Below are 57053 nucleotides of genomic sequence, written 5' to 3'. Positions count from 1 at the left end.
GCCCTGTTCTGCGAAGACATTGAGCAGAGACGTGAGCGCGTCCGTGAGCCCTGCGTTGCGCAGCCCATAGACCACTAGGTACATCCCTAGCGAAAACACAACGACCTGCCACGGTGCATTTTTGATAACCGTACGGGTAGAAATAACGCGGCCTTTGCCGGCGATCACCAGAAGGATGAGTGCGCAGCTGGCTGCTACTGCACTGATAGGTATCCCCAATGGCTCCAGCGCGAACAAACCGACAAGGAGCAGCGCCAGGACCCACCAGCCGGCGACAAAGGTAGCCTTGTCACGGATGACAGTCCCAGGCGCATCAAGCTGTTGTGGATCATAGGTAGCGGGTATGTCGCGTCGATAGCACAGCCAGAGCATGAACAAGGTCGCCGCTACGCTGACCACGTTCACGGGCCACATCACCGAAGCATATTCAGCAAAGCCGATTTGGAAGAAATCGGCTGACACGATATTGACCAGGTTGGACACCACCATGGGCAGGCTCGCGGTATCGGCGATGAAGCCTGCAGCCATGACAAAGGCCAGAGTAGACGCCGGGCTAAAGCGCAAGGCTGTGAGCATGGCAATGACGATGGGGGTCAGGATCAACGCGGCGCCATCGTTTGCAAACAAAGCTGAAACAGCGGCGCCCAGCAGGATCATCAGGATGAACAACCGGATGCCCTTGCCTTGGCCCAACCGTGCCATGTGCAAGGCAGCCCACTCGAAGAATCCGGCCTCATCCAGTAACAGGCTAATGATGATGACTGCGATAAAAGTGGCCGTTGCATTCCACACGATGGCCCATACCGTAGGTACGTCGCCTAGACCAACCACACCGGTAAGCAAAGCCAGTACTGCGCCGGCAGCGGCGCTCCAGCCTACGCCCAATCCCCTCGGCTGCCAGATGACCAACGCAAGTGTCAGAACGAATATTGTGATTGGAGCAACCATATGGACACTCTCCAGCAAAATCAGCAGCACGCGGCCTGGCGGACCGGACGATCTTCCATTAATGCAAGACGGCTCGCGTCTTGATCTATCCAGGACTGATTAGCACTGCGTGTTATCTGGAGCACATGCAAAACCCATTCGGGCAACTGTGGATGCAAGCGGTAATAAATCCACTGCCCCTGACGGCGGTCCACTAATAACCCGCAATTACGAAGTTGGGCTAAATGCCGAGAGATTTTCGGCTGACTATCATCCAGCGCCCAAATCAGCTCGCAGACACAAAGCTCGTCTTGGCCAGCGAGCATGAGCATGATGCGTGTGCGTGTTTCGTCGCCAAGACATTTGAAGACGGTCGCCGGTGACAGATCCATGAGCGTTCCTAGATATGCATGTATTCGAATATTCGAATATACACATTTTTTTCGTACTCCGCACGGTCCAGAAACGATTCTTTTTTTCCTGCCTGTCAATACTGAAATTGCAAATTAGGTTGATTTATGACTTTCGAGGCATGCGCAGGCTTTTGGCGTATTACTGGTGATAAAATAGGTTATCAACAATTATTGCCGTTTATCGGTTTCGAAGGCGGCTTCCATACTTGACGTTGCTTTCGTGATCAAAGACGTGGCCAACGATCGCCAGTGAGCCAATGATGAGAAATATATGCAGGAACTGACCAGTGCCCATCAGAATGATCAGCGTCGGCTCACGTCGGTCGAATTTCAGACGCTGGCCCAAGTTCCGGCCGCGGTCGAGTGGTTTGCCAACCTGGACAATCCTCGGACACGACGTGCCTACCAAAATGACCTGGAAGACTTCTGCGGTTTTGTCGGATTGGCTTCGGCCGATGAATTTCGCGTCGTCACCCGATCACATGTTTTGGCTTGGCGCGCTCAGCTCGAGCATCGCGGTCTGGCGGGCGCCACAATCCGGCGCAAATTGGCGGCGCTGGCCAGCCTCTTTGATCACCTCCTGGAGAGCAATGCGATCGCCGGGGGCAATCCCGTGCACGGCGTGAAACGCCCGAAGATCGAAAGCAACGAAGGCAAGACTCCGGCATTGGGCGATCACCAGGCCAAAGCGCTGCTCGAAGCCCCGGATGAAACGACCCTCAAAGGGCAACGCGACCGGGCGCTATTGGCTGTTCTTCTTTATCACGGGCTGCGCCGCGAAGAAGCGGCGCTGCTGCAGGTGAGCGACATTCAGGATCGCCGCGGAATTCAGCATTTGAAGGTGCATGGCAAGGGCGGCAAGGTGCGCTACCTGCCGTTGCACCCGGTGGCGGCTGGACGCATTCACCAGTACCTGGAGAGCTCAGGGCATCATTTGGCGGACAGGAAGGTGCCGGTCTTCATCCCACTGCGCGGCAAGTTGACCGGTGCCGGCATTACGGCCAACGGCATCTACACCGTGGTGGCGGCCTACGCGAAGATGGCTGGGATTGAGGTCGAAGGCCTTGGGGTTCATGGACTCCGAGCAACGGCAGCCACCAACGCCTTGGAGCATGAAGCCGATATCGCCAAGGTCCAGGCCTGGCTGGGTCATGCCAACATCAGCACGACCAAGATCTACGATCGGCGGGAGAACCGGCCGGAGGATTCACCCACCTATAAAGTGAAGTATTAATTGAAGTGATCGAGGCCTAAGCGGCAGCTCACCCACGCGCACTGCCGAGGATGTGGTGCAACGCTGCCCCTTGGATGATGACCTTCCACATCGCTGGCTGGACAGGTGTCGGCATGTAGAAAGGGGCTTTCGCAGTCTTCCAGCACTTGGCTTTCCATGCAGCCAGTGCATACAGCACGTCCGGCAACGATCGACCATCGACCGTTCCATTCCTCAACACCTCGTTCAGTCTCCACTGTTTCGACTCCTCAGCGTACGTTTGTTAGATGCTGAAAGTAGCGCTGTGCGGGCCGGTTTGATACGCCCAAAACCATACCCTTGTTTGAGTTGTAAGCTATGCGCACCAACCAATAAAGCGACGCCTGTTGGTCGGCTTATTAACGGCAGCTTTCGGCCATAAGCAGACCTTCGCCCGCATATCTACGATGCCCTACCGTTCTAATTGGCGTTGCCTCAGAATATCGGTCCACTAGCGGCTGGATGGAACCACCATGCGCATCGTCACAGACTCCCGGCCAAACGAAATCCTCAGGCTGGCGTTACGGGAATACGTCCAAGGTGTACCGCACCTCGGCCCCATTTTTCGTTGAAATGATCCATCAAAGATTTATGAGGCGCGGCGGCTGCATGTTGGCGAAAATATCAGGTGTGTATTCTTCTGGTTTGCGCCACTGACAAAGCCAGTGGCGTAAGCCAGCCTATTAATTATTTGACGTTACGGCTTGGCAACGTGCCAGACCTGGTTGACGCCGTCACCGGTTGTATCCCCTGGCTTGGTATCTTTGACCCAGCTGTAAAGTGGCATGCCTTTGTATGCCCATTGTTTTGTGCCATCGTCTCGAGTGACGACAGAGTAATCATGACCCGCTTTCGCGTCTGCGGATACCGGTAAAGGTGGCCAGTTTGAAGCGCATGGCCCATTGCAGACCGACTTGCCCGAGGTGTCCTTACCGAAGGTATAAAGAGTCATTCCTTTCACGTCTACGAGTACTTTTCCCTTGTCCGTTTCAGCAAGCTTGACTGGCGCATCGGCGAGCGCCAAACCCGACATGCAGCTGGCGGCAACAGCGACGGTGAGAATCATCTTTTTGAACATATGTATTTCCTTTGGTCATTTTTAATTTTTAAAAGACCCACCTGCTTTTGAAACGGCAAGCGATCAGACAGTAGACGAGCCACAAACAGGTTAATTCGATTCCGTAGAAAAAACGTCCCGATATCACCCCCCCCCCCCCGGACCCTATGCCTTCCTCAATTGAGCAAAGCGACGCTCACGGTCACGCATCACTGGCTCATCTCAATGAGCGACGGCGATCCATCATCCAGGACTCATCATTTTCACTCATTATTATTCACTTGGTCGTGGAGTATCAGCAGGCCCCCATGAAGGCCTGCGCTGTTCAATCAGTCGGCCTTGAGCGTCGACACCACCTTGTTGCTGGCGAGATCGACTGTGGAGATACTCAAGTCCTCATTGAGGACATACGCCTTCGACTTGTCTTTGGTGAAGACAATGGCCTGGCGGGGTGCCTTCAAACCGGTCACAGTGGTGGTCACTTTCAGCGTTTTGGTGTCGATCACTGAAAGGCTGTTGTCACCGAGGTTACCCGAGTAGACGTGCAGCCCGTCTGGAGTGAGGGCTGCGCCGTAGGGGTCTTTGCCAACCATGACGGTGGTTGTGATGGCGCGTTTTTGAGTGTCGACAACTGCGATGCTGTTACTGCCGCTGTTAGCCGCGTACAGCGTATTGCCGTCCGCCGATATGGAGATGGCGCGCAACTTGTTGAAGCCAGTGATCTCACCTTCAATCGTATTGGTCTTGCTGTCGACCAAGGTAATTTTGTCCCCAAGAAAGTTGGTGACATAGACGGTTTTGCCGTCAGGACTTACTCGGATGCCCTGGCGCGGTTGGGAGAAGCCAGGTACCACAGCTACTGGCCGCTGGTGATCAAGGTCAATGACCGACAGCGTGCTGGCCGCTTCATTGTTGACGTAGAGCAGGCTTCCGTCCTTGCTGAGTGTGGTACCAAAAGCACCTGCGCCCAACGGAATATTTGCGATCACTTTTAAAGTCTTGGTGTCAATCTTGCGCACGACCCCCAAACTGCTGTCGGAGAGGTAGAACACATCGCCAGTTGGCGAAAACACAATATTTCGCGGCGTGACGTAGCCGGTGAGAACCTGGCGAACCTTACCGGTTTTCAAATCATAAACCACTACATCTGGACGCTGACTGTAAGAGACCACCGCCGTCGTTTCATCAGGGCTGACGGCCAGCGAGTTGTTGTGAATATCGCCGTCAAACGTCCAGCGATCTTGCGCGGCCCACGCGCTCATCGATGCGGCCAACGCAACACCCAACGTCAGGGCTGTGACGGTTTTCTTTATCACATTCATCAGAATTTCCTCATAGGGTAAGCAAGGCACCCAGTCGCGCCTTGGCATATACAACTCGTTCATCGCTGCAGGGCAATGAGTTGACTTTATGCGTCGTTGATAAATTCCGGAAACAACTTGTTTTGGTAGCTCTTACCTGTTTTATAAATAGGTCCAGCTATTCCTGGCTCACGAATTGACTGCATTTTTCCCAGAATCGCTCAAGCCCAGGCGAGATGTATTTGTCCCGGTGGCGGATCAGAAAAAAACGTCGGGTCAGTGCAGGCAACGCGTGCGGCAGTTCAACCAAGACTTCAGAGGCCAGTAGATCCCGAACGACCCAGCGGGACAGGCAACTGATGCCGATGCCTTGTGCGAGGGTATGCTTGATGGCCTCTGAACTGCCGATCTGGCGCGTTTCGGCGAGATCGTGCAAATGACGCAGCAGCAATTGTTCGACTTCTTCACGGGTACCAGAACCTGGCTCGCGCAGTAGCCATTCAGCGGTACGAAGATCATCAAGTGTGACCTGCTGCTTTAGTGCCAAGGGGTGCCGTTGGCCTGCGACAATAAGCAACTCATCAATTAGCCAAGGCTCGGCACTGAGTTCGGGCAGGTGGCAAGGCCCCTCGATCAGGCCCATATCAATCTCGAAATCAGCGACTCTTCTTGCGATAGCCATGCTGTTGGCCATGTCGACATCGACCCTCAAATGTGGTGTTGATTGACGTAGCTCACCGAGAATCAATGGCAGAACATAATTGCCTATCGTGGTACTGCATCCTACCCGCAAGCGTGTCTTCAGCCCGGCATGGCCGGGTAAGAAACTGGCCTCTATCTGTTGTGCATTCTCAAGCATCCTTCTGGCTTGAGGCAGTAAGGCATGGCCGTTATCGTTCAGCACTAAACGCTTGCCTACACGGTCGAACAGCCTGGTATCCAAGGCGCTTTCCAACTCGTTCAGTGCGGCGCTGGTTGCAGATTGGGACAGTGACACCGAAATGGCGGCGCTGGTGGTGCTACCGTGCTGCGCGACGGCGCAGAAAATTTGTAGCTGGCGTAGGCTTAGCTTCAAGTAATCTACCTTCTTAATAGGTCATATAAACCTATACTATCCGTTTTTACCGCTATTCCCATCAAGCTATACTTCAACCATGTCATATCGAAGGCACACTGAAGCGGGAGCGCGAAAATGAGTGAGACACGACTCGCAGCTATAATGGGCGGCAGCCATCCACTGGCGGCTTTGTCCAATCCACGAGAAGCGATCCGGCAGTTCACACCCAACTGGTTCGCCGCCACGATGGGCACCGGGATTCTGGCGCTGGCTCTGGGCCAACTGCCCTTTGTTGCGCAGTGGCCCAAAGCGTTAGGGGAAGCCTTGTGGTTTTTTAATATCGTGCTGTTTTGCCTGTTTACGCTGATGTACGCGAGCCGTTGGGTATTGTTCTTCGATGAGGCCAAACAGATCTTCGGCCACTCCACTGTATCGATGTTTTTTGGAACTATCCCCATGGGATTGGCGACCATCATCAACGGTTTTCTCCTTTATGGTTTGCCACGCTGGGGGGGTGGGGTAGTCGCTTTAGCCGAAGTGTTGTGGTGGATCGATGTCACCATGGCATTGGCCTGCGGGGTGCTGATCCCGTATATGATGTTTACTCGCCAGCAGCACAGCATTGATCAGATGACAGCGGTATGGCTGCTGCCAGTAGTTGCGGCTGAGGTGGCTGCCGCCAGTGGCGGTCTATTGGCTCCGCACCTCGCTGATGCGAGCGCACAGTTCACCATGCTCATCACCAGCTACGTGCTGTGGGCCTACTCGGTGCCCGTCGCCTTGAGCATACTGGTGATCCTGTTACTGCGCATGGCGCTGCACAAACTACCTCATGAAAGCATGGCAGCATCGAGCTGGCTGTCTTTAGGGCCGATCGGTACCGGGGCTTTGGGGATGTTGCTGCTGGGCAACGATGCTCCAGCAATCTTTGCTGCTCATGGAATGGCAAGCATCGGCGGCGTAGCCGAGGGCATTGGCTTGATCGGTGGTGTGCTGTTCTGGGGGCTGGGATTGTGGTGGATGGTATTGGCGCTGCTAATTACCGGGCGCTACTTCAGGGAGGGCATTCCCTTCAACCTCGGCTGGTGGGGCTTCACCTTTCCGCTGGGAGTGTACGCCGTAACAACCCTCAAATTGGGCTCTATGCTGCACCTCACGTTCTTTAGCTTCTTTGGCGTGGTGCTGGTGTTGATGCTGACTGTCATGTGGATGATCGTCGCGGCTAAAACCCTGGCTGGTGCCTATCGCGGCAACTTGTTCGTCTCGCCGTGTATCCACTCGCTGAGCAAGGCGAGCAAAACCTGAGCCTTTGGCTACTTGATCGACTGTTTGGCGTGACGCAGTGTGGACAAAATGCGCTGCCTAACATTCGGGTGAGTGCAAACAGAAAGGGGACTTGGGTGTGGCATTTCCAGCAATGAAAAATTAGGGAAGGCGAGCCGAACACGCGGTATGGCTTTCTGGGCAACACGTCCGGCAAACACGATAGTGACGAGATCAGGGAAAAGCGTCAGTAGCGTGATCAGCATCTCGATACCTTCCTCAATTTGCGCTCTGCGGAGCGGACCCTTGGGCTTATCGAGATCTGGTAACCAAGGGTACAAATTCCAAAGGACGGTTTTGTGACGTGCCAGTCCAACCTGCTCAATGAAACCTTTCAGGTTGCGTTGTGCAGGCCCCGGATTGTCTCTTGAGACATACCGTGGAAGACTGACCGTTCGAGCGGGCGATTCCAACAAGATCAATACCCTTGCGAAGACGCCGCCATCCAGTGGATCGAAATACGGTAATGTTCTTTCGCCCGTGGACTGGGCCATTACCCAGCGCGTCAATTCAGCAGTTTTCGGCAGCAGCAAAAAGTCTTCTCTTGCCTTCAGAGAAATTTCCTGCTCTGCGCTCTTCTGATTGAGTAACACTACTTGGAAGCCTCCTTCTTCAGGTTATAGGCCGCTACCGATTTACGAATATCTTCCCGCGCTTCGTCTGCGCTCCCCCAGCGGCCCATTTTCACCCACTTACCCGGCTCTAACGCTTTGTAGTTTTCGAAGAAGTGCTGAATCTGTGCGAGGAGTAACGCAGGGAGGTCAGAGCATTCCTTTACATTGCTGTACATAGAGCTGAGTTTTTCATGAGGCACTGCGATTACCTTGGCATCCGCACCAGCTTCGTCCGTCATGTACATCACACCTACTGGGCGACTGCGGATGACAACGCCAGGTGATACCGGGTAAGGGCAAATCACGAGGACGTCCAAAGGATCGCCGTCATCGCTCAAGGTATTTGGAATGAACCCGTAGTTAGCCGGGTAGAACATCGGCGTGCTGAGGAAGCGATCAACGAAGATCTGTCCACTTGGCTTGTCCACCTCGTACTTGATCGGCGAGTGGTTTGCAGGAATCTCGATAACGGTGAAGAAGTCATCGGGGATCGCGTTACCAGCTGGAATATCCGTGTAGCTCATGCTCATATCTCCAAGCGTCTAGGAAAGGCCAATGCCACTGACGTTTTTGCCAACAGCTATACGTGGTTCGTTTTTTTACGGTCACCAGTCCAACAGGTTTACCGGCGATAGGCCGTCAGCGCACGAATGCATCATGTCCTGCATAAAACGCACGGCTGCCAAGATACTCTTCTATTCGCAGAAACTGATTGTATTTCTCGACCCGCTCCCCCCGGCATGGAGCTCCTGTCTTGAGATGGCCAGTCCCCATCGCGACAGTCAGATCAGCGATGGAGCTGTCCACCGTCTCCCCGCTACGATGAGAAACCATCGCCCCCCAATTTGCCCCATAGGCCATTTCGATGGCGGCTTTGGTCTCAGTCAGCGTTCCGATTTGATTAGGTTTGATCAATACGGCATTGGCGACGTTTTCTGTGATGCCTCGCTGAATCCGTTCGACATTGGTGACAAATAGGTCATCTCCAACCAACTCGATCCGGTCACCCAGAGCAGCATTCAATAGCTTCCAACCTGACCAATCGTCTTCCGCGAGGCCATCTTCCAGTACCGCAATCGGATACTTGTCGACCCAGGAGGAATAGAGACTAATCAGCTCTTGAGCATCGACCTTACGACCCTCAGAGCGCAGATGGTAAAGCCTGTTTTCATAGAAGCCGCTGGATGCTGGATCGATAGCGATCTCGATCTGAGATCCAGGCGCGTAACCAGCCCTTTCGATTGCCTTGATGATCAGCTCAATGGCGTCTGAGTTTTTCTTGAGTGCCGGCGCAAAGCCGCCCTCATCTCCGACCGCAGTTGAATAGCCGACGTCCTTAAGCACCGCTTTCAGCTCGTGGTACACCTCGGCGCCCCATCGCAAGGCTTCCTTGAAACTGCCAGCCCCTGTAGGTGCAATCATGAATTCCTGAAAGTCAGGGCCTTGCCAGTTGGCGTGGACACCTCCATTGAGAATATTGAACATCGGGACGGGCATTCTTGCTGCTTGCTCGCCGCCCAGATATTGGAACAAGGGCAAGTTCAGCGCAGAAGCCGCCGCTCTGGCAACGGCGAGGCTCACGCCCAAGATCGCGTTTCCTCCAAGCCTGGATTTATCAGAGGTTCCATCCAGCTTAATCATAAAATGATCAATTTGTTCCTGGTCAATCGCATTCATGCCCCTCAGAGACTCAAGTATTTCGGTATTCACATTGCTAACGGCCTTTAACACTCCCTTGCCGGAGTACCGCTGTGTATCTTTGTCACGCAACTCAACTGCTTCGTGAGCGCCTGTAGAGGCACCGGACGGTACTGAAGCCCGGCCCATGGCGCCGCACTCCAAGGTGACGTCGACTTCAACGGTAGGGTTACCGCGTGAATCGAGAATTTCACGTGCATGAATGGCCTGGATTTGCGTTTTCATTGATCTTCTCCAAGTAACGATTCGGGAGCGTCATTAACCATTTGAATCCGTTGAGAGGCCTCTATGTCGGACGTCAGCTCTCCATGAGTATCCTGAACAGCTGCACTGCCGACACCGCAATTGCGGGAACCAAGAAGCCTCCAATAATTAGTTCAGGAATCTCTCCCACCAAGGGCATGAACTGCCCTCTTTTTGCCATCTGGAAAAGCTCCATCATTTGGTTTGAAGCAACCATTACAGAGCAGCAATACGCCGTCTGGGCTTGTAGCCTGACGCGCCTTTGATTTAGCAGATGAAAGGTCAGCAAGGACACTCCAACGCTTACGATGAAAAGCGCGGCGAACTCATAGACGGATCCTGTGAAAAACCTGCCCATCACAAGCCCGAATACGATGCTCAGCGTCACTGCGCTCATGTGGTCTCCCAATTCTCTAAAATGATTTTGATGAGCCGACGTCGGTGAGCTCCATTTCGCGATCTCATCTTTGGATTGCCAACCGCCATCGCGCTCAATGTTGCTGTGCTCTCAGCTCGTAGCCCGGTACGCAGGTCTGGGCTACGTCGGCCTTGCAGGACTTTTCACTGGGCATACGCATCGTGACTAATGCGCCTTCGAGCGGGGTGACGACGTACCAGTCTTCGCTCGATACCCTTTGGCTGCCTGCGATGCCGGCCAGAAAAAGTGACCAGAAAACCAGTCCTACGAGAAGCGGCTTGTTGTCACGAGCCCAGTTAGCAGGGGCTGGCTGTGGACGTAGGTTATAAACTCGGTACATGGCGTTTATCCTTTTTACTGGTTGTCCAACAAGGTGCGCTTTTTAGTCTTTCGCCTGGCCCACTCGACCGTATTCGATGGGCAATTTGATATAGCTCAGTGAAAACGACTCCTTGGCCAATGCCTCCAGCAACCTGTCGCACCCAATTTCATCAGTGGACATAGTCACCGTGACGGGATGATCGGCACCGCTGAGGAAATGCGCCGTATGCAAATGCCCCAAATGATCTAGCCCCTCCGTACCGCTCACCAACGTCGCACCCAGCGCGCCCTCTCGCTTGGCGAACTCGACCAACCACTCTCCCAGTGGAAGGTGCTGGTAGTTGGTACCCTGTTCAGTGAAAAACGTCAGTTGAAAGCCGTTCATAGCTACATCCTCTAATGTCGCGAGTGACCGACGCTTCGGTCGGCCTTACCTCTTCATTTCCGAGCTGTTTTCAAACTGAATTACGACGCGTCAGTGAGCGGTAACTCACATAAGAGAAGAACTGCTCGCACTTTGCGTAACTCGTCAGCGTGGTCGCGCAGGAATGCGCGCAGCTTGTCCTCTGTATCTAGCAATTCCAGACACTGGGGATGACGCATATCGCCAAGCTCCGGGTGATGATGGGAGATGCGATAGCCTGGCAAATAACCTGCAGAAATCGTCTTGAGCATGACCTGCTCAATTTTTGCTTTTTGAGCAACTTTAAGGAGGTGCTGGGCTAGTGCAAGTGCGCTTAGGTGGTGCCAGAAGCTGGTCACGCGAGCCCGGCTAGCGCCAGGAAAATAGAGTTGCAAAGCTGTCAGGCGATCTTGGTGATGTTCAATCATTTCTCTTCCCCCGCAAGAGTCACTTTCCGCTCGCTGGCGGATTCACTTTGAGCATGAAATTGCTTGATATCAGAGAGCCGGATTTCCTCCGGAAGAGGACGGTGATGCTTGCTGTGGCCGACGCGCTGGGCGTGATAGATCCCGGTGTGTCCGGATACGAGGTAACTTGCGATACAGGCAATGGCTGCAAGCGGAGCAATTTCGGGCCCGAAGAGCTCCATGGCCATAACGATGGTTGCCAGTGGCGTATTAGCTGCACCGGCAAAGACGGCGACAAAGCCGATACCAGCCAGCATGCCGAAGGGAAGGTGCAAGACGGGAGCCAGCGCATTCCCCAAGGTGGCACCGATGTAAAACAGCGGTGTCACTTCACCGCCTTTGAATCCAGTGCCCAAGGAGACAATGGTGAACACCATCTTTCCAAGCCAATCCCAAGGGGCCATTGGCATTTGAAAGGATTGGACGATGCTCGGAATGCCCAGCCCGATGTACTTATCAACGTCGATGTAATGGTTACTACCGAGCGCCCACACTGAGACTGCGATCAGCAGGCCGCCGGCGAAGGGTCTTAATGGTGAATAGGTGATAAGCCGCTTAACGAAGGCTCCGAGCTTGTGGGTTGCAGTCGCGAATAGCAGGCCGGTAAGGCCAAAGATAATCCCAGCTGCCACCACAGCCATGACGCTCCACAGCTGCACCGGAACCACTTCGCCAATGACGTAATGCGTGTGAACCACGCCCCAGGCTTGCCCCACCTGGTCAGCAACGATTGCCGCAACCACGCAAGGGAAAAGCGCGTCGTAACGCATACGTCCAATGGCCAATACTTCAAGTCCGAATAAAGCCCCGGCAAGAGGGGTGCCGAAGACGGACGCAAAGCCAGCACTGATACCGGCCATGAGAATCACCCGACGGTCTTCGCGGCGCAGACGGAAGACATGCGTCAGTTGATCGGCAAGGGCACCGCCCATTTGCACCGCCGTCCCCTCACGTCCCACAGATGCACCAAAAAGGTGGGAAACCACGGTTCCAATCAGCACCATCGGCACCATGCGCAAAGGCACGATCTTCTTAGGATCATGGATCTCATCGATGATCAGGTTGTTTCCGGCATCAACGGGTTTGCCTATCAAGTGATATGCAAGTCCCACAGCAAAGCCAGCCACTGGCAGGAGCCAGATCACCAAAGGATGGGTTTCTCGCCACTGGGTGGCATGATCCAAGGAAAGGAGGAATAACGCAGAAGCAGAGCCTGCCAAAAGAGCTACAAGACCTGCAAGCGCAAGCCATTTCGCTATATAGGGCAGTAAGTCGAGTTGTTCAGGTCGTCGAAATTTAGACATTTGGCCAGCCACAAAAAAGTAAGTGGGCCTGACCAAAAAGGGAATCTGAGCGCGAACGCCTACAGACCTGATTGATCAGGTTTCTGTAGGCATCATCAGCTGCTACGGGCGCAGCGGTTGGTTAATGGAGGAATGCCATCTCCAATGCGCCGAGCTTAGCTAGGTCTGTCCAAAATGTAAAATCGTGTTTCGGATTACGAGGCAAGCGAAGGCGTCTTCGAGTCACCGCTTATGAAAGAGGGCCAAACTAGGTGACCTCTGTTCCGACGAAGCCCAGCTCGACTGGGGTTTTTATGTAAAACAACGAGATATCTTCAAGCTCCAATCGCTTGAATAACTGTTCAGATTCGTCCTCGGTAATGGCCATACGAATTTCGGTAGGCTGATCCGCTAGTTCAAAAAAATGCGAGGAATGCAGCCGGCCGGTATGCCCAAAGCCTTCGATACCTGTGGACAGGGTCGCACCCCGCAGTCCCATTTCTTTCGCCAAATCAACGACCCAGTCGCCGAGCATCTTTCCCTGATAGCGACGATTCTGTTGAGTAAAGAAAGTCACCAGAAAACCTTTCATATTCCTCTCCTCAGCGCGTGCTGATTATTTGATAGGACAGAAGCCCGGCAGCCGTCATTACCAGCGAGCCCACGACGTGTATTGCTGACCGGGTGGAGCGACTGGCTCATACCTATGGCAAGACGTGGCACACCTGGCACACCTGGCACACCGATCAAGACAAAACACTTCCCCTAGGTGTTCCACAACTGATGATGGGGATCACAGCTGACGGCCAGGCTGATCCCGCAATGCAGCAACAACGCAACCAACGCTTGGGAATCGTCAAGTCGGCAATCAAAGCTCAACGAGCCGATATTCAGATCCCCAAAGCAGATCCAGGTGCGGATGGATGGCAGCATGGGAAGACAATTCAGATCAATGATCCTACGGGACATCTTCACGGGCCCGCAACGTCACCCACCCCACAAAACACAAACAGCCGATCAACCCAATAGCCAATAGACTGTGCAATCCCTGCAGGCTCAGGCTCAGGGAGGACGGTACATCGCCAGACAGTCTAGGTCCGATATCCAAGGACATCGGACGAGTCCGCTGACGTACGTGAATACCTTAAACCTTGAAACGATTGACCAGCTGATTCAGATTAACCGCAAGCTTCGACATCTCGTTGCAAGCGCTTGCAGTCTGGCTTGCACCTGCAGAACTTTGGGAGGCCAGCTCGCGAATGCTAACCAGATTGCGATCGACTTCCCGGGCGACGTGCGCCTGTTCTTCCGAAGCGGTGGCGATGAGAATGTTACGCTCGTTGATGCCCGTAATAGCTGTCGCGATCTGGTCAAGCGAACTGCTGGCATCGCCTGCGACGCTTAGGGATTCTGCAGCCAGTTCTCTGCTGGTGGCCATCGCCTTCACGGCCTGGTCAGAATCGTTCTGAATGGCCTGAATCATCTGCTCAATTTCTTGCGTAGACACTTGCGTGCGGTGAGCGAGGGCTCGAACTTCGTCGGCAACGACTGCGAAGCCTCGGCCTTGTTCACCCGCCCTAGCGGCCTCGATCGCGGCATTGAGCGCAAGCAGATTGGTCTGCTCAGCAATGGCTCTGATCACCTCAACCACTTTGGAAATGTTCTGTGCACGATTGGACAAGCCAGTGATCTGCTCGCTGGTGTCGCGCACGTTGCTCGACAGCTTTTCGATGGACTTAAGCGTCTGCGATACACGCTCCAAACCAACCTCCGTATAGCCCTGACCTTTCCTGGACTCTTCGGAAGCTGATTCGGCATTGCGTGCTACCTCGTCCACTGCAGCGCTCATCTCGGTGACAGCAGTTGCAGCCTGATTTACTTCATCATTCTGCGACACCAGGCCAAGGCTGGATTGCTCAGTCACCGCGGTCATTTCTTCCGAGGCGGCAGCCAGTTGGGATGAGGAGTCAGCGATCTGCATGATCGTGCTTCGAAGGTTCTGCTGCATCGTGGCCAACGCGCTCAAAAGCCTGCCTGCCTCGTCGGTACCGCTTACCTCAACCTCCTTCGTCAGGTCGCTTGAGGCAATGCGTTCGGCGACGCTAAGGGCGCTCCCGATGGGCGACGTAATCGTTTTGGTTAGAAGAGTTGCCAAACAAAGAGTCAGGAGCGCGACGAAGATAATCAGGCCGATGACGATGTAAAGACCTGAATCATAAACTTGCGTCGCTTGAACACCGGCAAGCGCAGCGCCTTTGTTATTGAATTGTGTTAATTCCTCGACCTGAGTTTCCATTTGGTTCGTGAGGGGACGTATACCGGTAGCGACGAGTTTGACAATCGAAGCGGTGTCGCCTGCCTTCAACAAAGGTTCCAGCAGATCCAGTTGGCTTGCGTAATCGTCGTAGGACTTTTTCACGGCCAAGAACAACTGTCGCTCCTGGTCACTCGCAATGAGGGTCTCATAGTTATAGACCGCATCCTTCATGGCTTTCCGGTAGGCAGGAAATTTGACGATGGTCTGCTGAACGGTTTGAGGATCGGCAACGGCCCGCTGGGTCTCCAACCGGACGCGAAGGACGGTGGAGTTCATCATCGCGGTTTGCCGAATACTGGGTAGCCAATTCAGTTCGACATCCTTTTCCGTATCGCGAAGCTTGCCCATCTGCAGTATGGCGATGACGCCCAAGACCACGACCAGCAAAATGATGGCCGAAAAAAACAAGGTGGCGCGTGGAGCGAGGTTTATATTTCTGAGCCGCATAGGACTTCCCACTGCAAGATGGCCAGAGGCCTGGTCTTGAAGCTATCGGCTAGAAATCGTGAAGGATTATGGCTGTTCGTCAGCTCGTTGACACCACGTCCCCCGGCGGCGCATGCGTACCATTGTCGGTTATGGCCGTTACTTACCAATGTAAGAAATACGTTATCACCAATTATCACCGTTTATCGGTTTCGGAAACATCGTCATCATTAAGCGTTGCTTTAGTGACTGAGGACATGAGCATTGATCGCAAGACAGCCAAGCATGAGAAATTTATGCAAGAACTGACGAAGTCCCATCAGAATGATCAGCGCCGGCTCACGTCAGTCGAATTCCAGACGCTGGCCCGGGTTCCGGCCGCAGTCGAGTGGTTTGCCAACTTCGATAACCCTCGCACACGACGCGCCTACCAAAATGACCTCAAGGACTTCTGTGGTTTTGTCGGATTGGCTTCAGCGGATGAGTTTCGCGTGGTGACCCGATCACACGTGCTGGCCTGGCGCGCCCAGCTCGAGCATCGCGGTTTGGCCGGAGCCACGATCCGACGCAAATTGGCCGCACTGGCCAGCCTGTTTGATCATCTCCTGGAGAGCAATGCAATCGCCGGCGGCAATCCGGTGCACGGGGTTAAACGTCCCAAGATAGAAAGCAACGAAGGCAAGACGCCGGCACTGGGCGATCACCAGGCCAAGGCGCTGCTCGAGGCGCCGGACGAAACCAGCCTGAAAGGGCTGCGGGACCGGGCGCTACTGGCTGTTCTTCTCTACCACGGGCTGCGCCGCGAAGAAGCGGCGCTGCTGCAGGTGAGCGACATTCAGGATCGCCGCGGGATTCAACACCTCAAGGTGCATGGCAAAGGCGGCAAGGTGCGATACCTGCCGTTGCACCCGGTGGCGGCCGGGCGCATTCATCAGTACCTGGAAAGCTCGGGCCATCATCTGGCGGACAGGAAGGTGCCGCTCTTCATCCCGTTACGCGGCAAGCTGACCGGTGCGGGCATCACGGCCAACGGCATCTACACCGTGGTGGCGGCTTACGCGAAAAAGGCCAGGATTAAAGTCGACGGCCTGGGGGTGCATGGACTCAGAGCAACCGCCGCCACCAATGCCCTGGAGCATGAAGCCGATATTGCCAAGGTCCAGGCCTGGCTGGGACACGCGAACATCAGTACAACCAAAATCTACGATCGGCGAGAGAACAGGCCTGAGGATTCACCGACTTATAAGGTGAAGTATTAACCACCATTTGGTGGCTTGGTTAACGCTCAACCTGACTTTTTTGTAACCCTCAACTCAGCCAACTGAAAGCCTCTACTCGTTACCTTGGGCCCAGCGGCATGTGCCGCCTTCCCAATACAAGGTAACTCGTCATGAACCTGTCCAAAGCTGTACTCCTTACCCTCGCATTCAGTATTTCCTCAGTCGCCTATGCTGAAGGTGGTGCCGACCGCGTGTTCGCTCGAATGATGGATGCGCAACAAACAACCCTAAACAAAAAAGCTGAGGCGCAACTGGCTTCTGCAAATACTAAAAAAGCTGAAAGCTCTAAGGCATGTTGCTAACCAACCCGGGGTTTCAAGCTTACAGAAATGTAATCGCGCCGCTTACGATGCTGTGACATCGTCCACTCCAGTTCGTTAAACCCAACACACGGCTTAGTTGCCGTCCTTGCCTACCTGGACCCGCGCGTATGGAATCAAGAACTTCTCGACGTACTTTCGTCAAGGGCCTCGCGGCTGCCGGCGCGCTAGGTGGGCTAGGCTTATGGCGTTCGCCCAGTTGGGCGGCGTCCGGCTCGCCGGCGCTCAGCGTATTGAGCGGTACGGAGTACGACCTGTCTATTGGCGAGATGCCGGTAAACATCACCGGCAAACGTCGCACAGCGATGGCGATCAACGGCGGGCTGCCGGGTCCCTTGCTGCGCTGGAAAGAGGGTGACACGGTTACGCTCCGGGTACGCAACCGACTCGACGCTGCAACCTCCATACACTGGCACGGCATTATCCTGCCGCCAAACATGGACGGCGTTCCAGGACTGAGCTTCGCAGGCATCGAGCCGGGTGGCGTGTACGTCTACCAGTTCAAGGTCCAACAGAACGGGACGTACTGGTACCACAGCCACTCCGGGTTTCAGGAGCAGGTGGGGGTGTATGGCCCGCTCGTCATCGAGGCGAAGGAGCCCGAGCCTTTCAAGTACGACCGTGAACATGTGGTGATGCTGACCGACTGGACGGATGAAGATCCCGTCTCGCTGATGCGTACCCTCAAAAAGCAGTCCGATTACTACAACTTCCACAAGCGCACAGTCGGTGACTTCGTCAACGATGTGGCTGATAAGGGTTGGGCCGCAACCGTCGCGGATCGCAAGATGTGGGCCGAGATGAAGATGAACCCCACGGACCTTGCGGACGTGAGCGGGGCCACCTACACGTACCTGCTCAATGGTCAGGCCCCCAATATGAACTGGACCGGCTTGTTCCGTCCTGGCGAAAAGCTGCGCCTTCGGTTCATTAATGGCTCGGCTATGACGTACTTCGACATCCGTACTCCAGGCCTGAAAATGACCGTGGTAGCGTCGGATGGCCAGTATGTGAACCCGGTTGAGGTCGATGAATTACGCATCGCGGTGGCCGAAACCTTCGATGTGATCGTTGAGCCCACTGCCGAGGCGTACACGGTCTTTGCTCAATCCATGGATCGCACGGGCTACGCCCGCGGCACCCTGGCCGTGCGGGAAGGCTTGGTAGCCCACGTTCCCCCCCTTGATCCTCGTCCGCTGGTCACGATGGACGATATGGGTATGGGTGGTATGGACCATGGCAGCATGGGCAGCATGGATTCGGGTGCCGACGTCGGCATGCAGACCATGAGCAGCATGGGGGGCAATTCTATGGCCGCCATGGACCACAGCAAAATGTCGACCATGCAGGGTATGGACCACGGCGCTATGTCGGGCATGGACCATGGTTCGATGGGCGGCATGGACGGCATGGTGATGCAGAGCCACCCTGCCAGCGAGAAAAACAACCCGCTGGTGGACATGCAGGCCATGAGCCCCACCGCCAAGCTGAACGATCCTGGCCTGGGCCTGCGTAATAACGGGCGCAAGGTGCTCACCTATGCCGACCTTAAAAGCACTTTCGAAGACCCTGACGGGCGTGAGCCGAGCCGGACCATTGAGCTGCACCTGACGGGGCACATGGAAAAATTTGCCTGGTCGTTTGATGGCATCAAATTCGCGGACGCTCAACCTCTGGTACTCAAATACGGCGAGCGGGTGAGAATCGTGCTGGTGAACGACACGATGATGACTCACCCGATCCATCTGCATGGGATGTGGAGTGACCTGGAAGACGAGGACGGAAACTTCAGGGTGCGCAAGCACACCATCGATATGCCGCCAGGCTCCAAGCGCAGCTACCGTGTCACCGCCGATGCGCTGGGGCGCTGGGCCTATCACTGTCACCTGCTCTACCACATGGAGATGGGTATGTTCCGCGAAGTACGGGTAGAGGAGTGAAGCCAATGACTGTTTTGAATCGACTCCACGTTTGTTCACTGCTCGCGGTCACCGGCCTGGGAATGCTCCCAGTGGGCGTGTTTGCGGCAGAGGCCGCTATGCCGGGCATGGACCATTCTCAGATGCAAGGCATGGATCACTCCAAAATGCAGGGCATGGACCACAGCCAGATGCAGGGCATGGATCATTCCAAAATGCAGGGTATGGACCATAGCCAGATGCAGGACATGGACTCGGACATGACGACCATGGCCCCCAGCAAGCCTGCGGCACCTACCCAAAGCCGCACGCCTATTGCGCCTGTCACCGATGCCAATCGGGCAGCGGTCTACCAAAGTGCCAAAGGCCACACTGTCCATGACGAAGCGGCTAATTACTTCCTGCTGTTCGATCAACTCGAATGGCAGGACGCCGACAACGGCAGCGTCCTTAATTGGGACGTTAACGGCTGGGTGGGTGGTGACATCGACCGGCTCTGGATTCGCTCCGAGGGCGAACGTACCAACGGCAAGACCGAATCGGCCGAGCTGCAAGCGCTGTGGGGCCATGCGATCAGTCCTTGGTGGGATCTGGTCGGCGGCGTCCGTCAAGACTTCAAACCAGGCTCGCCGCAAACCTGGGCTGCATTTGGCCTTCAGGGCCTGGCCTTATACAACTTCGAAGCCGAAGCGACTGCGTTTCTGGGTGAAGGCGGCCAAACTGGCTTAAGGCTGGAAGGCGACTACGACATTTTGCTGACCAACCGGCTGATTTTGCAGCCCACGGCGGAGGTTAATTTCTACGGTCAGAGCGATCCTCAGCGCGGTATCGGCTCTGGCCTGTCTGAAACCGAAGTGGGGGTGCGTTTGCGTTACGAAATCTATCGGGAGTTTGCCCCGTACATTGGTGTCACCTGGAACCGCTCCTACGGCAATACAGCCGACTTTGCCCGCGAGGAAGGCGAGGACCGCAGCGAGGCCCGCTTAGTCCTGGGTGTGCGCATGTGGTTCTGAGCCGTTCTAGTCTGAAAATCTGATCCCCACGAACGGCCTTTTTGGGCTGTAAGGAGTTCGCATGTTGTTGAACCGCACACGTTTCGTCACGCTCTTTGCCGCTGGGATGCTGGTCAGCGCACTGGCCCAAGCCCACCCCAAGCTGGTGTCTTCGACTCCGGCTGAAGGCAGTGAAGGCGCGGCCCCTGGTAAGATCGAGCTGCATTTCTCCGAAAACCTGGTTACCCAATTTTCCGGCGCGAAGCTGGTAATGACGGCGATGCCAGGCATGGAACACTCACCGATGGCAGTCAAAACAGCGGTGTCAGGCGGCGGTGACCCCAAGACCATGGTTATCACCCCGGCCGCACCTCTGACGGCGGGCACCTACAAGGTCGATTGGCGGGCAGTGTCTTCCGATACGCACCCGATTACCGGTAGCGTGACGTTTAAGGTCAAGTAAACATGGAAGATCCGCTCAGCATCGCAGTTCGTTTCGCGCTGTATACCGATTTGATGATGCTGTTCGGGCTGGCCCTCTTTGGCCTTTACAGCCTACGCGGCGCAGAACGCCGCTCGGGCGCCGTATTGCCTTTCAGGCCCCTGCTGAGCGCGACCGCTTTGATCGGCCTGCTGTTGTCGGTTGTCTCCATTGCGCTCATGGCCAAAGCCATGAGCGGTGCGTCTGAATGGCTAGAGGCTGTGCCTCACGTCGAGATGATGGTGACGCAGACGGAGCTTGGCACTGCCTGGCTCATCCGCATGGCCGCACTGGTGGGGGCTGCGGTGGCCATCGCCTTCAACCCTCGGGCGCCCATGGCAAGCCTGCTGATGGTTTCGCTGTCGGGAGGTGTGGCCCTGGCGACCTTGGCGTGGACAGGCCATGGGGCTATGGATGAAGGCTCCCCGCGCTTCTGGCACTTCTGCGCGGACATCCTTCATCTGTGGTCCTCGGGCGGCTGGTTCGGCGCGTTGGTGGCTTTTGCACTGATGCTGCGGCCTAACAAGGTCGAATCCCTACAGTCAGTCCAAGTGCTGTCGCGCACGCTCAGCGGTTTCGAAAGGGCCGGCGCGGTGATCGTGGCGATGATAGTCCTCACAGGCGTGGTGAACTATCTGTTCATCGTCGGTCCCCAGGTCAGTGGCGTGGTGAAAAGCACCTACGGGGTGTTGCTGCTGGGCAAGCTGGCACTGTTTGGCCTGATGCTCGGATTGGCCTCGGCTAACCGCTTTGTCCTGAGCCCGACGCTTGAACAGGCGGTCCACCGGGGCGAGTACACGCGAGCGGCCCGCTCGATCCGCTACAGCATGGCCCTGGAGCTGGGCGCCGCCGTCCTGGTGCTGGGCCTGATTGCCTGGCTTGGCACGCTGTCCCCTGAGATGGAAGCGGGGATGTGAGTGTGCCTGGTCCTGTTTTGCCGTCACACTGGCCCGGTGCCGTGGAGAGTCGAACATGAAACTGCTGGTCGCCGAAGACGAACCGAAAACCGGGATTTATTTGCAGCAAGGCTTGCGGGAGGCCGGCTTCAATGTGGACCGCGTGGTCACCGGCACGGATGCCGTTGACCAAGCGCTCAATGAAGCCTATGACCTGTTGATTCTTGACGTGATGATGCCGGGCCTAGATGGCTGGGAAGTCATCAGACGCCTTCGCACCGCTGGCCAGTCCGTACCGGTGCTGTTTCTGACCGCACGCGACGGGGTAGACGACCGGGTCAAGGGCCTGGAGCTGGGTGCCGATGATTATCTGGTCAAGCCGTTTGCCTTTTCAGAACTGCTGGCACGGGTGCGAACGCTGTTACGGCGCGGCAGCAGCAGCCTGCCGGTTCAAACGAGCCTGCAAATCGGAGACCTTCAGGTGGATTTGCTCAAGCGTCGGGCGACTCGGGGCGGCAAGCGAATCGACCTTACGGCCAAAGAGTTCACACTGCTGGAGTTACTGATGCGCCGGCAAGGTGAGGTGCTGTCCAAATCGCTGATAGCCTCCCAGGTCTGGGACATGAATTTTGACAGCGACACAAATGTCATCGAGGTGGCCATACGGCGGTTGAGGGCCAAGATTGACGATGACTTCGAGGCGAAACTGCTGCATACCTGCCGGGGAATGGGTTACATGCTAGACGCGCAGGACGAAGGATGAAGCCTGGCTCACTCACCTTGCGCTTGAGCCTTCTGTTTGTGGTCGCGGTCGCCGTCGTCCTTATTATCGTGGGGGTCGCCTTCAACGAACTGAGCCGTCACCACTTCCGCGCCCTGGATGCGCAGACGCTGGGAGAAAAGCTGGAAGCGATTAACCAGATCGCCAAGGAATCAGACGCGAACCCGGAACTGGTTAAGGCGCGCTGGCACACCCTCTTGGGAGCCCATCCTGACCTCAGCGCTGTATTTCTGAAGATCGATGGGAAACCTTTTTTTGCAGAACCTCCTCAATCAGCAGCGCCATCGCTCACGCAGGCCACCCAGCGCGATGGTGTCTGGGAGTGGGAAAACGAAGGCCGCATGTTCAGGGCTCTGACCGCCTCAGTATTGCTGCCCACTGCCAGCCCACCGTTGACCGCCTGGCTTGTCCTGGACGTGACCACGCATATGCACTTCTTTGCCATGCTTGAACGCTGGTTTTGGAGCGTTCTGGTGGCCAGTACCGTGTTGAGCGCGGCCCTAGGGTGGCTGGTTGCCAAGAGTGGACTAAGGCCGGTGGCCAAGGTGACCCAGACCGCCGCCTCAATGTCCGCTGGCTCGCTGAAGAAACGCATCCCCTTGGAGCCAGTACCGGATGAGTTGCGTGAGTTGATCACCGCGTTCAATTCCATGCTTGGTCGCCTGGACGATTCCTTCGTGCGCCTATCGAATTTTTCCGCTGACATTGCGCATGAGCTTCGTACCCCGATCAGCAACCTGCGGACCCACACCGAGGTGATCCTGGCTAAAAAGCGTTCCCCCGAGGTGTATGAAGAGAATCTGAGCTCCAACCTGGAAGAGCTCAACCGTCTTTCGGGAACCATCGACGGCATGCTGTTCCTAGCCAAGTCCGATAACGGACTAGTTGTGCCCGAGCCTGTTGAACTGGACCTGAGAACGGTCATCAGCAAGCTGTTCGGCTATTACGAGTTTCTGGCCGAGGACAAGGGGATTCAGCTGCAAGCATCAGGCAACGCCTCTATCTTCGCGGACAGCGTGATGGTCGACCGTATCGTGTCAAACCTGCTGTCCAATGCCCTGCGCTACACGCCGTCAGGGGAGACTATCAAGGTCAGCATCCACGACCACGGAGGGCGGGTAGAGCTTTGGGTGGAAAACCCTGGTCCCGAAATAGCCTCGCAGCACCTGGACCGCATCTTTGACCGATTCTACCAGGTGGACCCTGCGCGGCGAGAAGGCGCCGGGAATTCGGGGTTGGGGCTGGCGATTGCCCGGTCCTTGATGCAAGCACATGGCGGCACTATCTCGTGTACGTCAACTAGCCGCCGAACAGCCTTTATCCTAACGTTTGTGCGCTAGGGCAATATTAAGATCGTACAGCCTCGCACGGCGGCTATGCTCGGGCCTCCTAGCCAAACGCTGGCTTAGGCCGCCATCGCCTCACAGGCCTGAGCGCATGCATGGCAAGCCTGAGCGCAATGCTGGCAGTGATTGGCCTCGTGATTGCCGCACTCGTCTGCGCAGGCTTTACAGGCCTTTGCGCACAGGGCGCAGAATTCTTTGGCCAAAGGACTTTGGCGTGCCATCAAAGTCGCCGCGAGCCTGCACATATCTGCGCAATCCCTGTCCAGCTTTATGCAGTTCGCCATCATTTGAACATCCTGCTCTTGCAAGCAGGCTGAAGCACAGCTTTCACAAGCCATTGCACAGCGTAGGCACTCTAAAATGCAATCATCATAGCTGTTCATGAAGTAATCTCCGGGGTTGACGGTCGATTTAGACGTTGAACTCAATGCCTTCTTCTCAAGGCACAGTAAGTCCGACTGATCCAGGCATTACGAGTTTCTCAAGTTTTATTACATTTCTGTAAGGTAAGGCAAAGGCTACCTATCATTAGCTTGTTAGCTCAATGGAGATCACTTGCTGCAAAGCAGTTACCAGACCAACCAAATAAGTTTTCGCCTATCGACTGCTCACCCTCCCATTAGCCAGGCGTCGCTGTCGTCCCGCTAAGTCGGCACAAGCCCAGTGGGCGTGGAGAAGAGTCATTGCGATGGGTAGTCAGCCACCACCTCCTGCTCGCCGGTTTTCTTCAGGCCAATGATTTGATAAGCGCTTTTGTGGCCAGTTTCCATGCCGGGTGAGCCCATTGGCATGCCGGGTGCGGCCACGCCGATCAGGTCGGTCCGGCGTTGAAGCTCAGCGATTTGTTGCACCGGTACATGGCCCTCGATGAACTTGCCGTTTACTACGCCGGTATGACACGACATTAATTTATCAGGCACACCCAGTTTGGCCTTCACCGGGCTCATGTTTTCTACGAGATGGTCATTGACCGTGAAGCCATTGTCCCGCAGGTAAGCAATCCACTTGGAGCAGCATCCGCAATTGGGGTCCCGGTACACCTCGATTAAGTGCGCAGGAGCGGCTTGCGTCACTGACGCGACCGCCAGTGCCATGGCTGCGACAGTGCGCCGTCCAGCGGTAGTAAGGCTTATGAATTTCATGTGCGGCCATCCTATAAACTGAGTGATTTGCAGCTTAGCTTGCCTCAATGAGCTAGAAAAATGGAGTAATCGGCGCTTGAGCTTTTTGACTGCTCAAGCGTTTGCATCAGTACCCGACGTCATGCCATATGTTTTTTGGACAGGGTTGATTCAACGCACCATGCTTCGGTCGCTGCTTAATCAGTGTAAGAAATACGTTATCACCAGTAATAGACCGTTTTCGGGTAAGGTGGACGAATAGGCGTCAGGGCGTACCGGCGATGACCAAAATACGTGGAGGATTCCCCAGATGACCGAAAACATGGCGACCGTTCAGAGTAGCGTTGTTGCAGTACGAGAAGGGGAGAGGCGTCTGACTGCGATGGAGTTTCAGCAGCTGGCCGCAGTACCAGCCGCAGTTGAATGGTTTGCCAACATCGACAACCCACGCACGCGCCGTGCCTACCAAAATGACCTGACGGATTTCTCTTCCTTTATAGGGCTGACCAGCGCCGATGACTTTCGCCAGGTCACTCGGTCGCATGTCTTGGTCTGGCGGGCAGATCTGGAAGGGCGGGGTCTGGCAGGAGCCACGATTCGCCGCAAGCTCGCAGCGCTGGCCAGCCTGTTCGATCATCTTCTGGACAGCAACGCGGTGGCCGGTGGCAATCCGGTGCATGGCGTCAAACGGCCCCGGATCGAAACCAATGAAGGCAAGACACCGGCCCTGGGCGATCACTAGGCTAAGGCACTGCTCGATGCGCCGGATGATACGACTCTGAAAGGCCTGCGCGACCGGGCGATCCTGGCCGTGTTGCTGTACCACGGCCTACGCCGGGAAGAAGCCGCGCAGCTGCAGGTCAATCACCTGGTTGAGCGTCGAGGCATTCGACACCTCATGGTGCACGGTAAAGGCGGCAAGGTGCGGTACCTCCCGGTGCATCCTGTAGCAGCGGATCGGATTCATGCGTACCTGGAACGCTCGGGGCATGGGCTGGCCAACTCCAAGGCGCCGCTGTTCGTGCCATTGCGGCACTGGGCAAAAGGCCTGGGCGTCACGGCCAATGGGATCTACACACTGGTAGAGGCGTACGCAAAAAAGGCCGGCATCCAGGTCGAGGGCTTGGGCGTACATGGGCTGCGAGCTACGGCTGCGACCAATGCACTCGAGCACGAAGCGGACATTGCTAAGGTGCAGATCTGGCTGGGGCATGCCAATATCAGCACGACCAGGATCTATGATCGGCGACAGAATCGGCCTGAGGATTCACCTACCTACAGGGTAAAATATTAACGCTAAGGTGCCACCACTGCGCTCAGACGAAGAATACATGTGTACTCCCTTTCTGAGAAAAGGACAGAGAAAAATTCGGGAGATTAACAGTGGAGCAATTTTCTAAAGGAATGGCAGCAACATCTCAGTTTGCAGCATTCTGCGTAGCCTTGTCATTCATATTAGGACTGCGTTGGCAGCAAGGCTTCTACAACGAACTGGGATTTCCTTGGTTAAGCGGATATGCTAACTATCTAGACACTATGAAAGCCGGAATAGATCCAGCCATAGATTTTTTAGCTGCATGTGCGTGTGGTTGGGCTGCATTTTGGGTGATTACTAGAAGAGCTAATGATACTACAGGGGCATTTCTAGCTATCTGCATGATGCTCATTCCCTTTGGTGATTTGTTTGCTTCTTTCCTTTATAACACAAATACTCCCAACTATTTTATCATCAGAAGCCGTTATCAAATTATAACTTCAGGTTTTTTTATTGGGGGTTACATCAACCAAATCCCATATGTAACCGCTTTCAAATCCTACACATTGAAAATTGTGAGTCCCAAAAGGAATTCTGCAGAATTACTTGCATTATTAATGTCATCTATTGTAATGATTGCAGTTGCTGACTCTCCGAATACTTTAGGAAAAGCAGCGGCGAGAATAGCCATTGATACAGGATTTTCAAACTACTCCTACGCTATCGACCAAAAAGATAAAAACCAAGAAAGCTGGAACATTGTAGGTTATAGCCAAGGCAATCTTATTTTGGCGCGTCCGGTTTATATTAGAAATCAGATTCAAATTAAGATATCAAATAATATTTCTGACTGGGTAATTTACCCCACTTCTCCGATTCGTTTTGGAGCTACTCCTTAACTTTTCAAGGAGAACCTGTAAGCTAGACCCATATTCGAGTAATTTTTATGATTAAAAGCATTGAGCTTATCTTTTGCAGTTACTAAAGTCGCGCATTGTTCCGTCTACGTTAAAATTAGTTGGGTTAATCGAAATTATTTTCTTCCCACCTAAGGCGACGTCATATCCAGGCGCCTCCGGATCGTTTCGCTTCACTATAACTGCATTAGGAAAAGCGTCTTTTACTTGTTTGAGCATGCCTAACTGCTGCGGTGACTCTTGTAGTTTTTCCTTTCCATTCGGAAACTTCACATCGCTGTAGAAAAAAATGATAGAGACTATCTTTTTCCCGTCAATAGCTATATACGATGCTGATCTAATGATTTTATTGCCTGGAAACTTAACAACTATGAATCCTTTATTGTTATCAATATCGTGCTTCGGATCTGAGTATTGATCAACGACTTTTTGAAGCGGGTCACCAACTTTTATAAAATCGAGACCGATCGGGTAAGGATTGCAAAGCTTTAATGCTGAATCCGATATTAATATGCTGTTTTCAATTTCTAATTTTTTGATTCTCTCTAGGGCCGTAGATAGCTCCTCCTGTAAGCCTGTAATCTTACTACGATTATGCAAAACTTCGTTCTCAAGTACCGACGTATAGATAGGCATAAGTAACTTATAGCAAACACCTAATGTAGCGACACATGTGACAGCCGCCACCGGAATTGGATGATCTTTCCAGCTCATTTTACTCATTCCCTACGTAAAATTTCCATTTTTTGGCACTTTAATTTATTTGCACCAATCCTTCCACAAAAATTACCGATGCCTGTAGGACCACCTCCATATTTCACACTATCCTGTCTGGATTTGACATAGCAACCGATACGCCTATTGCCACGGGCGAAATGCTTACCAGCGTTGCCGAGCACGCCGAGTTTATCAAGCACCGCGGCGCTGACTTCCTGATGCCCGATGCACCACGAGTAGGTGGCATCACCCCTTACCTGAAGGTGGCCTCAATGGCCGAGCAAGCGGGACTTATGTTGGCTCCGCATTTTGCCATGGAGCTACACGTTGACTTGGCGGCCGCGTACCCCACCGAGCCCTGGGTCGAACATTTCGAATGGCTTGAGCCGCTCTTCAATGAGCGTCTGGAAACCCGTGACGGTCGTATGATGGTTCCTACGCGTCCGGGGTTGGGGCTGACACTAAGCGAGCAAGTCAAACTGTGGACAGCGCAAGAAGCTGAGGTTGGCATTCGCCCTTGAAGAATATTTGGCCACCTAATGTGTGTTGCACATCGGGCGGCCAATTCACTCCGCGTGCATTCAGGCTCATAATTAATTGAAGAAACACCTCCGAAAGAGGGGAGTTGATTGATGTGAACGCTCGTGTTTGTGTATCATCAAGAGCACGCTCGTTCTTTTTAAGATTAATTGTTCCCGGTCCAGCCGTTTGATCCGGGCTTCCAGCTCTGGAATTTTTCATTGCTATTGAGTCCGAATCTTACGATCGGCGGAACACCACCACATTTCTGCTGGACCTGGTTTACCCAATGACATAAGGCTGGCTTAACTATTCCACGTGACTGGGCTGCTTTGGTAAGGCTGTAGCTTTAACCAAGCACCAAGCTAGCAGCTTCGTGTTTGAGCTGGCGCCAAGGTACGTCGTTGCTTGGCGAACCGGTGCCCCTTTATGGCGAGCACTCTCGCCTAAGTGGATGTCTAGTTTAATCAGGCTACTACACTCCTTCGTGATCCTGAGTTTGGGTCATGCATACATGGTGTTCGTAATACGGGAGATTCGAAGGTTAATTCTCCGCGCTAAAGTCTGCTCTTGGCCGATTTTATTGAAAAAAGTTGAATGTCGTTTTCACGGTAGAAAAGTACACGCGTGAGATTGAAATTTTGAATCGCATTAAAAGGCATTCGGACTCAAATTTCACGTAGCAGCGCGTAAAGAGGAACTTTCACCGACCAGTCTTCTGGTAGTTCGAGAAAACCTAGTTTTCAACAGGATCGGCCGATAACATGCGCCCGCCAGGTGACGCGCCGAATCGGATCTCGTCGGGCACCACATCCCCCTTGGCGAGATCCAGTGAATCAAGGCAAAAAAAGAGCAAACTCCCGAGCCTACGGCCCGGAGATCTGCTTTTTGTCTGTTTCTATAGAAAATCCGTATTCTGCCCATTCCTCCATCATCGCACGACGCTTCTCAAACAGATCGGTTCTGAAGTACGCCGCTTCCGCCTTGTCCTGGCGATTGTGAGCCAATGCCTGCTCACAGACCTCCCGAGGATAACTCGTCGCCTCCGCCGACCAGTCCCTGAACGTAGAGCGGAATCCATGGATAGTAAGATCTCCACGCTCCAGATACCGTAGCCCCATCAGCATGGCCATATTCGAGAGATGCTTCCCTCTCTGGGTGCTGGGGAACACGTAGGGGTTGTCTTTGATCCTTATCAAGCTGCGCAGCACGTCACATACCGGCTGACTCAAGGGGATCCGGTGCTCCTTGCCGGCCTTCATGCGATGAGCTGGTATTTTCCAAACCGCGTTCTTCAGGTCAATCTCATCCCACGTTGCTGCCAAGCATTCATTTGTTCGGCAGGCCGTCAAAATGGTAAGCAACATTGCTTTGTAGGTGGGCTCGTCCCTAGCCTTGATGCGGCTGATCAAACCTGGCAGTTCGCGCCATGGCAAAGCTGGGTGATGTACTACCGATTTTACTTTTGAACGTGGTGGAAGAAGCTTGTCCAAATGCCCGCGCCAGCGGGCTGGATTTTCACCGTCTCGGAGGCGCCTTGCCTTTGCTGCATCAAGCACCATCTCCATTCTGTTACGGACTCTTGACGCTGTTTCAGGCTTTGTGTGCCAGATAGGGGTAAGGATCCTCAAGATTTGCTCAGTTGTGACCTCTTCCGTTGGCGTGTCCCCAATCACCGGAAAGGCATAGGTGGTCAGCGTGTTCAGCCATTGCTGACTGTGCTTCGCATTCTTCCATCCCGCTTTATGTGCCGTTATATAGTCTTCCGCTACCGTTCTGAAGCTGATAGCGCGCGCCTGCCGAGCTTCCTCGGCAACTCGCGATGCTTTGCGTTCAGCATCCCTGCTCACCAGCGGATCGATCTCTTGGCTAAGTAATTTTCGATGTTCGGCCGCAGCTTCTCGCGCTTTCTTCAACGTGATCGTAGGAAAACTGCCTAGGCCCATTTCCCGTCGTTTGCCCGCCAGTTGGTACCTCAGAACCCAGTACTTCTTCCCGGTCGGCTTGACGACCATTCTGAGACCTTCGCCATCTTCGTAGGTCCCTGAGGTAGTTAGGTTTTCAATTTGCTTCGGGTTGAGTTTACCCATGACGTTGTACTCACACTCCTACAACCCAGGGAGAATCGTTCCCCCATTTGTTCCCACATTTTTAGAAGGATGCAGTGATATCTTACCGGACGTCTTCGGACGGTATGATAGGCTGAGAGGCTCGATTTACCTAGCTTCCTCGGACGTTGTAGGACAAAAACGGATGAACCGATAGCGGACTTCTTCACCGCCATATTCGATACGTCAGAAACCCCCGGAGCGCTTAGCGTTTCGGGGGTTTTTGGTTTCTGGGGAAATGATTCAGGTTATTCCCATGACGAAGAATGCACACCCAGGACCGCTACGACTGCGGCCCCGTTGAACCCACGAATCATCACTGCGGTTTGCGAAACCTCAAGGTCATCCGATCGCTTTCGCCAATCGCCTGGTATTTGTCGACGTCACCTGACATGAGCAACGGCGGGAGGGACCATATCCCCTTGGGATGATCCTTTGTGTCCCTGGGATTGGCATTGATCTCGCTCTTGGCTTCGAGAACGAAACCGGCGCGCTCGGCCAGCTCGATTACGTACGCTTGCGTCACATAACCCGTGGTGCGCATGCTGTGCATGTCAGCATGTTCTGGAGCCCTGTGTTCCTCGACGCCCAGGACGCCCCCGGGTTTGACCGCCTTGAAGAACGCGGCGAAATACTCATGCTCCTGGCCCGCCATTATCCAGTTGTGCACGTTGCGAAAGGTCATCGCCAAGTCAGCCTTCCCGGCGGGCGCCACACTGATCTCCCTTGGCGGGTTGATATGCCGAACGATGACCTTGCCGAAGGTTTCAGGCTCGTTGACCAGCCGATCCTCGAACATCTCCAGAATGACGGGCATGTACGACTCGACGCCATCGGGTGAGAAATGCGCCGCATACAGGCGGCCATTCTCGGCCAGATAGGGCGCCAGAATCTCTGTGTACCAACCTTTGCCCGGCAGTATTTCCAGCACGGTCATGTCCGGCTGCAGACCGAAAAACTCCAGCGTTTCAAGCGGATGGCGTGCGGCATTGCGTGCGATGTTGTCTGGGCTTCGGTGGCTACCAATGACCAGCGACTCAAGCGTAGTACACGGCATAGAACGTACTTCCATTTGATTTAGTTGTTTGACAGAACTGATCCTAGTAGCATCAAAGGACTAAATCAACCAGGGTCCCTCCGGTGAAGTTGAAATCCTTCGAGCAATTCAATTGCTCCCTTGCGCAAACCCTGTCGGTGATCGGCGAACACTGGACGCTTTTGATCATCAGGGATGCGTTCTTCGGTCTTACCCGTTTCGATCAGTTTCACAAGAGCCTGGGGATCTCACGAAACGTGCTGACCCTGAGATTGAAAAAGCTGGTCGATGAGGGCGTTCTTCAGAAATCAGAGGGTCCGGGCCATCCGGAATACCGGCTTTCAGAGAAGGGCGCAGCGCTGCAGCCGATCCTCGTTGCCATGACGCAATGGGGCGAGCAGCACATGCCACACGCCGATGGTGAGCGAATTGTTTTCACGGATTCCCAGAACGGCAAACGTATCAGGCCAGTGTCCATCTGCGCCGACGACGGCCGCGTGCTCGGCCCCGGCGACTTGCGAGCCCAGTTCGGTCCTGGGGTAGGGAGTGGCGAGTCTGTACCCCGTCTACCCGTCACCCCGGCAGCCGTCTTGGGCGGCTTGATCGGCATCCGTAGCGACAGTTCGGAGCATTGAGCACCCCCATTTCACTTCCCTGCAAAAAGGAGCTACCCATGAGCAATTCGAACAAGCCATTGGCCTTGGTGACCGGGGTCGGCCCTGGTACGGGAGCGGCGATTGCCCGACGCTTTGCCGAATCGGGTTATCGCGTGGCCATGCTGGCGAGAAATGCGGAAAGACTGGCGCAGTTGGAACGCGAGATCCCACATTCCATCGCGGTCCCCTGCGACGTGACCCATCACGAGGACCTGGCGAGCGCGATCCAGCAAATCGGGAATCCCGATGTAGTGATCCATAACGCCGTAGGCGGGGCTTTCGGCACATTCACCGAGGTCGATGCAGACGTCTTGCAGCGCAACTTCGAGATCAACACCATGGCGCTCTTTCACCTGGCACGACTGACGACACCGGCCATGATCGAAGCAGGCAGGGGTGCTCTGATCGTCACCGGCAATACCTCTGCGCTGCGTGGCAAAGCAGCCTTCGCAGGTTTTGCGCCAACCAAGGCAGCCCAACGCATTCTGGCCGAGTCCCTGGCCCGAGACCTGGGGCCCAAGGGAATCCATGTCGCCTACCTGATCATCGATGCCGTAATCGATGTGCCTTGGCAGCGCGAACTGCGTCCCGAAGCCCCGGATGACTTCTTTATCTCCCCGGCGTCGATCGCCGGCGAGGTCCATCACTTGGCTCATCAACCAAAGGATGCGTGGTCGTTCATAGCAGAGGTACGCCCCTTCCACGAGCCCTGGTAACCACTGCTTCCCGGCTAGCTCGCCTTGGATGCCACGACACTGGGCACCTGTGCCCGTGTCACCAGTGCGATACCGGCGCACACGAGCAACAAGGCGGCCAGGTTCTTCCATTCGAAAATGCTCTCGCCCAGGAACAGTGCCGAGAGCGCGGCGCCGAACACCGGCACAAGAAACGCGAACACGCTGACCCTGCCAACCGGGTTGTATTTGAGCAGCAGGCTCCACAGCGTGAATGCCACCGCCGACAACAGGGCCAGGTAAACGAGCAGAAGGGTGGAGGCTGGTGTCATGTCACCCAGAGTGCCGCCAGTGGCATAGCCGCCCACGAGCAAAGCCATGCCGCCAATGGCCAGTTGCCAACCGGTCATCACCATCGCATCCATGCGGTGGGAGACGTATTTGCCATAGATGGACGCGGCCGACAGCACGAACGCAGCAATCACGATGAAGCCCTCACCGTGCAGCGACGGCAAGGCATCGAGCGGACCCGCGCCGGCGTTGACGGTCAATACACCGGCAAAACCGAGCAGGCAGCCCACGCTTTTGCGCGTGGACAGTTTGTCGTTCTGATAGACGAAGTGCGCCAGCAGCACACTGAAAAAGGTGGTGGTGGCATTCAGAATCGACGCGCGCACGCCCGTGGTGAACGCCAGGCCGATATAGAAGAACACGTATTGCAGGCCCGTTTGCAGGATACCCAGCAGGGCCACCTGGCCAAACGTGTGTCGGCTCAAGCGCAAGACCGGCTTGCCCATGATGGCGGCGAGCAGCAACAGGCACAGGCCGGCCAGCAGAAAACGATAGCCTGCGAAAATGAGCTTGGACGACACGTCGTGCGGGGCGATCTGGAGCATCTCGTAACCGTTCTTGATCGCCGGATAAGAGCTGCCCCACAGGGCACAGCACAGCGTGGCCAGAAGCAATACGATTTTAGGGTCGGAAAGAAACTGCGATACGTTGCGTGCGGCAGGTGCGCTCATGGGGTGACCCACGATTCGACGACGCAAGAGGTGTTTTCACCGCGCAGAACACACGGGCCACTGGCGCGGTCGCGTGGAGTATGGAAGGTTTCGGGGCAGGCAGGCAGCGATGAGTCCATCTGGGCGATCTCCATGATCTTATTTTTATGGACGTGCAGTAATACCCTCTGATAAGACATCGTACAAGTAGGTCGAGGTCCGTATGCTTGATGACGGTGCGCACAGATGTGCCGGAATAAAAAAACCAGATCTACAGGCTTGCGGCCCGGGGATCTGGTTTATGTCGGGCTTTATCGACAATCCGTATCTTGCGTAAGGTTATGCGCAAAACGCCCACACTCGGCGGGCAATGAGTTCGCGCTCAGGCAACCAGGCGATGTACCGCAGCGGCGATCTCATCTCCGTGCTCTTGCTCAGCCTTGCGTAGCTCGTACGCTGTTTGTAGGTTGAGCCAGAACTCTGGAGTTGTATCCAGGCAGATGGCCAAGCGCAAAGCCATGTCAGCAGAAACGCCGCCGCGCTCAAGTAATATGTTATTTACGGTGGGCGTGGAGACATTCAAAGCACGGGCCAAGGCAGCAGCGCTAAAGCCCATCTCGCTCTGGAAGTCCTCGCGAAGAACTTCGCCAGGATGTACCGGTCGCATGCCATTCTTGAACATGATGCACCTCAGTGATAATCGACAATTTCAACGTTTTCGGGGCCGCTTTCGGTCCACGTGAAACAGATTCGCCATTGCATGTTGATACTAATGCTGTGCTGTCCCCGTCTGTCACCCTCCAGAAAGTGAAGTCGATTTCCAGGCGGTGACCGCAAGTCTCGAAGCTCGTTTGCCGCATCCAGTGCAGCCAGTTTTCGCTCTGCGACTTGCTTGATGTCGGGCCAGCGCCTGGTTCTGCCAGTGGTGAAAAGCGCTTCCGTGTCGGCACATGCAAAGCTTCGGATCATGGCTTGAATGCTTAACGTTATTCGTTAAGCTCAAGTGTAAGCCCTCCACCGTTATATTCAAGTGATCGTTGACTGAGCAGGTGCTCCTGCGGGCCCAGGCAGCCTGTTGCACGGTGGTATTGAAAGTACCGGAGGCACCGGTGACCACGAACACCTCGAAACCTTCAACCAGCGCCGACAAGGTCGGGAGCGCCACGCACACATCGGTAACCACGCCGGCGATGATGATCTGCTTGCGGCCCGTGGCCTTGATCGCCTTGACAATAGTGGGCGCCTACAAAACCTCATGGGTTCTTACGCAATCATTCGGTAGAACACCATCGACACCAGGGTATTTGTGAAAACTGGCCCTCATGCAGCAGCACTCCGCGCCGATAAAGTCTTACAAGACCAACAATTCCAAACATCGCGGATGCATCCCCTATGCTGCAGACCATTCAAGCTCGCTATACCGCTACCTTCGTCGGGTTCGTTCTGCTGGTCGCCGTGCTCACGGCGGTCGGCATCAACTACTTGATCACGCCCAGCCTGACGAGCACCGATGAACGCAAACTGGTCACGGAAGCGGGGGAAATCAGTGCCGTCATCAAGGGTGAACTGGCCCGGGTGCAGGCGCAGCAGCGCGTGATCACCGAAACGGTTCCGCAACTGGACAGCGACAGTATCGACCGCCTGCTCCCCAGCATGGTCAACCAGTACGGAGAGTCGAAGGTATTCGGCGGTGGCATCTGGCCTCTGCCGAACAAGCGTACCGAGGGCCGGGCCAAGCACAGTACGTTTTATCATCGCGATACCAGCGGCAAGCTCATCGTCAATACGCACTGGAACTCGCCCGAATCGCAGAATTACTTCGAGCAGTCCTGGTATCTGGGTGGTCTCAAGGCGCCTGCAGGGCAGTGCAATTGGGCGGCCGCCTATCAGGATGACGCCAGCCCCGAGCCGCGCACCAACTGCGCAATGGCCATCACCAAGGAGGGCGCCGCCTACGGCGTGGCGACCGTCGACGTGACGCTGGGCTTCTTCAATGACCTGATCGCCCAGAAAGAACGTGAGATCAACGCCGAGCTGATGATCGTCGAAAGCGACGGCAAGGTCCTGAGCAACCAGCCGGAGATCCCCGGCAACATCGTACTCAAGAACCTCGGCGACCTGGCCGGCCAGTATCCTTTCGCAGCGGCCTTGCAAGGCTTGCTGAAAACCCCGGGTGCCACGCGCTCGACGTTCACGGGCAGCAGTGGCAAGGAGTACACCCTGTTCCTCCTGCCTGTCGAAGGCACGCCATGGAAGATGGCGGTAGCGCAGCCCACCGAGGTGCTGACGGCGCAGAGCAGCCATGTGCTCAAGACCTTGGCGATGCTGCAGATACCGATGGTGGTCATCATGCTGCTGGTGATCGTCTTTGCCCTCAGGCAACTGATGAACCGTTTGGCGGTGCTCAAGACCAATATCGATACGTTGTCGGCGGGTGATGCCGACCTGACCAAGCGCATTGTGATCCGCGCTGAGGATGAAGTGGGCGCGGTGGGCCACTCCATCAACCGCTTTATCGTCTATTTGCAGAAAATGATCACAGAAGTGTCGGACTCTTCTTCGTTGATCGCCGAGGGGATCGAACAACTGCGCGGGCAGTCCCGTGGCACCAACAGCATCCTGACTCGCCACGCCAGTGAAACCGATCAGGCCGTGACTGCCATCACCGAAATGAGCTCCACCGCCGATGACGTCGCCCGTAATGCGGCGCAAACGGCGAGCATGACGCAGGTCGCGAGCGAAAAAGCCCGCCATTCCAAGGTAGTGGTGGAAGATGCGTCCAGCAGTGTTCGCGAGCTGATTTCGGAGGTGGAAGAGGCGACCAGCAAGGTCAGGGCGATGGAGCACGATGCCCAGCGCATCAACTCCGTGCTCGGCGTCATAGGCGATATTGCAGGGCAGACCAACCTGCTCGCGCTCAACGCGGCAATCGAAGCGGCACGGGCAGGTGAACAAGGTCGCGGTTTTGCCGTGGTTGCGGATGAAGTCAGGGCGCTTGCAGGGCGTACCCAGACCAGTACCTCGGAGATCAACGAAATGCTCACTCGTCTGCAGCACGGTGTGAGTGCCGCAGTGGTGGCGATGGAGAACACCAAGGAACGTTGCCAGGCCACGGTCGACAAGACGTCCAGGGTCAACGAAGGCTTGGACGGGATGACCGAGTCGGTGGTGCGCATCAATGACCTGAGCACTCAGATAGCCACGGCAGCCGAAGAGCAAAGTGCTGTCAGCGAAGAGATCAACCGCAACATGGTGGCGGTGCGGCAGATCGTCGATGAACTGGTCGCCGGTGGCGCGCAGAGCGAGAGCAGCACGTCGGCACTCGCCGCGTCCAACGCCAATCTCATCGCGGTCGTTCGACGCTTCAAGGTGTAAGGGTGGTACCTGCCTCCGTGGGGGGCAGGCCGCATCCTCGAGTATTCAGATTACCGGGCTGGTCGTGTAGGGGCTGCTTGCTTGCATGCCGAGCAGCTCGTTGGCCTCGACGCAGTTTCGACCTCGTTTTTTGGCGCGATAAAGCAGCCGATCCGCCTCTTTCAGGGCGGCGGTGTAGGCGTCTTGTTTCGGGGCAGTGATTGCCACCACGCCCAGACTCACCGTGACGTTGCCCAGCGGGCTGGCTGAATGCGCTATGCGGGCATCGACGATGGACTGCCTGACCTTTTCGGCCACGCTGAGCGCACCGGCGAAATCCGTTTCGGGCAATAGGATCACAAACTCTTCGCCACCATAACGCGCTGCAAGATCGCCCGCTCGCTGCACGGCGGCGCCGATCAGGCTGGCCACCTCTACAAGGCAATCGTCACCCCGGACATGCCCGTAGTGGTCGTTGTATTGCTTGAACCAATCGATGTCCAACAGGATGATCGCGAGCGTCGACCGATTGCGGCTGGCGCGTCCCCATTCCTGTTGCACGGCAACGTCGAAGCGGCGCCGATTGGCCAGGTGCGTCAGGCTGTCGGTCTGCGCGATGATCTCCAGTTCGTTCTGGGCGCTCTGCAACTCGCTTTCCGCGGTGATCAGTTGCCGGATCTGCTTGTACAGCAACACGCTCAATACGATCAGCGCCAGGCAGATCAGGGCCAGTATCCCCACCGACCGATAGGCATACGCCCACCAGGGCGCGAAGACGTGATGAGAGGACACGCCGGCAGCCGCGACCATGGGCAGGCCGGCCACGCGTCGGTAGGCATAGATCCTTTCCACGCCATCCACCAGCGATTTGGTCACGGCAATACCGCTGTCGCTCTGGGGAAGGTAGCGCGAGAAAATCTCGCCCTTGGCCAGATTGGTGGTCATCAGCGCGGTCAGGGTCGGGCGTCGAGCCAGCAGATCGCCGTTGTTGAGTGCCAGGAAAATAACGCCCTGGTCGTCTACGTCCATTCGCTCGAAGAAGTTCTGGAAATAAGCCACGGGCACAGTGGCCAGTACCACGCCGGCAAAACTGCCGTCCGGGCCATCGATGCGTCGGCTGATCGGGATGACCATGTCGCCGGTGAGGCGACTTTTCACGATGGAGCCGATTTGAACCGACCTGTCCGAATGGTCACGGTGATAGATGAAATACGGTCGATCACTGTTGTCGTTGCTTTGCAGTCCCTGGGAGAAGGAATTGACTATCCAGTTGCCTTGGGCGTCGTAGATGAAAAGCCCCTGTATGGATTCCATCTCCGCCACGTCCTGAGCCATCAGCTTTGCCAGGCGATCTCGCTCACCAATGGCCAGGCCGTCGTGCTCCACGCGTTCCACAAGATCACGCAGGGTATTGTCGGCCTGGCGCACCGTATCCTGTGCTTGCTGTTCAGCGGCACGAACGACGTTCGACACGGCCACCTTGGCGGTCGCCACACGTTCCTGCCTGGACAGGTTCATTTGCCAGGCCGTCGCCAGGATCAGGGACAGACACACCAGCGCAATGAAACCGATCAAGGCTTTGGTCAGCGACGAGGGCGAAAGTCTGGCGGGGGTGAAGTGACGTAATTTCATATTGATGTCATAGGATTGGCGGCGAACCGGACCGATGCAGTTTTCGTACCGATTGGCCGAGTTCATGAGAGCGGTTGATTGAAATGGATGGCCATGCGCAAGACCTTGTGTTGCCTGGCATACGCCTGAAACCGGCAATGTCGACCAATGCGCGGTGCCATAGGGTCATGCAGTGTCGCTAATGATTGCATGGGCGGTACAATCATTTAGAAGTACGAAGCTGCGCGCTAAGTTGTTCAGTCAGGATTAAACTGTATAACAACTTGTATAAGAATTTGTATTGAAGTTGTTACATGTCAAGAGCGATGCGAACAGCAATCAACCCGTCGGGACTTTTCATCAGATAGAATTCGTTTATTCAACCCTGGTGGCCTGAAAGGTGTACCCTTAACACACATTTATCAGAATCTACACTCATGTCACCTGAAACCGGAGCGAGCCAGAAGATCTCAGCAGCCTTGGCGCATCGGGTTGGCAGCCTCGTTGACAATTTTCAAATCGCCGATGCGATCATTTCCATGTTCGAGGATATCGATGCCACCCTCACGCCAATCATTGGGCCCAAAGGCGTTGCTGCTTTATACCGTCGCAGCCTTTTCTTGTGCATGTCGACGCATCCGGATTATGCAGAAAGATACAAGGGACTCGCTGCTGCGATGAACCTGACGCAACTACGTTCACTCCTGAGCGAGCAAGAAAAGACAGATGCAGTCATGTTTAGCGAGCAATTGCTGAAGATATTCTACGAGCTCCTCGCCACCCTGATCGGACGATCACTGGCTGCACGATTGCTACTGGACGTGTGGGGAAATTTTCTGAGCGGCCCAGCTCCGCAGGACACACCACAATGAGTACCAAAGTCACCATCAACCGCCTCAAGACCGGCGTGCCAGGCTTCGATGAAATCCTCGGCGGGGGGCTACCCGAGTTTTCGTTCAACCTGATCGCAGGTCCACCTGGATGCGGGAAAACCACGCTGGCGCATCACATGATGTTTGCCCTGGCGACACCTGAACGTCCGGCCATTTTCTTCACTGTGCTGGGCGAGCCGCCGCTCAAGATGCTGCGCTATCAACAGCAGTTCGATTTCTTCGACGAGGAGGCGGTCAATACGTCGATTCGCTACGTCAATCTGGCAGACGATACCCTCGCCGGTGACCTGGACGAAGTCCTTCGACGCATTGTCAGCGAGGTGGAAACCCATTCCCCTGCATTGGTGTTCGTGGATTCGTTTCGGTCGGTGGTATTGGCCAGCGAAACGGAATGTAATCCGAACAACAACCTGCCTCAGTTCGTGCAACAGCTGGGCATGTTGATGACCACCTGGCATGCCATGACGTTTCTGCTGGGCGAGTACTTCAACGAGTTGGACAGCAACCCCATCTTCACCGTGGCCGACGGATTGATCTGGCTTCACCAAAGCGTCCAGCGCAACTCGATGGTGCGCAAGATGGAAATCATGAAGATGCGCGGGCAACCGACGCTGCCGGGTTTGCACACGTTCCGTATCGGCCAGGGTGGCGTCACTGTGTTTCCACCGGCCTCGGTAGGCAACCAGCAAAACGATGCGCTCTTCCAGGGTGGCGTCGCGCAACGATTGGGTATGGGCGTGGCCCATCTGGATGAGATGCTGGGCGGTGGTCTTCCTCAGGGCTACTCGCTGTTGGTTGCCGGCCCTCGGGTTCAGGCAAGAGCCTGCTGGCGGCGGCGTTCCTCGAGGAAGGCGCGCGCTGTGGCGAGAAAGGTGTCATGGCGGTCTTCGAACAACGGCCAAGCCATCTGCGCAGCGCGGAACTGACCCGCTTGATCAAGAGCGACCAGGTCGGCGTGGTCGATCGGCGCGTACCGGATCTGTCCATCGATGAAATCGTGCAGCAACTGTTCAGTGAGATTCAGCGGTTGGGCGCGACCCGGGTGGTCATCGACTCGTTGTCAGGGTTCGAACTCGCCGTTGCCCCGGCTTTCCGGGAGGACTTTCGCGAGTCGTTGTCGCGCATGGTCAGTGCGCTCACCTCGACCGGGGTCACCGTGTTGATGACCTCCGAGCTTGAAGATCGCTACAACGATCTCAGATTCAGTCCTTACGGAACGGCGTTTCTGACCGATGCAATCATCGTGCAGCGGTATATCGAAGTCGACAGCCGTCTGCAGCGCATCATGGCCGTGGTCAAGGTCAGGGCCAGTGCGCATTCGGACGAGCTTCGGATGTATCGCATCGATGACAACGGCTTGCAAATCGGGGGTAGGGTCCAAGGCCAGGAGGGACTGCTGGGTGGCCGGCCGACTCGACGCCATTGTTCGACGTCACCTGCTGGAGAAGATATCTCATGAGAGCACCTAGTGAATGAGTCGAAGGAAACAGACGCGCGTGAAGACAAGGACGAGGCTCATAAGCTAGCTTTCACCGATCCAAGGAAGAAGCGCCAGGTGCTTGCCCATCTGGCTGCGCTGCAGCGCGAACTTCTTGAAGCAGAAACGGTTGCTGGCAATGGCGTGCACATACAGCTGTTGGTGGAGGCCAACCAACGGCTGGTACGCGCCGCCCTGGCAGTGCCTGATCTTCCATCGGTGCAGGAACCCGCCACACTCAAAAGCCTGCAGCAAGAAATGCAGGAAGCCAACGAACACCTGGTCCTGGCGGCGCTCAGGGCTCAAAAGCTTCAGGCCGATGCTGAACACGCATTGTCGCAACAGAGAAATGCATTGACGTCGGTGGTGCATGAAATGCGCAACCCGCTGACACCGATCAGTCTGCTGGCCCAGCGCATGCGGCTGACGCCTGATACTGATGTTCCGCAGATGGGCGTTCTGATCGAAAATCAGGTCAAGCACCTGTCACGGATGATCGAGGATTTGCTGGACATCTCCCGTGTGAGCACGGGAAAGCTGAGTTTGAAGTGTACGCCGGTGGATATCGTTCCCATTCTTGAACAAGCAGCTGATAGCTGCGCATCGCTAATACTGTCCAAAACGTTGGCATTCGATGTTTCACTTCCAACCAAGGAAGTTCTGGTGAATGGCGACCGCGTCCGCATCATGCAAATTTTCACCAACATCATCACCAATGCCGCGAAATATACGCCGCGAAACGGAACGATCACGTTGAGCGGTACAGGGGCTGACGAAACCTTCGACGTCGTTGTATCGGACAACGGCATAGGCATCCCGTCGAGCCTGCTGCCTCGTATATTCGATCCCTATGTTCAGGACGTGGAAGCCATCGGCTTCGACGGCTCAGGCTTGGGTATCGGGCTTACCGTAGTTCGAGAACTGGTGGATGCGCACGGTGCACGGATAACCGCGCACAGTGACGGTCCAGGGCGAGGTAGCCAATTCACCGTTACCTTCCCGATCATCGACTGATAGCGCTTTTTCCCTTCGTTTCGATTGACTCATCAGGGAGGTTGACATGAACACAGAAACCGACAGGAACGCCGAGAACGCTGACGCGCCAAATACCCCAAACGACCCGATAGTACAAAAGGAAGTTGGCAAAGGCCTCACGGATGATGAGCGTGTCAGTCGAGAAGCCGAACCCGAAGGGGAAGGGGCCAGAGTAGAACTCGGTCCCGCAGATCTGGACCGACTTCCAAAGAAATAGCAGCCCCAGCGTGTCAGTCCAGTGGGTGGCTCAGCGCGTTCACTCGATGTCCTCATAGGGCAGGCCGACGTAGTTTTCGGCGATGCTCTGACGTCCAGCGGCCGAGCCCACGAAGTAGTCCAGTTCGGTTTGCTGGATGCGCTGGCCGAAAGCATCGGTATCGGGAAAGCGATGCAGCAGCGAGGTCATCCACCAGGAGAAGCGTTCAGCCTTCCAGACCCGGCGCAGGCAGATCTGCGAGTATTTCTCCAGCAGATCGGTACGCCCCTCCCCATACACCTTGAGCAGAATGCGATACAAGGTGCTGACGTCACTGGCCGCCAGGTTCAGACCCTTGGCGCCTGTGGGCGGAACGATATGGGCGGCGTCGCCGAGCAGAAACAGGCGACCGTACTGCATCGGTTCGACCACGAAGCTGCGCAGCGGCGCGATGCTTTTTTCGATGGAAGGGCCGGTGACCAGCCGCTCGGCGATAGGCGGCGGCAGGCGAAGCTTGAGCTCGTCCCAGAAGCGCGCGTCCGACCAGTCCTCGACCTTTTCCTCGGCGCCCACCTGCACGTAATAGCGCGTGCGGGTGGCTGAGCGCATGCTGCACAGGGCGAAGCCACGCTCGTGGTTGGCGTAGATCAGCTCGTGATTGACCGGCGGGGTGTCGGCGAGAATCCCCAGCCACCCGAAGGGATAAACCCGCTCGAAAATCTTCAGCGCCTCGGCTGGAATCGCTTGTCGCGAGACGCCATGAAAGCCATCGCAGCCGGCGATGTAATTGCAGTCCAGGCGAACCGTCTCGCCGTTGCGCTGAAAGGTCACATAAGGGCTGTCGGTTTTCATGTCATGGGGCTGAACGTCGTCGGCATCGTAGAGCGTCAGCGCGCCCACGGCGGCGCGGGCTTCCATCAGGTCACGGGTGACCTCGGTCTGCCCGTAGACCATCACCGTTCTGCCCCCTGTCAGCGCCTTGAGATCGATGCGTTCACAGCGTCCGTCGAACGCCAGCTCGAAGCCGTCGTGGACCAGGCCGCGGGCGTCCATGTGCGCGCCGACCCCTGCTTCACGCAGCAGATCGACCATGCCTTGCTCCAGCACCCCGGCCCGAATTCGGGAGAGGATGTAGTCGGGATTCTTGCGTTCGATGATGACGTTGTCGATGCCGGCACGATGCAGCAGTTGCCCGAGCAAAAGGCCGGACGGGCCGGAGCCGATGATAGCGACTTGGGTTTTCATAGAGAACTGTCCTCAGGTGTGCCACTGGGGCACGAGGCCTCACAGAGCACTTTTATTGTTGTCTCCGGTATTTTTGATGACTGAACTTGAGATAAGAAGGCAATATTCGGCATATTCCATGGACTTTCGGTGGATCGTCCCAAGGCAAAGCCCGCGATGTCGAAATCCTCAGCGATACCTGTTCCGGTGTTCAAACTGTATGGCGAAACCGGTGCCTGGCCGACGCCCGACCTGATTCACTTCGAGTCGATACCCGCGCGCAGCCAGCTTCACGGCTGGGAAATAAAGCCCCATCGACACAGTGATCTGGTGCAGCTGCTGTACGTGCAGGCCGGGCAGGCGAGCCTGAAAGTGGAGGAGGTGATCACTCACGTCGATTCGCCTGCTCTGCAAGTCGTTCCGGCGCTGAGTGTGCACACCTTCAAGTTCTCCGAAGACATTCAGGGCTACGTACTCAGTCTGGCGCAGCCGTTGGCCGAGCAACTGGGCAGCTTGCTCAACAGTCCGGTGCTGACCACTGCGGCCTGTTATCCGATCGGTACCGAACGCCCCTACCTGGACACCCTGTTTGCAACCCTGGCCCAGGAGTACAGCCAACAACAGTCGGGCCGCGACGCGATGCTGCAATCGCTGATCACCGTGCTGTCGATCTGGCTCAGTCGCCGCAAACAGGCGCTGTCCTTGTCGCACGCCGCGCAACCGGACCGGGGCCGGGAGTATCTGCAGGACTTCACCCGGGCATTGGAGCTGCGCTTTCGCGAGCATTTGCCCATCGACCACTATGTAGCCACCCTGGGGATCAGCAGCGCTCACCTCAACGCCCTGTGTCGGCGCCTTTCAGGGCAATCCGCATTGCAGATGATCAATCAGCGCCTGTTGCTCGAAGCCAAGCGCGATCTGGTGTATACCACCATGACTATCAGCCAGGTGTCCGACCGTCTGGGGTTCTCCGATCCGGCGTATTTTTCGCGTTTTTTCAAGCGCGGTACGGGACAGTCGCCGAAGCAGTTTCGCGTGCGCGATCCGAGTAACACGTTGCAGCCAGCCGAGACTTATCGCTAATATTGCGAATAGTTATCATCTACGGATAGGCGTACTGGCTGATGGGGACGCACAACTCGTTCGAACAGGATGTCGAAGTCCTCTATGTGCGACATCACAGCTGGCTCAAAGGCTGGCTCCAACGCCGTCTGGGCCAGGCTGCGGATGCCGATGACCTGGCTCAGGACACCTTTGTGCGGATCATCCGTTCCCGCAATCCGGTCGATGAACTCAAGCAGCCGCTGGCGTACCTGGCGACGATTGCCAACAGCCTGCTGGTCAATCGCTGGCGACGCCTGGCTGTCGAGCGCGCTTATGCCGAAGCGCTTGCCACACAGCCCGAGCACGTCGAGCTGTCTGCCGAGCAACGCTACCTGCTGATCGAAACCCTCACCGAAATCGACGCACTGCTGCAGGGTCTGTCGCCACGCGTCCGGGAGATCTTTCTGCTTTCGCAGCTGGATGGCATGACCTACAAACAGATCGCTGCCCAGTTGGAGCTCAGCGTGAATCAGGTGCAGAAGTCCATGCTCAAGGCATTCAGCCGCTGCTACGCCAGTCTGTTCGAGTGAAGCCCGTGTCTGCACGCCGCACCTCAGAGGCGCCGATCCGTGCCGAGGTGCGAGATCAAGCACTTGCCTGGTTCACCTTGAGCCAATCCGGCGACATCAGTGAGACCGATCTCCAGCAACTGCAGCGCTGGCGACAAAGCGACAGCGAGCATGAGCGCGCCTGGCAACGCATGACAGGTCTGACCGATGTCATCAAGAACCGCGTCCAGACGCTGGAAAGCCCCGTCGCGCGCCGCGCCTTGCAACAGACCCGTTACGTCAGTGGCGATCGACGCCAGGCATTGAAAATATTGATCGGTGCCGGGCTGCTGGGGGCAGTCGGCTGGCAGACAAAGGACGTCCATTGGCTGCAATCGGCTCTGGCCGATCTGAGCACGGCAACCGGTGAGCGCCGTCACCACCGGCTGGCCGACGGGACGCAGTTGTGGCTCAACACCGACAGCGCAGTGGACATCCGCTTTGACGCTCATGAGCGGCGCATCATCGTGCGCTACGGCGAGGTGGATATTCTCACCGGTAGCGATTCGGCTCGGCGCCCCCTGCTCGTGCAAACGCGTGATGCACTGCTGCGTCCGTTGGGCACGCGCTTCACCGTACGCTGCGACGAGGTGGGGTCAGGCACACTGCTGTCAGTGAGCAGCGGTCGCGTGGCGGCGTCCATGCCCGGCAACCTGGCGGAGCAGATCGTCGAGGCGGGTTATCAGGCCCGCGTCGCTCGCGGAAGCATTTCCCACCCCCAGCCGATCAACGCGACCAGCCTTGCCTGGATCGACGGCTTCATCGTGGCCGAGCGCATGCGGCTGGGCGATTTCGTGGCGCAATTGGCGCGCTATCGCAGTGGTGTCCTGCGCTGCGATCCACAGGTGGCCGATCTGCTGCTTACCGGCTCCTACCCACTGGACGACAGCGAACGCATTCTCTCGCTGCTCGAAGACAGCCTGCCGGTGAGCATCGTGCGCCGCACGCGCTACTGGGTCACCGTAACGACACGGGGTTCAGCCTGATTTTTTTTCAAACGGGAGGCAGTTTTTCGATTCTCGATTGGCCTGGGGATATCCCCGCCATGTAGGCGGCCTTTTCAGCCCTTCCGGAAACACTGCATGAAGCATCCTATCCATCACCGTCGCCCGGCCCTTGGCCACACCATCGAAGAAACCCGCGTCTGGTCTTTGCCGTTGCTGCTGGCCAGCAGTCTTTCGTTGGGCACAACGCTGGCCGCCCCTGGGGTGTACGCCCAGGAGCCGGTTGCGTTGGCCTCGGCGTTGGTAAGCTTCTCGGTCGCAGCCGGGCCGCTGGATCAGGCACTCAGCCAGTTTGGGCGTCAGGCGGCAATTCCCCTGTCTGCGGATGCTCGTTTGACCGCCGGCCTGTCCAGTCCCGGTCTGCAAGGTTCGTTCAGCGTGGAACAGGGCTTCGCCCGTTTGCTGAGGGGTACGGGCCTTGCTGTGGTGAAAACCTCGCAGGGCAATTACCTGCTGAACCAGGTCGTCGAAGAGCAGGGCGCCGTGGAGCTCGGAGCCACCAGTATCGATGCGCGAACCCTGGGCCTTACCAGCGACGGTTCCGGGTCCTACACCACGACGGCGACCACGACCGCGACACGTCTGAACCTGTCGTTGCGTGAAACACCGCAGACCGTCAGCGTCATCACTCGCCAGCGACTCGATGACCAGAACCTCACGACCTTGGCCAAAGTACTGGAGCAAACCCCGGGTATTTCTCTGCAACCGCTGGATTCGGAGCGGGTGAACATCTACTCCCGCGGCTATGGTATCGACAGCTATCAGTACGACGGCGTACCTACCACGTTGGTGGTTTCCACCAGCGCCACCCCGCAAAGCCTGTCCGACATGGCGATCTACGATCGTATCGAAGTATTGCGCGGTGCATCCGGGCTGCTGACCGGTGCCGGCGATCCCTCGGGCACCATCAATCTGGTGCGCAAGCGCCCCACCGATCAATTGCAGGGCTATGTCAGCGCAGGCCTGGGCTCGTGGGATCAGTACCGTACCGAGATGGACGTTTCCGGACCCTTGACGCCCACGGGCAACATCCGCGGGCGCATGGTCAACGCCTATCAGCAAGGCAATAGCCACATCGATCACTACCAGACAGAGAAACAGGTCCATTACGGCATCGTCGAAGCCGACTTGACTGACAGTCTGCTGCTGACCGCTGGCTATGACTATCAGACACAAGACCCGCGCGGCGTGTCCTTCGCCAGTTTCCCGCTGTTCAACAGCGAGGGCGGGCAGACCGATTTTTCCCGCTCTACCAACCCGGCGTCGCGCTGGAGCAGGCGCCAGCAGGACACGCTGAATGTCTTCTACTCGCTGGAACAGCAGTTGGCCAATGACTGGGCGCTGAAGGCTTCGGTCAATCAGATGTACAGCAAGCGCGATTCGAAACTGGCTTCCGCCAGTTGGGGGTTTATCGACGAAGCTACCGGTGACGGCATGCAGCTCTATGGTGGCTCGTCGACCGGCTGGCAAAAACAGACCGGGATTGATGTCAACGCCAAGGGCCCGTTCCGGTTGTTCGGGCGTGAGCATGAACTCGTGATCGGCATGACCTACACAAAGTTCGAAGACCACAACGATCCTGCCGCGGGCGAAGATGTCGAAGGTCGCTCCATCAACTACTACACGTGGAACAACCGTACCGAGGAACCTCAGGGCAACGGCCAGATTCTGTTCGATAACGACACCACCATCCGCCAGTTGGGCACCTACGCCGCCGTGCGCCTGCGCCCTGCCGATGACCTGTCGATCATCCTCGGCGGGCGGGCCAGCAACTATAAATACGACAGCTTCTACCATTACCGGGCGCCGGCAGATGCCGCCAACAGCAGCGATACCCAATACCAGGAGCACGGCGAGTTCACCCCCTACGCCGGTATCGTCTACGACCTGACCGACCAACACTCGATCTACGCCAGCTACACCAGCATCTTCAAGCCGCAAAGTGTGCATTATCGGGACGGCAAGTCCTTGGAGCCGCGTACCGGTGATGCGTTCGAGGTTGGCGTCAAAAGCGAGTTTCTCGACGGTCGCATCACCACCAGCTTCGACGTGTTCATGACCAAGCAAGACAACCTGGCAGAGCTTGATCCAGGACAGATCGTCAGCGGCACCCTCAGCGAACGAGCCTACCGTGCGGTCAACGGCGCCAAGACCCGCGGTTTCGATGCGGAGATCAACGGTGAGATCCAGCCCGGCTGGAAAGTCGCGGCCAGCTACACCCACGCCGTGACGGAAAATGCCGATGGCGACCGGATCAATACCGTTGCCCCTGCCGAACTGGTCAAGTTCTGGACCACCTATCGCATGCCCAACGAACTGGATCGGCTGACCCTGGGCGGTGGCGTCAACTGGCAGAGCGGAATCCACTTCAGCACCACGCCGTGGCAGTTGAGCAAGACGGTCAAAGCCAGGCAGGACGACTACGCGGTCTTCAACCTGATGGCCCGCTACGAGTTCACCGACAACCTGTCTGCGCTGGTCAACGTCAACAACCTGTTCGACAAGAAGTACCTGAGTCCACTGGATGAAACCTTCCTCGGCGGTTACTACGGCGACCCACGCAACCTCATGGTCACGGCTAAATACCAGTTCTGATGGGCAAGCGGTCTTGAGGCTGCAGGTTGCTACGGTCTCCAGACCTGGAGAGGTGACGAGGCGGACGAAGGTATGTTGTTTGGGGGGCGTGCGGCTCAGGTGAACCGCGGGCAGTTCGTCTGTAAGAACTGGTAGCACACTCGATGAGCGAATTTTCGAGGGGAAGTGTCTCAGGTGAAGACGCGTGGGGATTCTGCAAAACGTAGAAGCCAGCCAGAGACGAAATCGAATGACGACCATGATTCGCACCCTCCGGACGCTACTTGTCGCCGCGCTGGCAACCGGCGCCATTGCCAGTATCGTGCAGACCCAGCTCAATCTGGGCGAGCTGCTCCGCCTCGGGGCGCCGGTGACCTCATCCATTCGGCTCTGGACGACGCTCGAAGACCTCGCACGGTTTGGTCCGGTCATGTTCGGCATCGCTGCGGCAGCCTTATTGCTCGCGGTCTTGGCAGGCCACTGGGTGCTGCGTTTTGCTCCGCCTTCCTGGCGCCGGTTCATATTCATCGCGGCCAGCGTGTGTGGTCTGGCTTTCGTCTTCTGGCTGATGCGCTCGGTGATCCCCATGCCCGCACTGCCGGGCACCCGCACGACTGTTGGCCTTGGCCTGATGTCGCTGACGGGGATCGTCGGCGGTTGGCTGTATGCGCGTCTGACCAGTTCCTCCAAACGGAGTGATTCGCCGGACGGAGGAGGGCGCTGGCGCGAGGCGGCTGTCGTGGCGGTTCTGCTGGCGGCACCGGCCATGCTTTTTTTCGCCATGGCCCCAGGCGCCCCCGACAAGCCGGCGACAGTGGATCGGGCCAGCTATAAAGTGCAAACGGTCGCGACGGGGCTGAACCGCCCGTGGTCGGTGGCGTTTCTTCCGGACGGCCGTGTGCTGGTCACTGAAATGGATGGGCGACTCTTGGTCATCGGCACGAATGGCGCAGCTTCGCAGATCAAGCTCGACGGGCTCCCGCCCATCTTCCAGCAGGGCGGCACCGCAGGACTGATGGAAGTCGCGCTGGATCCACAGTTCGAGCGCAATGGTTGGCTGTACCTGACGATGGGTTACGGCGAAGCCGCTGCGAACGGCACGCGCCTGGTACGGGCCACGCTGGAGAGCGACAGGATCGAGGATGTCCGAGTCCTGTTCAGCTCCACGCTCAAACCTCGCACGGGCAACAACGGTGGGCGCATTGCGTTTCTCGGCGACGAGACCTTGGTGCTTTCCCTGGGAGACGGCAGCGAGCGACGTGAGGAAGCGCAGAACCCGGCGAACGATCTGGGTACCCTGGTCAGGCTCGACCGCGAGGGCAGGCCTGCGGCGGACAATCCTTTCATCGGCAAAGCCGGTGCGGCCCCCGAGATCTACAGCCTCGGCCACCGCAATGTCCAAGGCATCGCCGTGGATCCGACAACGGGCGACCTGCTCATCACCGAGCATGGCGCGCGCGGCGGTGACGAGATCAACCGGATCGTGCCAGGCGGCAACTACGGATGGCCTGTCGTGACCGCTGGCATCGACTACCCGTTCGCCAAGGTGACGCCGTTCACTCAGCTGCCGGGCTATCAAGATGCGGTTCTGGAGTGGACACCGTCGATTGCACCTTCAGGCTTGGCGATTTATGACGGCCCGCTGTTTCCCCACTGGCGCGGGGATTTGCTGGTCCCGGCACTCAAGGAGCGCGCCGTGCGCCGGATCGTGCGCAATGGGCAGCAGATCGTGGATCAGCAGTTGCTGCTGAGCGAACTGGACGAGCGCATGCGAGACGTCAAGGTGGCTCCCGATGGGTCGATCTATGTGCTTACCGATGGGGTCGATGCGAAGCTGTTGAGGGTGATGCCTGGGGTTCGTGGGGGCTGAAGGACAGGGCTTGCTTTGCTCGGATCACTGGCTCACCTGAACGGGGAATGGCAACTGTTTCAACAGATCCACGATGACCGCAGCGTAGCGACCGTCAGGGTCCAGGTCAGGGTCAAATACCGTGACGGTCATCCCCCTGCACCGCGGGTCAGCCACGAAGGGCGCCATGATGCGCGACAGGTCCGCAGCTGGAATACCCGGAGAGCCTGGACAGTCCACGGCGGGCATCACGGACTGGTCAAGAACGTCCACATCCAGATGTATCCAGAACCCTTGCTCAGGTGTTCGGCCCAGCGTTTCGCGAATGCGATGAATGACGGCAGCTGGTCCCAATCTCAGCGCTTCAAAGACATCGATCCGGTTGATCGCCGTATCGTTGATGTCAGGCCACGCAAAATCCGTGTCGCGATTTTCCCGTTCGCCCAGCTGAACGACATCCACGTCAGCGACCAGAGGTCCCACCACGCCCGGCCACTGTGTCGCCAATGACTCACCACGCCCAGTGGCCAACGCAAGGTCCATGCCCGCTACCGCGCCGAGGCTTAGCTGCGCGTCATAGTTGCCCGGATGGCGAAAGTCGATGTGCCCATCGATATGCAGAAGGGAAACGGGGCCGGCTTGGCGAGCGCCCGCCAACGCCCCCAATAGGATCGAACAATCCCCGCCGATGACCAAGGCAAACTCACCCTGTCTGCAGGCTTCGTCCACTCGCTTCGCCAAAGCGATGTTGAACGCGCGCATGGCGTGGCCGTTGCGTAGCCGTGTGCCTGGCTGGGCTACGGGGGAATAGCGGGGGCGGGGTAGTTCCTGGGGGGCATGCGCGCCGATCGCCTCCAGTAGGCCGGCGGCCATCAGAGCAGAGGGCGCTCGCCATGTGCCGGGTTCGTGGCCGGGGTGTGGGGGGCTTAGTCCAAGGTTGGAGGGTGCGGTTATCAGCTGCATGGGGTGGGGTTTGCACTGGGTGGAGGGCTGCGAATTGTGGCAGACGATGGAAATGAGTGACGTCTGAGGGTAGCACCTGTTGTGTGGAATGGGGTTATGGATGGTGTGCGTAATTTTCAGTCATTCTTGACTTGCCGAACGGGCTGCTTTTTGCCATGAGCACTCCGTAATGTTTCCATGGCCGGAAGACCAAAAATTACGCATAGCGTATTTATTGTTACTAATTTCGCGCGGATTAGGGTGAAGCTGCAGCCCTATGCTTATGCGCTCCTGGCCGCTCCTGGCCGGTAGCTGCCCGTCACCAGCACTCACCCTTATACACTTCCCGCCAAACTTCTCCGCTCATGCAAACGGCAGTGGCCCGCGAAATGTGCCGATGGGCACCCAGTGGGTAATCAGACCGGTATCCACCTTCCAGTGATGCAGGAGTAACGCCGGCGGCTCCACATACGACGCCTCTTCAGCCTCTGCATCCAGGGCCAACCCGATGGCAGTCGTTGTGCTGGGCGCAGTGCACAGGACCGTGCCGCCAAAACGTAATTGCATCGAGCGGTGAATGTGGCCGCACACCACACGTTCGATCGCCGGATAGCGCTGCACCACTTCGCGCAGCCGCTCCGGGTTCCGGCAGGCATACGTGTCGATATAAGGAATGCCACTGAGGAACGGCGGCTGGTGCAGCATGATCAGAGTCGGGCGCGTCGGCTCCTGAGCAAGTGCCGCATCGAGCCAGGCCCCAGCCGCCTCGCTCATGTCGCCGTGATGTTCCTGCGGGACGGTCACATCCACACCAATGATCCGTACCGGTCCGAGGTCATCGGCGACGAAGTGCCACGGGTTTCCCGTTGAAGAGAGATACGGCTGGGAAAAGGTAGAACTCATTAAGTTTCGGTCATCATGATTGCCAGGAATCATCAGCAACGGCTGCTTGATGCCCGCCAGCAAGGTACGTGCCATTGCATATTCTTGCGGTAGCCCCTCATCCACCAGGTCGCCGGTGATGATCACGACATCGGGCCGCGGCATGAGGCTGTTCAGGTGTGCAATAGCCTGCTCGCACATCGTGTTTGAATCAACCAGCCCCTGATAAAGAATGCCTTGCGGCCTGATATGCAGATCGGAAAGGTGGGCAATCAGCACGGAATATTCTCCTTGGAGGACGCGGTGATCAATGGCGGGGTGAAGGTAGCATGCCTGAGCTGCAATGGATGGGTCAGCGTCCATGCGCACGTCAGAGCGCCGAGATCTCGAAGGCCGGAACGGGCGATGGAGGTCGAACCGACCCAGGCTCGAACAGCCAGTCGCCTAAGCAAAATTAACTGGTCGGGATTCCGGCACATAACTTGCTCTTCTCGTATTCCTCGCCTCGCTGGAAGTCCCCCATGCTGCACTCCCATCTCACCACCCTCAACGCTGTCTCACTGGTCCTGAGCACGTTCAAGGCGCAAGGCTGGTCCGCCGAGGCGCTGCTGGCCGGCAGTGGCATATGCGCAGCGGACTTGAACCGTGCCGACACGCGCATCGCCACGCATCAGGAGATGCAGGTGTGCGCCAATGCCGTGGCTCTGCAGCGCGACATCGGCCTGATCGTGGGGCGGCGTATGCATGTCTCATCCTACGGCATGCTCGGCTATGCCCTGCTTACCAGTGCCACTTTCGGTGACGCGCTCCGTTTGGCTCTGCGTTATCCCGCGCTGCTTGGAACACTGTTCGAGCTGAGTCTGGAGGAAGACGGCGAACGTATCTGGTTCACTGCGGGCGATTACCGCGAGAATCCGGCACTGACCGCCTTCAATGTCGAGCTGTGCCTGGGGTCGCTGAAAGTCATTTGCGACGACCTGCTCGGCCACTCACTGCCCTTGCTGGGCGCTTGCTTTGAGCACGATGCGCCGGACTATCAGACTCGCTACGCCGAATGTTTTGACTGTCCGTTGCAGTTCCAGGCCACCGTCAATGCATTTGCTTTTGATAAACGCTGGCTTGCCCAGCCTTTACCGCTGGCTGACGCGGTAACCCATCAGGCCATGACCGAGCGCTGCCGAAAACAGAACACGGAATTTACCGGGCGCGAGGCCTGGTTGGGGCGGATCCGGCTATCGCTGGCTGCACAACTGCATGCCGCACCTAGGCTGGACATGCTGGCCCGACAGATGAACTGCTCGGCGCGCACCTTGCGTCGACATCTGCACGACCTGGGCTGCAGCTATCAGGAACTGCTCGACGAACTTCGTTTCGAACGCGCCAAGCAACTGCTGGCCGAAGACCGGTGGCCCATCTACCGGATCGCCGAGGCTCTGGGCTTCAGCGAGACCGCAAGTTTTAGGCACGCTTTCGTGCGCTGGAGTGGCGTGGCGCCGAGCCAATTTCGCGCATGACGCCTCATTGAGGAGCGAATTACGGACAGAAAATCTGGCCATATTTATCCCCTTTTGGCCGCACTTGCCGTTCTCATAAACCTCGCCCGGCGCAAGACTGTATTGACCGATACAGCCCGCGGAGAACAACAAATGCTGACAATTTACTCGGACGATCACCACCTGCACCACGGCCGCTGTGAGCTGATGGACGGGCAGTTGATGCCCTGCTTCGAAATGCCCTCACGCGCCGATCATGTATTGCAACGGGTCAGGGACCGTCAACTTGGCGATGTACAGGCGCCGCAGGACTTTGGTCTGGAACCGCTGCAACGCGTTCATAGCCGTGAGTACCTCGATTTCTTCAAGGGTGCCTGGGCGCGCTGGACCGAATTCGGTCAGGACGGCGACCTCCTGCCCTACACTTGGCCCGCCCGTACCCTGCGCCGCGTATTACCCGAAAGCCTGCATGGTCAACTCGGTTATTACAGCTTCGACGGCGGAGCGCCAATCACCGCCGGCACGTGGCAGGCAGCCTACTCGGCGGCGCAGGTCGCGCTTAGCGCGCAACAAGCGATTCAGCAAGGTGCCCACAGTGCTTTCGCCCTGTGCCGTCCGCCGGGACACCACGCAGCTGGCGACTTGATGGGCGGTTATTGCTACCTAAACAACGCCGCTATTGCTGCCCAGGCCTTTCTTGATCAGGACCACAAAAAGGTCGCGATTCTGGATGTCGACTACCACCACGGCAACGGCACCCAGTCAATTTTCTATGCGCGCAGCGATGTGCTGTTCACCTCGATCCACGGCCACCCGGAAGGGGAGTTTCCGTTTTTCCTGGGCTATGCCGACGAGTCCGGTGAAGGCGCAGGTGCCGGCTTTAACTTCAACTACCCACTGCCGGCCGGTTCCGGCTGGGAAACCTGGAGCGCGGCGCTCGAGCAAGCCTGCATAGAAATTGATCGTTATGACGCCGACATCATCGTCGTCTCCCTGGGCGTGGATACATTCAAGGACGATCCGATCTCGAAATTCAAACTCGACAGCAAGGATTATCTGGCGATGGGCGCACGCATCTCCCGCTTGGGTAAACCTACGCTGTTCGTGATGGAAGGCGGCTACGCGGTGGAAGAAATCGGTATCAATGCCGTCAACGTTCTCGAAGGCTTTGAAGGGGCTGCCCAATGAACATGTTCAAGTCACTTATCCTCTGCGCTGCCGTTATCAGTGGTATGGCTCATGCCGAAGAGAAAACCCTGCGGGTCTACAACTGGTTCGACTACATCACCCCCAAGGCGCTGGAGGACTTTAAGGCGCAGAATCCCGGCCTTAAATTGGTGTACGACATCTTCGACACTAATGAAGCGTTGGAAGCCAAGCTGCTCACCGGCAATTCAGGGTATGACGTGGTAGTGCCATCCAACGTGTTCCTGGCCAAGCAGATCGAAGCCGGTATATTCCAGCCGCTGGACCGCAGCCAGCTGCCGAACTGGAACCACCTCGATCCCAAGCTGATGAAGCTGATCGAGGCCAACGATCCGGGCAATAAATTCGCCGTGCCTTACATGTACGGCACCATCCTGATCGGATTCAACCCGGACAAAGTCAAGGCCGCCCTGGGTGCCGATGCGCCAGTGGACAGCTGGGAACTGATTTTCAAGGAAGAAAACATCAGCAAGCTCAAATCCTGTGGTGTAGCGCTGCTGGACTCACCCTCCGAAATCCTGCCCCTGGCCTTGCAGTACTTGGGCCTCGACCCCAACAGCGGCAACCCCAAGGACTATGTGAAGGCCGAAACTCTGTTGATGAAAATCCGCCCCTATATCACCTACTTCCATTCGTCCAAATACATGGCGGATATCGCCAACGGTGACATCTGCGTCGCGGTCGGTTACTCCGGCAGCTTTTCTCAAGCCGCCAACCGCGCCAAAGAGGCCAAGAACGGCGTGACCGTAGACATGCGCCTGCCAAAGGAAGGCGCCCCCATCTGGTTTGACATGCTCGCCATCCCCAAAGGTGCCAGGAATCCGCACGACGCCTACACATTCATCAACTACCTGCTACAGCCGCAGGTGATCGCGCCAATCAGCGATTTTGTCGGCTACCCTAACCCCAACAAAGACGCTACCGAACAGGTCGATCCGGCGATTCGCAACAATCCCAACCTGTACCCCACCGAGGCCGCGATGACCACGCTCTATACGCTCAAGCCTCTGGGGCGTGACGCCGAACGCGCGCGCACGCGGGCCTGGACCAAGATCAAGTCAGGCACCTGATACCTGGAAGGCCCCGGCGATCGATTAGCGGTCTCAGGTCGAGAAGGCTTAAGGTTAAGCAGGGACATGGACGTCAGCTATCGGCCCAGAGTGTGTAAAAACGTCTGATTGGGGTTTTATTTCGACGCCCAAAGACCGTGCTGACGTTTCGCAAACTGATCAATACCACGACGCCTCCAGGAACAGTTAAAACGGCTCAGCAGCCTCTTAAAGTCATTTGACGGGGTAAAAAAGACCGGTTTTTACGCCGTTAACGCTTTCATCAAGCCAGTAGTGCCAATGATTTTCATGACCCGTTTCAGGTTGTAGGCGAGCACATTCAAGCTCATCTCTGCACTCACCCCGTTAAGCTTCCGGGTCAGGAAGTGCGTCGCACCCATCCATTGCTTGAGCGTCCCGAAGGGATGCTCAACCGTTCGTTTTCGGATCCGCATCATTTCCGGCGCGTTGCTCAGCCTGTTCTGCATTTCCTCCAGTACGGCTTCATGCTCCCAGCGTCGAACCCGCCGTTCCGTGCTCGGTGTGCACTGCGGTTTCATTGCGCAACCCCGGCATTTCGAACTCCAATAGCGGTGCAACGTCAGGCCTTTTTCAACGTTGGTATAGCGCCAGATCAGCGCCTCTCCAGCCGGGCAAATATATTCGTTTTTTGCCGCGTCATAGCTAAAGGCATCATTATTGAAACGCCCGTCTGCCTTGACTCCAGAGGGCATCGGCTTGGGCACATAGGCAGTGATGCCTGCATCGTGACAAGCCAGGATTTCTTCGCTTTTGAAGTAACCTCGGTCAGCCACTACCGAAAGCGTTTCTGACGCCATCGCCTCGCGGGCCTGCTTGGCCATCGAGCTGAGTTGATCGCGGTCGGAACCGACGTTGGTAACCTCATGCGCAACGATCAAATGGTGCTGGGTATCGACCGCTGTTTGCACGTTGTAACCGACGATTCCCGTGCCGCGAGTCATCATGGAACGGGCGTCTGGATCGGTCAGTGATACCTGTTTATCCGGCGATTCGTTGAGCTGAACTTCAATGACCTGTAACTCTTTCATCTG

At 56.6% G+C, this 57053-nt stretch carries 52 protein-coding genes, 6 pseudogenes and 1 riboswitch (2 of these 59 running past the window's edge); of the genes and pseudogenes, 28 read left to right on the top strand and 30 right to left on the bottom strand.

Annotated features, from left to right (window positions below; all coding sequences use genetic code 11):
- Positions 1-948: the 5' portion of an arsenic transporter gene (locus ASF66_RS09955; RefSeq protein ID WP_056843941.1), read on the bottom strand. It extends 342 nt beyond the left edge of the window; the window shows 948 of its 1290 coding nt (coding positions 1-948); its start codon is at positions 946-948; the stop codon falls past the left edge of the window.
- Positions 949-968: 20 nt separating this feature from the next.
- Positions 969-1319: a metalloregulator ArsR/SmtB family transcription factor gene (locus ASF66_RS09950; RefSeq protein WP_056843730.1), complete on the bottom strand. Its 351-nt coding sequence runs from the start codon at positions 1317-1319 to the stop codon at positions 969-971.
- Positions 1320-1611: 292 nt separating this feature from the next.
- Here ASF66_RS09950 and ASF66_RS09945 point away from each other — a divergent pair, with 292 nt between their 5' ends.
- Positions 1612-2574 (top strand): tyrosine-type recombinase/integrase, encoded by a 963-nt coding sequence (locus tag ASF66_RS09945; protein ID WP_056843729.1) that lies wholly within the window; start codon positions 1612-1614, stop codon positions 2572-2574.
- Positions 2575-3289: 715 nt separating this feature from the next.
- On the opposite strand, the gene ASF66_RS09940 is transcribed toward ASF66_RS09945, so the two are convergent.
- From ASF66_RS09940 to ASF66_RS09930, 3 genes are all read right to left on the bottom strand, one after another.
- The gene (locus tag ASF66_RS09940; RefSeq protein WP_010924793.1) at positions 3290-3670 is read right to left on the bottom strand and encodes a COG4315 family predicted lipoprotein; all 381 of its coding nucleotides are present in this window, start codon (positions 3668-3670) and stop codon (positions 3290-3292) included.
- 308 nt (positions 3671-3978) lie between these two features.
- The gene (locus tag ASF66_RS09935; protein WP_056843728.1) at positions 3979-4971 is read right to left on the bottom strand and encodes a beta-propeller fold lactonase family protein; all 993 of its coding nucleotides are present in this window, start codon (positions 4969-4971) and stop codon (positions 3979-3981) included.
- Positions 4972-5128: 157 nt separating this feature from the next.
- Positions 5129-6025, bottom strand: coding sequence for a LysR family transcriptional regulator (locus tag ASF66_RS09930; protein ID WP_056843727.1), 897 nt, complete (start codon positions 6023-6025; stop codon positions 5129-5131).
- 117 nt (positions 6026-6142) lie between these two features.
- Between ASF66_RS09930 and ASF66_RS09925 the strand changes: the two genes are divergently transcribed.
- The gene (locus ASF66_RS09925; RefSeq protein WP_010428856.1) at positions 6143-7312 is read left to right on the top strand and encodes a TDT family transporter; all 1170 of its coding nucleotides are present in this window, start codon (positions 6143-6145) and stop codon (positions 7310-7312) included.
- 8 nt (positions 7313-7320) lie between these two features.
- Here the strand turns inward: ASF66_RS09925 and ASF66_RS09920 are convergent, their stop codons facing one another.
- The 9 genes from ASF66_RS09920 to ASF66_RS09880 form a co-directional block, all read right to left on the bottom strand.
- On the bottom strand, positions 7321-7923 hold the full coding sequence (locus ASF66_RS09920; RefSeq protein ID WP_056843726.1) for a uracil-DNA glycosylase: 603 nt from the start codon (positions 7921-7923) through the stop codon (positions 7321-7323).
- Positions 7923-8468, bottom strand: a complete 546-nt coding sequence (gene ppa / locus ASF66_RS09915; protein ID WP_003317533.1) for an inorganic diphosphatase — start codon at positions 8466-8468, stop codon at positions 7923-7925. Before ppa ends, ASF66_RS09920 begins: the two co-directional genes overlap by 1 nt.
- 115 nt (positions 8469-8583) lie before the next feature.
- Complete coding sequence (gene eno / locus ASF66_RS09910) at positions 8584-9867, bottom strand: phosphopyruvate hydratase (protein WP_056843725.1); 1284 nt, start codon at positions 9865-9867, stop codon at positions 8584-8586.
- Positions 9868-9940: 73 nt separating this feature from the next.
- Positions 9941-10282 carry a hypothetical protein gene (locus tag ASF66_RS22680; RefSeq protein ID WP_003317535.1) on the bottom strand — a complete coding sequence of 114 codons (342 nt, stop codon included), beginning with the start codon at positions 10280-10282 and terminating at the stop codon, positions 9941-9943.
- A 94-nt stretch (positions 10283-10376) separates the two neighbouring features.
- Positions 10377-10643: a hypothetical protein gene (locus ASF66_RS22910; RefSeq protein WP_056843724.1), complete on the bottom strand. Its 267-nt coding sequence runs from the start codon at positions 10641-10643 to the stop codon at positions 10377-10379.
- Positions 10644-10685: 42 nt separating this feature from the next.
- Positions 10686-11009, bottom strand: a complete 324-nt coding sequence (locus ASF66_RS09895; RefSeq protein WP_056843723.1) for a DUF190 domain-containing protein — start codon at positions 11007-11009, stop codon at positions 10686-10688.
- Between the two features lie 80 nt (positions 11010-11089).
- Positions 11090-11455 carry a hypothetical protein gene (locus ASF66_RS09890; protein ID WP_056843722.1) on the bottom strand — a complete coding sequence of 122 codons (366 nt, stop codon included), beginning with the start codon at positions 11453-11455 and terminating at the stop codon, positions 11090-11092.
- The gene (locus ASF66_RS09885; protein WP_056843721.1) at positions 11452-12798 is read right to left on the bottom strand and encodes a voltage-gated chloride channel family protein; all 1347 of its coding nucleotides are present in this window, start codon (positions 12796-12798) and stop codon (positions 11452-11454) included. Before ASF66_RS09885 ends, ASF66_RS09890 begins: the two co-directional genes overlap by 4 nt.
- A 79-nt stretch (positions 12799-12877) precedes the next feature.
- Positions 12878-12950, bottom strand: a riboswitch (Fluoride riboswitch).
- Positions 12951-13045: 95 nt separating this feature from the next.
- Positions 13046-13369, bottom strand: coding sequence for a DUF190 domain-containing protein (locus tag ASF66_RS09880; RefSeq protein ID WP_005895494.1), 324 nt, complete (start codon positions 13367-13369; stop codon positions 13046-13048).
- Between the two features lie 92 nt (positions 13370-13461).
- Between ASF66_RS09880 and ASF66_RS22025 the strand changes: the two are divergent.
- Positions 13462-13806, top strand: a pseudogene (locus tag ASF66_RS22025) (DUF1264 domain-containing protein); the annotation flags it as partial.
- A 115-nt stretch (positions 13807-13921) separates the two neighbouring features.
- Here ASF66_RS22025 and ASF66_RS23235 read toward each other — a convergent pair.
- Positions 13922-14710, bottom strand: a complete 789-nt coding sequence (locus ASF66_RS23235) for a methyl-accepting chemotaxis protein (protein WP_410478370.1) — start codon at positions 14708-14710, stop codon at positions 13922-13924.
- A 69-nt stretch (positions 14711-14779) separates the two neighbouring features.
- Positions 14780-15541, bottom strand: a pseudogene (locus ASF66_RS23230) (MCP four helix bundle domain-containing protein); the annotation flags it as partial.
- Between the two features lie 275 nt (positions 15542-15816).
- On the opposite strand from ASF66_RS23230, the gene ASF66_RS09870 reads away from it, so the two are divergent.
- The 8 genes from ASF66_RS09870 to ASF66_RS09840 all read left to right on the top strand — a co-directional run bounded on the left by ASF66_RS09870 (position 15817) and on the right by ASF66_RS09840 (position 23529).
- Positions 15817-16779 carry a tyrosine-type recombinase/integrase gene (locus ASF66_RS09870; protein ID WP_056843719.1) on the top strand — a complete coding sequence of 321 codons (963 nt, stop codon included), beginning with the start codon at positions 15817-15819 and terminating at the stop codon, positions 16777-16779.
- Between the two features lie 131 nt (positions 16780-16910).
- Positions 16911-17102 (top strand): co-regulatory protein PtrA N-terminal domain-containing protein, encoded by a 192-nt coding sequence (locus tag ASF66_RS22020; RefSeq protein WP_082484619.1) that lies wholly within the window; start codon positions 16911-16913, stop codon positions 17100-17102.
- Positions 17103-17230: 128 nt separating this feature from the next.
- Positions 17231-19060 carry a copper resistance system multicopper oxidase gene (locus ASF66_RS09865; protein WP_056843718.1) on the top strand — a complete coding sequence of 610 codons (1830 nt, stop codon included), beginning with the start codon at positions 17231-17233 and terminating at the stop codon, positions 19058-19060.
- Between the two features lie 5 nt (positions 19061-19065).
- Positions 19066-20052: a copper resistance protein B gene (locus tag ASF66_RS09860; RefSeq protein WP_056843717.1), complete on the top strand. Its 987-nt coding sequence runs from the start codon at positions 19066-19068 to the stop codon at positions 20050-20052.
- A gap of 61 nt (positions 20053-20113) precedes the next feature.
- A complete protein-coding gene (copC, locus tag ASF66_RS09855; RefSeq protein WP_080433820.1) occupies positions 20114-20494 on the top strand; it encodes a copper resistance system chaperone CopC in 381 nt (126 codons plus the stop codon).
- Between the two features lie 2 nt (positions 20495-20496).
- Positions 20497-21429 carry a copper homeostasis membrane protein CopD gene (copD, locus tag ASF66_RS09850; protein WP_056843716.1) on the top strand — a complete coding sequence of 311 codons (933 nt, stop codon included), beginning with the start codon at positions 20497-20499 and terminating at the stop codon, positions 21427-21429.
- Positions 21430-21484: 55 nt separating this feature from the next.
- Entirely contained in the window at positions 21485-22171 is a 687-nt protein-coding gene (locus tag ASF66_RS09845; protein WP_056843715.1) for a heavy metal response regulator transcription factor, read from the top strand.
- Positions 22168-23529: a heavy metal sensor histidine kinase gene (locus tag ASF66_RS09840; protein ID WP_056843714.1), complete on the top strand. Its 1362-nt coding sequence runs from the start codon at positions 22168-22170 to the stop codon at positions 23527-23529. Before ASF66_RS09845 ends, ASF66_RS09840 begins: the two co-directional genes overlap by 4 nt.
- Positions 23530-23594: 65 nt before the next feature.
- On the opposite strand, the gene ASF66_RS09835 is transcribed toward ASF66_RS09840, so the two are convergent.
- Entirely contained in the window at positions 23595-23918 is a 324-nt protein-coding gene (locus ASF66_RS09835) for a four-helix bundle copper-binding protein (protein WP_056843713.1), read from the bottom strand.
- A gap of 297 nt (positions 23919-24215) precedes the next feature.
- Positions 24216-24677, bottom strand: coding sequence for a DUF411 domain-containing protein (locus tag ASF66_RS09830; protein WP_056843712.1), 462 nt, complete (start codon positions 24675-24677; stop codon positions 24216-24218).
- A 301-nt stretch (positions 24678-24978) separates the two neighbouring features.
- Here ASF66_RS09830 and ASF66_RS09825 point away from each other — a divergent pair.
- Positions 24979-25950: pseudogene (locus ASF66_RS09825) on the top strand (tyrosine-type recombinase/integrase).
- Between the two features lie 89 nt (positions 25951-26039).
- Positions 26040-26810, top strand: a complete 771-nt coding sequence (locus ASF66_RS22465; RefSeq protein ID WP_156463171.1) for a hypothetical protein — start codon at positions 26040-26042, stop codon at positions 26808-26810.
- Positions 26811-26876: 66 nt separating this feature from the next.
- On the opposite strand, the gene ASF66_RS09820 is transcribed toward ASF66_RS22465, so the two are convergent.
- Positions 26877-27542, bottom strand: a complete 666-nt coding sequence (locus ASF66_RS09820) for a hypothetical protein (RefSeq protein ID WP_156463170.1) — start codon at positions 27540-27542, stop codon at positions 26877-26879.
- Positions 27543-27679: 137 nt separating this feature from the next.
- Here ASF66_RS09820 and ASF66_RS09815 point away from each other — a divergent pair.
- Positions 27680-28066, top strand: a pseudogene (locus ASF66_RS09815) (enolase C-terminal domain-like protein); the annotation flags it as partial.
- 864 nt (positions 28067-28930) lie between these two features.
- Here the strand turns inward: ASF66_RS09815 and ASF66_RS09810 are convergent.
- Positions 28931-30154 (bottom strand): tyrosine-type recombinase/integrase, encoded by a 1224-nt coding sequence (locus ASF66_RS09810; protein ID WP_056843709.1) that lies wholly within the window; start codon positions 30152-30154, stop codon positions 28931-28933.
- Positions 30155-30488: 334 nt separating this feature from the next.
- Complete coding sequence (locus ASF66_RS09805) at positions 30489-31109, bottom strand: class I SAM-dependent methyltransferase (RefSeq protein ID WP_162240082.1); 621 nt, start codon at positions 31107-31109, stop codon at positions 30489-30491.
- Positions 31110-31312: 203 nt separating this feature from the next.
- On the opposite strand from ASF66_RS09805, the gene ASF66_RS09800 reads away from it, so the two are divergent.
- Both ASF66_RS09800 and ASF66_RS09795 read left to right on the top strand, forming a co-directional pair.
- Positions 31313-31843, top strand: a complete 531-nt coding sequence (locus tag ASF66_RS09800; RefSeq protein ID WP_056843707.1) for a winged helix-turn-helix transcriptional regulator — start codon at positions 31313-31315, stop codon at positions 31841-31843.
- Between the two features lie 38 nt (positions 31844-31881).
- Positions 31882-32580, top strand: coding sequence for an SDR family NAD(P)-dependent oxidoreductase (locus tag ASF66_RS09795; protein ID WP_056843706.1), 699 nt, complete (start codon positions 31882-31884; stop codon positions 32578-32580).
- Positions 32581-32594: 14 nt separating this feature from the next.
- Here the strand turns inward: ASF66_RS09795 and ASF66_RS09790 are convergent, their stop codons facing one another.
- The 4 genes and pseudogenes from ASF66_RS09790 to ASF66_RS22010 all read right to left on the bottom strand — a co-directional run.
- Complete coding sequence (locus ASF66_RS09790; RefSeq protein WP_056843705.1) at positions 32595-33560, bottom strand: DMT family transporter; 966 nt, start codon at positions 33558-33560, stop codon at positions 32595-32597.
- A gap of 361 nt (positions 33561-33921) precedes the next feature.
- Positions 33922-34221: a HigA family addiction module antitoxin gene (locus ASF66_RS09785; protein ID WP_043185531.1), complete on the bottom strand. Its 300-nt coding sequence runs from the start codon at positions 34219-34221 to the stop codon at positions 33922-33924.
- A gap of 8 nt (positions 34222-34229) precedes the next feature.
- Positions 34230-34508, bottom strand: coding sequence for a type II toxin-antitoxin system RelE/ParE family toxin (locus ASF66_RS22015; protein WP_082484616.1), 279 nt, complete (start codon positions 34506-34508; stop codon positions 34230-34232).
- Positions 34509-34596: 88 nt separating this feature from the next.
- Positions 34597-34770 (bottom strand): annotated as a pseudogene (locus ASF66_RS22010) (isochorismatase family protein); the annotation flags it as partial.
- A 161-nt stretch (positions 34771-34931) separates the two neighbouring features.
- Between ASF66_RS22010 and ASF66_RS09780 the strand changes: the two are divergent.
- Complete coding sequence (locus tag ASF66_RS09780; protein WP_056843704.1) at positions 34932-36914, top strand: methyl-accepting chemotaxis protein; 1983 nt, start codon at positions 34932-34934, stop codon at positions 36912-36914.
- Positions 36915-36959: 45 nt separating this feature from the next.
- On the opposite strand, the gene ASF66_RS09775 is transcribed toward ASF66_RS09780, so the two are convergent.
- On the bottom strand, positions 36960-38525 hold the full coding sequence (locus ASF66_RS09775) for a sensor domain-containing diguanylate cyclase (protein ID WP_056843939.1): 1566 nt from the start codon (positions 38523-38525) through the stop codon (positions 36960-36962).
- A gap of 416 nt (positions 38526-38941) precedes the next feature.
- On the opposite strand from ASF66_RS09775, the gene ASF66_RS09770 reads away from it, so the two are divergent.
- The 3 genes and pseudogenes from ASF66_RS09770 (at position 38942) to ASF66_RS09760 (ending at position 41888) form a co-directional block, all read left to right on the top strand.
- Positions 38942-39376 carry a hypothetical protein gene (locus tag ASF66_RS09770; RefSeq protein ID WP_236707087.1) on the top strand — a complete coding sequence of 145 codons (435 nt, stop codon included), beginning with the start codon at positions 38942-38944 and terminating at the stop codon, positions 39374-39376.
- Positions 39373-40856 (top strand): annotated as a pseudogene (locus ASF66_RS09765) (RAD55 family ATPase). The gene ASF66_RS09770 and the pseudogene ASF66_RS09765 overlap by 4 nt, the downstream one beginning before the upstream one ends.
- Positions 40857-40865: 9 nt before the next feature.
- Positions 40866-41888 (top strand): sensor histidine kinase, encoded by a 1023-nt coding sequence (locus tag ASF66_RS09760; RefSeq protein WP_156463169.1) that lies wholly within the window; start codon positions 40866-40868, stop codon positions 41886-41888.
- A 277-nt stretch (positions 41889-42165) separates the two neighbouring features.
- Here the strand turns inward: ASF66_RS09760 and pobA are convergent, their stop codons facing one another.
- Entirely contained in the window at positions 42166-43350 is a 1185-nt protein-coding gene (gene pobA / locus ASF66_RS09755) for a 4-hydroxybenzoate 3-monooxygenase (protein ID WP_056843702.1), read from the bottom strand.
- 156 nt (positions 43351-43506) lie between these two features.
- On the opposite strand from pobA, the gene ASF66_RS09750 reads away from it, so the two are divergent.
- From ASF66_RS09750 to ASF66_RS09730, 5 genes are all read left to right on the top strand, one after another.
- Entirely contained in the window at positions 43507-44412 is a 906-nt protein-coding gene (locus ASF66_RS09750; protein ID WP_056843701.1) for a helix-turn-helix domain-containing protein, read from the top strand.
- Positions 44413-44453: 41 nt separating this feature from the next.
- Complete coding sequence (locus tag ASF66_RS09745) at positions 44454-44963, top strand: sigma-70 family RNA polymerase sigma factor (RefSeq protein WP_056843700.1); 510 nt, start codon at positions 44454-44456, stop codon at positions 44961-44963.
- A gap of 5 nt (positions 44964-44968) precedes the next feature.
- Positions 44969-45967 carry a FecR domain-containing protein gene (locus ASF66_RS09740; protein ID WP_236707086.1) on the top strand — a complete coding sequence of 333 codons (999 nt, stop codon included), beginning with the start codon at positions 44969-44971 and terminating at the stop codon, positions 45965-45967.
- Between the two features lie 96 nt (positions 45968-46063).
- Complete coding sequence (locus ASF66_RS09735) at positions 46064-48580, top strand: TonB-dependent siderophore receptor (RefSeq protein WP_056843699.1); 2517 nt, start codon at positions 46064-46066, stop codon at positions 48578-48580.
- A 238-nt stretch (positions 48581-48818) separates the two neighbouring features.
- The gene (locus tag ASF66_RS09730; RefSeq protein ID WP_236707085.1) at positions 48819-50429 is read left to right on the top strand and encodes a PQQ-dependent sugar dehydrogenase; all 1611 of its coding nucleotides are present in this window, start codon (positions 48819-48821) and stop codon (positions 50427-50429) included.
- A 24-nt stretch (positions 50430-50453) separates the two neighbouring features.
- On the opposite strand, the gene ASF66_RS09725 is transcribed toward ASF66_RS09730, so the two are convergent.
- Positions 50454-51371, bottom strand: coding sequence for an arginase family protein (locus ASF66_RS09725; RefSeq protein ID WP_056843697.1), 918 nt, complete (start codon positions 51369-51371; stop codon positions 50454-50456).
- A 342-nt stretch (positions 51372-51713) separates the two neighbouring features.
- Positions 51714-52511 (bottom strand): phosphodiesterase, encoded by a 798-nt coding sequence (locus tag ASF66_RS09720; RefSeq protein WP_056843696.1) that lies wholly within the window; start codon positions 52509-52511, stop codon positions 51714-51716.
- A gap of 242 nt (positions 52512-52753) precedes the next feature.
- Here ASF66_RS09720 and ASF66_RS09715 point away from each other — a divergent pair, with 242 nt between their 5' ends.
- From ASF66_RS09715 to ASF66_RS09705, 3 genes are all read left to right on the top strand, one after another.
- Positions 52754-53746: an AraC family transcriptional regulator gene (locus ASF66_RS09715; protein ID WP_056843695.1), complete on the top strand. Its 993-nt coding sequence runs from the start codon at positions 52754-52756 to the stop codon at positions 53744-53746.
- Between the two features lie 132 nt (positions 53747-53878).
- A complete protein-coding gene (locus ASF66_RS09710) occupies positions 53879-54913 on the top strand; it encodes a histone deacetylase family protein (RefSeq protein ID WP_056843694.1) in 1035 nt (344 codons plus the stop codon).
- Positions 54910-56001, top strand: a complete 1092-nt coding sequence (locus ASF66_RS09705; RefSeq protein ID WP_056843693.1) for a polyamine ABC transporter substrate-binding protein — start codon at positions 54910-54912, stop codon at positions 55999-56001. Before ASF66_RS09710 ends, ASF66_RS09705 begins: the two co-directional genes overlap by 4 nt.
- A 242-nt stretch (positions 56002-56243) precedes the next feature.
- On the opposite strand, the gene ASF66_RS09700 is transcribed toward ASF66_RS09705, so the two are convergent.
- On the bottom strand, positions 56244-57053 hold the 3' portion of the coding sequence (locus ASF66_RS09700; RefSeq protein ID WP_056843692.1) for an IS1182 family transposase. 621 nt of this gene lie beyond the right edge of the window; 810 of the gene's 1431 nt are visible here — the last part of the coding sequence; the start codon falls outside the window, past its right edge; it ends in the stop codon at positions 56244-56246.

Source organism: Pseudomonas sp. Leaf129 (assembly GCF_001423465.1).
Taxonomy (GTDB): domain Bacteria; phylum Pseudomonadota; class Gammaproteobacteria; order Pseudomonadales; family Pseudomonadaceae; genus Aquipseudomonas; species Aquipseudomonas coleopterorum.
The sequence above is the reverse complement of the archived record's forward strand: the minus strand, read 5'-3'. Positions and strand labels throughout refer to the sequence as shown.

Excerpts from the sequence above, each read along its gene's own strand:
- ASF66_RS09950 (WP_056843730.1), bottom strand. The coding sequence starts at position 1,319 with ATGGATCTGTCACCGGCGACCGTCTTCAAATGTCTTGGCGACGAAACA.
- ASF66_RS09945 (WP_056843729.1), top strand. The coding sequence starts at position 1,612 with ATGCAGGAACTGACCAGTGCCCATCAGAATGATCAGCGTCGGCTCACG.
- ASF66_RS09940 (WP_010924793.1), bottom strand. The coding sequence starts at position 3,670 with ATGTTCAAAAAGATGATTCTCACCGTCGCTGTTGCCGCCAGCTGCATG.
- ASF66_RS09935 (WP_056843728.1), bottom strand. The coding sequence starts at position 4,971 with ATGAATGTGATAAAGAAAACCGTCACAGCCCTGACGTTGGGTGTTGCG.
- ASF66_RS09925 (WP_010428856.1), top strand. The coding sequence starts at position 6,143 with ATGAGTGAGACACGACTCGCAGCTATAATGGGCGGCAGCCATCCACTG.
- ppa (WP_003317533.1), bottom strand. The coding sequence starts at position 8,468 with ATGAGCTACACGGATATTCCAGCTGGTAACGCGATCCCCGATGACTTC.
- eno (WP_056843725.1), bottom strand. The coding sequence starts at position 9,867 with ATGAAAACGCAAATCCAGGCCATTCATGCACGTGAAATTCTCGATTCA.
- ASF66_RS22680 (WP_003317535.1), bottom strand. The coding sequence starts at position 10,282 with ATGAGCGCAGTGACGCTGAGCATCGTATTCGGGCTTGTGATGGGCAGG.
- ASF66_RS22910 (WP_056843724.1), bottom strand. The coding sequence starts at position 10,643 with ATGTACCGAGTTTATAACCTACGTCCACAGCCAGCCCCTGCTAACTGG.
- ASF66_RS09895 (WP_056843723.1), bottom strand. The coding sequence starts at position 11,009 with ATGAACGGCTTTCAACTGACGTTTTTCACTGAACAGGGTACCAACTAC.
- ASF66_RS09890 (WP_056843722.1), bottom strand. The coding sequence starts at position 11,455 with ATGATTGAACATCACCAAGATCGCCTGACAGCTTTGCAACTCTATTTT.
- ASF66_RS09885 (WP_056843721.1), bottom strand. The coding sequence starts at position 12,798 with ATGTCTAAATTTCGACGACCTGAACAACTCGACTTACTGCCCTATATA.
- ASF66_RS09880 (WP_005895494.1), bottom strand. The coding sequence starts at position 13,369 with ATGAAAGGTTTTCTGGTGACTTTCTTTACTCAACAGAATCGTCGCTAT.
- ASF66_RS23235 (WP_410478370.1), bottom strand. The coding sequence starts at position 14,710 with ATGACCGCGGTGACTGAGCAATCCAGCCTTGGCCTGGTGTCGCAGAAT.
- ASF66_RS09870 (WP_056843719.1), top strand. The coding sequence starts at position 15,817 with ATGCAAGAACTGACGAAGTCCCATCAGAATGATCAGCGCCGGCTCACG.
- ASF66_RS22020 (WP_082484619.1), top strand. The coding sequence starts at position 16,911 with ATGAACCTGTCCAAAGCTGTACTCCTTACCCTCGCATTCAGTATTTCC.
- ASF66_RS09865 (WP_056843718.1), top strand. The coding sequence starts at position 17,231 with ATGGAATCAAGAACTTCTCGACGTACTTTCGTCAAGGGCCTCGCGGCT.
- ASF66_RS09860 (WP_056843717.1), top strand. The coding sequence starts at position 19,066 with ATGACTGTTTTGAATCGACTCCACGTTTGTTCACTGCTCGCGGTCACC.
- copC (WP_080433820.1), top strand. The coding sequence starts at position 20,114 with ATGTTGTTGAACCGCACACGTTTCGTCACGCTCTTTGCCGCTGGGATG.
- copD (WP_056843716.1), top strand. The coding sequence starts at position 20,497 with ATGGAAGATCCGCTCAGCATCGCAGTTCGTTTCGCGCTGTATACCGAT.
- ASF66_RS09845 (WP_056843715.1), top strand. The coding sequence starts at position 21,485 with ATGAAACTGCTGGTCGCCGAAGACGAACCGAAAACCGGGATTTATTTG.
- ASF66_RS09840 (WP_056843714.1), top strand. The coding sequence starts at position 22,168 with ATGAAGCCTGGCTCACTCACCTTGCGCTTGAGCCTTCTGTTTGTGGTC.
- ASF66_RS09835 (WP_056843713.1), bottom strand. The coding sequence starts at position 23,918 with ATGAACAGCTATGATGATTGCATTTTAGAGTGCCTACGCTGTGCAATG.
- ASF66_RS09830 (WP_056843712.1), bottom strand. The coding sequence starts at position 24,677 with ATGAAATTCATAAGCCTTACTACCGCTGGACGGCGCACTGTCGCAGCC.
- ASF66_RS09820 (WP_156463170.1), bottom strand. The coding sequence starts at position 27,542 with ATGAGCTGGAAAGATCATCCAATTCCGGTGGCGGCTGTCACATGTGTC.
- ASF66_RS09810 (WP_056843709.1), bottom strand. The coding sequence starts at position 30,154 with ATGGGTAAACTCAACCCGAAGCAAATTGAAAACCTAACTACCTCAGGG.
- ASF66_RS09805 (WP_162240082.1), bottom strand. The coding sequence starts at position 31,109 with ATGACCGTGCTGGAAATACTGCCGGGCAAAGGTTGGTACACAGAGATT.
- ASF66_RS09795 (WP_056843706.1), top strand. The coding sequence starts at position 31,882 with ATGAGCAATTCGAACAAGCCATTGGCCTTGGTGACCGGGGTCGGCCCT.
- ASF66_RS09790 (WP_056843705.1), bottom strand. The coding sequence starts at position 33,560 with ATGAGCGCACCTGCCGCACGCAACGTATCGCAGTTTCTTTCCGACCCT.
- ASF66_RS09785 (WP_043185531.1), bottom strand. The coding sequence starts at position 34,221 with ATGTTCAAGAATGGCATGCGACCGGTACATCCTGGCGAAGTTCTTCGC.
- ASF66_RS22015 (WP_082484616.1), bottom strand. The coding sequence starts at position 34,508 with ATGATCCGAAGCTTTGCATGTGCCGACACGGAAGCGCTTTTCACCACT.
- ASF66_RS09780 (WP_056843704.1), top strand. The coding sequence starts at position 34,932 with ATGCTGCAGACCATTCAAGCTCGCTATACCGCTACCTTCGTCGGGTTC.
- ASF66_RS09775 (WP_056843939.1), bottom strand. The coding sequence starts at position 38,525 with ATGAAATTACGTCACTTCACCCCCGCCAGACTTTCGCCCTCGTCGCTG.
- ASF66_RS09770 (WP_236707087.1), top strand. The coding sequence starts at position 38,942 with ATGTCACCTGAAACCGGAGCGAGCCAGAAGATCTCAGCAGCCTTGGCG.
- pobA (WP_056843702.1), bottom strand. The coding sequence starts at position 43,350 with ATGAAAACCCAAGTCGCTATCATCGGCTCCGGCCCGTCCGGCCTTTTG.
- ASF66_RS09750 (WP_056843701.1), top strand. The coding sequence starts at position 43,507 with ATGTCGAAATCCTCAGCGATACCTGTTCCGGTGTTCAAACTGTATGGC.
- ASF66_RS09745 (WP_056843700.1), top strand. The coding sequence starts at position 44,454 with ATGGGGACGCACAACTCGTTCGAACAGGATGTCGAAGTCCTCTATGTG.
- ASF66_RS09735 (WP_056843699.1), top strand. The coding sequence starts at position 46,064 with ATGAAGCATCCTATCCATCACCGTCGCCCGGCCCTTGGCCACACCATC.
- ASF66_RS09730 (WP_236707085.1), top strand. The coding sequence starts at position 48,819 with ATGATTCGCACCCTCCGGACGCTACTTGTCGCCGCGCTGGCAACCGGC.
- ASF66_RS09725 (WP_056843697.1), bottom strand. The coding sequence starts at position 51,371 with ATGCAGCTGATAACCGCACCCTCCAACCTTGGACTAAGCCCCCCACAC.
- ASF66_RS09715 (WP_056843695.1), top strand. The coding sequence starts at position 52,754 with ATGCTGCACTCCCATCTCACCACCCTCAACGCTGTCTCACTGGTCCTG.
- ASF66_RS09710 (WP_056843694.1), top strand. The coding sequence starts at position 53,879 with ATGCTGACAATTTACTCGGACGATCACCACCTGCACCACGGCCGCTGT.
- ASF66_RS09705 (WP_056843693.1), top strand. The coding sequence starts at position 54,910 with ATGAACATGTTCAAGTCACTTATCCTCTGCGCTGCCGTTATCAGTGGT.